Annotated in this window: 44 protein-coding genes (1 of these 44 running past the window's edge); 21 read left to right on the top strand and 23 right to left on the bottom strand. The window is 44.6% G+C overall.

The annotated features are described in order from the left end of the window. A protein-coding gene (locus tag MHN09_RS07240) for a TIGR03503 family protein (RefSeq protein ID WP_049586552.1) crosses the window boundary here: on the bottom strand, nucleotides 1–326 show its 5' end (the start). The gene continues 1,165 nt to the left of window position 1, outside the view; the window shows 326 of its 1,491 coding nt (coding positions 1–326); its start codon is at nucleotides 324–326; the stop codon falls past the left edge of the window. A 54-nt stretch (nucleotides 327–380) separates the two neighbouring features. Then, entirely contained in the window at nucleotides 381–1,100 is a 720-nt protein-coding gene (gene dnaQ / locus MHN09_RS07235) for a DNA polymerase III subunit epsilon (protein WP_075176405.1), read from the bottom strand. Nucleotides 1,101–1,211: 111 nt separating this feature from the next. Between dnaQ and rnhA the strand changes: the two genes are divergently transcribed. Beyond that, nucleotides 1,212–1,682, top strand: coding sequence for a ribonuclease HI (gene rnhA, locus MHN09_RS07230; RefSeq protein WP_014979088.1), 471 nt, complete (start codon nucleotides 1,212–1,214; stop codon nucleotides 1,680–1,682). A 22-nt stretch (nucleotides 1,683–1,704) separates the two neighbouring features. On the opposite strand, the gene MHN09_RS07225 is transcribed toward rnhA, so the two are convergent. Beyond that, entirely contained in the window at nucleotides 1,705–2,682 is a 978-nt protein-coding gene (locus tag MHN09_RS07225) for an NAD(P)H-quinone oxidoreductase (RefSeq protein WP_239239914.1), read from the bottom strand. A 256-nt stretch (nucleotides 2,683–2,938) separates the two neighbouring features. Between MHN09_RS07225 and MHN09_RS07220 the strand changes: the two genes are divergently transcribed. Continuing rightward, nucleotides 2,939–4,132 (top strand): class I SAM-dependent methyltransferase, encoded by a 1,194-nt coding sequence (locus MHN09_RS07220; RefSeq protein ID WP_239239911.1) that lies wholly within the window; start codon nucleotides 2,939–2,941, stop codon nucleotides 4,130–4,132. Between the two features lie 100 nt (nucleotides 4,133–4,232). Here MHN09_RS07220 and MHN09_RS07215 read toward each other — a convergent pair whose 3' ends face one another. From MHN09_RS07215 to MHN09_RS07190, 6 genes are all read right to left on the bottom strand, one after another. Further along, entirely contained in the window at nucleotides 4,233–4,490 is a 258-nt protein-coding gene (locus tag MHN09_RS07215) for a DUF2061 domain-containing protein (protein ID WP_014976293.1), read from the bottom strand. Between the two features lie 284 nt (nucleotides 4,491–4,774). After that, nucleotides 4,775–5,077: a PilZ domain-containing protein gene (locus MHN09_RS07210; RefSeq protein WP_014949177.1), complete on the bottom strand. Its 303-nt coding sequence runs from the start codon at nucleotides 5,075–5,077 to the stop codon at nucleotides 4,775–4,777. 257 nt (nucleotides 5,078–5,334) lie between these two features. Continuing rightward, nucleotides 5,335–9,330, bottom strand: coding sequence for an ATP-dependent RNA helicase HrpA (gene hrpA / locus MHN09_RS07205; RefSeq protein WP_239239908.1), 3,996 nt, complete (start codon nucleotides 9,328–9,330; stop codon nucleotides 5,335–5,337). 100 nt (nucleotides 9,331–9,430) lie between these two features. After that, the gene (locus tag MHN09_RS07200; protein WP_069944143.1) at nucleotides 9,431–10,777 is read right to left on the bottom strand and encodes a Na+/H+ antiporter NhaC family protein; all 1,347 of its coding nucleotides are present in this window, start codon (nucleotides 10,775–10,777) and stop codon (nucleotides 9,431–9,433) included. A gap of 391 nt (nucleotides 10,778–11,168) precedes the next feature. Next, on the bottom strand, nucleotides 11,169–12,518 hold the full coding sequence (locus tag MHN09_RS07195; RefSeq protein ID WP_239239906.1) for a helix-turn-helix transcriptional regulator: 1,350 nt from the start codon (nucleotides 12,516–12,518) through the stop codon (nucleotides 11,169–11,171). Nucleotides 12,519–12,606: 88 nt separating this feature from the next. Continuing rightward, nucleotides 12,607–13,518, bottom strand: coding sequence for a diguanylate cyclase (locus MHN09_RS07190; protein WP_239239904.1), 912 nt, complete (start codon nucleotides 13,516–13,518; stop codon nucleotides 12,607–12,609). Between the two features lie 373 nt (nucleotides 13,519–13,891). Between MHN09_RS07190 and MHN09_RS07185 the strand changes: the two genes are divergently transcribed. Further along, nucleotides 13,892–16,597 (top strand): TonB-dependent receptor, encoded by a 2,706-nt coding sequence (locus MHN09_RS07185; protein ID WP_239239901.1) that lies wholly within the window; start codon nucleotides 13,892–13,894, stop codon nucleotides 16,595–16,597. A gap of 144 nt (nucleotides 16,598–16,741) precedes the next feature. Further along, entirely contained in the window at nucleotides 16,742–19,060 is a 2,319-nt protein-coding gene (locus tag MHN09_RS07180) for a phytase (RefSeq protein ID WP_239239898.1), read from the top strand. Between the two features lie 179 nt (nucleotides 19,061–19,239). On the opposite strand, the gene MHN09_RS07175 is transcribed toward MHN09_RS07180, so the two are convergent. The 3 genes from MHN09_RS07175 to MHN09_RS07165 form a co-directional block, all read right to left on the bottom strand. Next, nucleotides 19,240–19,659, bottom strand: a complete 420-nt coding sequence (locus tag MHN09_RS07175; protein ID WP_014949170.1) for a CBS domain-containing protein — start codon at nucleotides 19,657–19,659, stop codon at nucleotides 19,240–19,242. A 180-nt stretch (nucleotides 19,660–19,839) separates the two neighbouring features. Beyond that, entirely contained in the window at nucleotides 19,840–20,907 is a 1,068-nt protein-coding gene (locus tag MHN09_RS07170) for an isoaspartyl peptidase/L-asparaginase (RefSeq protein WP_239239895.1), read from the bottom strand. A gap of 148 nt (nucleotides 20,908–21,055) precedes the next feature. Next, nucleotides 21,056–24,838 (bottom strand): ATP-binding protein, encoded by a 3,783-nt coding sequence (locus MHN09_RS07165; RefSeq protein WP_239239892.1) that lies wholly within the window; start codon nucleotides 24,836–24,838, stop codon nucleotides 21,056–21,058. A gap of 241 nt (nucleotides 24,839–25,079) precedes the next feature. Here MHN09_RS07165 and sbcB point away from each other — a divergent pair, with 241 nt between their 5' ends. Further along, a complete protein-coding gene (gene sbcB, locus MHN09_RS07160; protein WP_239239889.1) occupies nucleotides 25,080–26,510 on the top strand; it encodes an exodeoxyribonuclease I in 1,431 nt (476 codons plus the stop codon). Nucleotides 26,511–26,637: 127 nt separating this feature from the next. Next, the gene (locus tag MHN09_RS07155; RefSeq protein ID WP_239239886.1) at nucleotides 26,638–28,293 is read left to right on the top strand and encodes a FapA family protein; all 1,656 of its coding nucleotides are present in this window, start codon (nucleotides 26,638–26,640) and stop codon (nucleotides 28,291–28,293) included. 19 nt (nucleotides 28,294–28,312) lie between these two features. Here the strand turns inward: MHN09_RS07155 and MHN09_RS07150 are convergent, their stop codons facing one another. The 4 genes from MHN09_RS07150 to MHN09_RS07135 form a co-directional block, all read right to left on the bottom strand. Further along, nucleotides 28,313–29,716, bottom strand: coding sequence for a transporter substrate-binding domain-containing protein (locus MHN09_RS07150; RefSeq protein WP_342340188.1), 1,404 nt, complete (start codon nucleotides 29,714–29,716; stop codon nucleotides 28,313–28,315). A gap of 132 nt (nucleotides 29,717–29,848) precedes the next feature. Further along, the gene (gene kynU, locus MHN09_RS07145; RefSeq protein WP_239239880.1) at nucleotides 29,849–31,084 is read right to left on the bottom strand and encodes a kynureninase; all 1,236 of its coding nucleotides are present in this window, start codon (nucleotides 31,082–31,084) and stop codon (nucleotides 29,849–29,851) included. Beyond that, the gene (locus tag MHN09_RS07140) at nucleotides 31,074–32,303 is read right to left on the bottom strand and encodes an alpha/beta hydrolase (protein WP_061485643.1); all 1,230 of its coding nucleotides are present in this window, start codon (nucleotides 32,301–32,303) and stop codon (nucleotides 31,074–31,076) included. The genes kynU and MHN09_RS07140 overlap by 11 nt, the downstream gene beginning before the upstream one ends. A gap of 101 nt (nucleotides 32,304–32,404) precedes the next feature. Continuing rightward, nucleotides 32,405–33,580 carry an acetyl-CoA C-acyltransferase gene (locus tag MHN09_RS07135; RefSeq protein WP_049586525.1) on the bottom strand — a complete coding sequence of 392 codons (1,176 nt, stop codon included), beginning with the start codon at nucleotides 33,578–33,580 and terminating at the stop codon, nucleotides 32,405–32,407. Nucleotides 33,581–33,932: 352 nt separating this feature from the next. On the opposite strand from MHN09_RS07135, the gene MHN09_RS07130 reads away from it, so the two are divergent. The 7 genes from MHN09_RS07130 to MHN09_RS07100 all read left to right on the top strand — a co-directional run bounded on the left by MHN09_RS07130 (nucleotide 33,933) and on the right by MHN09_RS07100 (nucleotide 42,391). Continuing rightward, nucleotides 33,933–34,340 carry a MerR family DNA-binding transcriptional regulator gene (locus MHN09_RS07130; RefSeq protein WP_014949161.1) on the top strand — a complete coding sequence of 136 codons (408 nt, stop codon included), beginning with the start codon at nucleotides 33,933–33,935 and terminating at the stop codon, nucleotides 34,338–34,340. Continuing rightward, nucleotides 34,337–35,506 carry an isovaleryl-CoA dehydrogenase gene (locus MHN09_RS07125; protein WP_049586522.1) on the top strand — a complete coding sequence of 390 codons (1,170 nt, stop codon included), beginning with the start codon at nucleotides 34,337–34,339 and terminating at the stop codon, nucleotides 35,504–35,506. The genes MHN09_RS07130 and MHN09_RS07125 overlap by 4 nt, the downstream gene beginning before the upstream one ends. Before the next feature lie 256 nt (nucleotides 35,507–35,762). Further along, nucleotides 35,763–37,370, top strand: a complete 1,608-nt coding sequence (locus MHN09_RS07120; protein ID WP_039229963.1) for a carboxyl transferase domain-containing protein — start codon at nucleotides 35,763–35,765, stop codon at nucleotides 37,368–37,370. Between the two features lie 11 nt (nucleotides 37,371–37,381). Next, complete coding sequence (locus MHN09_RS07115) at nucleotides 37,382–38,182, top strand: enoyl-CoA hydratase/isomerase family protein (RefSeq protein ID WP_014949158.1); 801 nt, start codon at nucleotides 37,382–37,384, stop codon at nucleotides 38,180–38,182. Continuing rightward, on the top strand, nucleotides 38,172–40,190 hold the full coding sequence (locus tag MHN09_RS07110; RefSeq protein WP_239239877.1) for an acetyl/propionyl/methylcrotonyl-CoA carboxylase subunit alpha: 2,019 nt from the start codon (nucleotides 38,172–38,174) through the stop codon (nucleotides 40,188–40,190). Before MHN09_RS07115 ends, MHN09_RS07110 begins: the two co-directional genes overlap by 11 nt. A gap of 4 nt (nucleotides 40,191–40,194) precedes the next feature. After that, complete coding sequence (locus tag MHN09_RS07105) at nucleotides 40,195–41,091, top strand: hydroxymethylglutaryl-CoA lyase (RefSeq protein ID WP_275446463.1); 897 nt, start codon at nucleotides 40,195–40,197, stop codon at nucleotides 41,089–41,091. A 613-nt stretch (nucleotides 41,092–41,704) separates the two neighbouring features. Then, nucleotides 41,705–42,391: a hypothetical protein gene (locus MHN09_RS07100; RefSeq protein ID WP_239239871.1), complete on the top strand. Its 687-nt coding sequence runs from the start codon at nucleotides 41,705–41,707 to the stop codon at nucleotides 42,389–42,391. A 6-nt stretch (nucleotides 42,392–42,397) separates the two neighbouring features. Here the strand turns inward: MHN09_RS07100 and MHN09_RS07095 are convergent, their stop codons facing one another. Both MHN09_RS07095 and MHN09_RS07090 read right to left on the bottom strand, forming a co-directional pair. After that, nucleotides 42,398–43,552 (bottom strand): MFS transporter, encoded by a 1,155-nt coding sequence (locus tag MHN09_RS07095; protein ID WP_239239868.1) that lies wholly within the window; start codon nucleotides 43,550–43,552, stop codon nucleotides 42,398–42,400. Between the two features lie 76 nt (nucleotides 43,553–43,628). Next, nucleotides 43,629–44,162 (bottom strand): SRPBCC family protein, encoded by a 534-nt coding sequence (locus MHN09_RS07090; RefSeq protein WP_014976267.1) that lies wholly within the window; start codon nucleotides 44,160–44,162, stop codon nucleotides 43,629–43,631. Between the two features lie 764 nt (nucleotides 44,163–44,926). On the opposite strand from MHN09_RS07090, the gene glgC reads away from it, so the two are divergent. Then, a complete protein-coding gene (gene glgC / locus MHN09_RS07085) occupies nucleotides 44,927–46,213 on the top strand; it encodes a glucose-1-phosphate adenylyltransferase (protein WP_014976266.1) in 1,287 nt (428 codons plus the stop codon). Nucleotides 46,214–46,282: 69 nt separating this feature from the next. Here glgC and MHN09_RS07080 read toward each other — a convergent pair whose 3' ends face one another. After that, on the bottom strand, nucleotides 46,283–47,095 hold the full coding sequence (locus tag MHN09_RS07080; protein ID WP_239239865.1) for an alpha/beta hydrolase: 813 nt from the start codon (nucleotides 47,093–47,095) through the stop codon (nucleotides 46,283–46,285). Between the two features lie 71 nt (nucleotides 47,096–47,166). Beyond that, on the bottom strand, nucleotides 47,167–48,489 hold the full coding sequence (locus MHN09_RS07075; RefSeq protein ID WP_239239862.1) for an MFS transporter: 1,323 nt from the start codon (nucleotides 48,487–48,489) through the stop codon (nucleotides 47,167–47,169). A gap of 169 nt (nucleotides 48,490–48,658) precedes the next feature. Between MHN09_RS07075 and MHN09_RS07070 the strand changes: the two genes are divergently transcribed. After that, the gene (locus MHN09_RS07070) at nucleotides 48,659–49,474 is read left to right on the top strand and encodes a thioesterase family protein (RefSeq protein WP_239239859.1); all 816 of its coding nucleotides are present in this window, start codon (nucleotides 48,659–48,661) and stop codon (nucleotides 49,472–49,474) included. 39 nt (nucleotides 49,475–49,513) lie between these two features. Here the strand turns inward: MHN09_RS07070 and MHN09_RS07065 are convergent, their stop codons facing one another. Continuing rightward, entirely contained in the window at nucleotides 49,514–50,359 is an 846-nt protein-coding gene (locus MHN09_RS07065; RefSeq protein ID WP_239239856.1) for an HDOD domain-containing protein, read from the bottom strand. Nucleotides 50,360–50,848: 489 nt separating this feature from the next. On the opposite strand from MHN09_RS07065, the gene MHN09_RS07060 reads away from it, so the two are divergent. Further along, nucleotides 50,849–52,138, top strand: coding sequence for a glycosyltransferase family 4 protein (locus tag MHN09_RS07060; protein ID WP_239239853.1), 1,290 nt, complete (start codon nucleotides 50,849–50,851; stop codon nucleotides 52,136–52,138). A gap of 21 nt (nucleotides 52,139–52,159) precedes the next feature. On the opposite strand, the gene MHN09_RS07055 is transcribed toward MHN09_RS07060, so the two are convergent. Beyond that, nucleotides 52,160–52,552 (bottom strand): SufE family protein, encoded by a 393-nt coding sequence (locus MHN09_RS07055; protein WP_110287960.1) that lies wholly within the window; start codon nucleotides 52,550–52,552, stop codon nucleotides 52,160–52,162. Between the two features lie 16 nt (nucleotides 52,553–52,568). Continuing rightward, nucleotides 52,569–52,964: a DUF2750 domain-containing protein gene (locus MHN09_RS07050; protein WP_039227089.1), complete on the bottom strand. Its 396-nt coding sequence runs from the start codon at nucleotides 52,962–52,964 to the stop codon at nucleotides 52,569–52,571. A 317-nt stretch (nucleotides 52,965–53,281) separates the two neighbouring features. Between MHN09_RS07050 and MHN09_RS07045 the strand changes: the two genes are divergently transcribed. The 5 genes from MHN09_RS07045 (at nucleotide 53,282) to MHN09_RS07025 (ending at nucleotide 57,618) form a co-directional block, all read left to right on the top strand. Next, nucleotides 53,282–54,001, top strand: a complete 720-nt coding sequence (locus tag MHN09_RS07045; protein WP_239239850.1) for a hypothetical protein — start codon at nucleotides 53,282–53,284, stop codon at nucleotides 53,999–54,001. Nucleotides 54,002–54,183: 182 nt separating this feature from the next. After that, nucleotides 54,184–54,993 (top strand): exodeoxyribonuclease III, encoded by an 810-nt coding sequence (xthA, locus tag MHN09_RS07040; RefSeq protein ID WP_014949143.1) that lies wholly within the window; start codon nucleotides 54,184–54,186, stop codon nucleotides 54,991–54,993. Nucleotides 54,994–55,036: 43 nt separating this feature from the next. Beyond that, nucleotides 55,037–55,678 (top strand): energy-coupling factor ABC transporter permease, encoded by a 642-nt coding sequence (locus MHN09_RS07035; protein WP_014979055.1) that lies wholly within the window; start codon nucleotides 55,037–55,039, stop codon nucleotides 55,676–55,678. A gap of 111 nt (nucleotides 55,679–55,789) precedes the next feature. Then, complete coding sequence (locus MHN09_RS07030) at nucleotides 55,790–56,965, top strand: FIST C-terminal domain-containing protein (RefSeq protein ID WP_014979054.1); 1,176 nt, start codon at nucleotides 55,790–55,792, stop codon at nucleotides 56,963–56,965. Beyond that, a complete protein-coding gene (locus MHN09_RS07025; protein ID WP_239239847.1) occupies nucleotides 56,962–57,618 on the top strand; it encodes a hypothetical protein in 657 nt (218 codons plus the stop codon). Before MHN09_RS07030 ends, MHN09_RS07025 begins: the two co-directional genes overlap by 4 nt. The last annotated feature ends 53 nt before the right edge of the window (nucleotides 57,619–57,671 follow it).

Below are 57,671 nucleotides of genomic sequence, written 5' to 3'. Positions count from 1 at the left end.
ACGCGCCCTTGAAAGAGCTTTGAACCATCGGGTCTAACCAGCACCACAGGGGCAGAACCGTACTCCCTAAAGAAAACCATGGTGATTTCTTTAACGTTATAGTCAACGCGAAAGCGGTTTTGTAACAGTTGAATGGAGTTGGTGTATTCATCACCAAGCTCTGTAAGAGGAGATGTATCTATTGTTGTGTTGCTTGATTGAGCATTTTGTACAGCACTATCAGCAAGCTGCCTTGCAGCGTCGCGTTCGTCTTCTTGCGACTGAGCGCCAGCGCTTAAGTGTATAAACAATGATAAAAAAATTACCCAATAAAACCACACTCTCACGCTACGCTGCTCCTGCATTGTTTGGCTATTTTAGTTCTGTTTGATTATGTTCTGCTAAGACACCTCTTCAGGCTGAGGACGCCATAAACATTTGCCACCCGCTTTTTCGACAATATCCAAGCGGGCCTCATGCTGTGTTATCTCATCGGCGGTAGCTTTAATAACCTTTAATTTATTTGCACTTCGCTGAATCCTGCGAATTGCCGTGGAGTCTGCGTCGCTGCCCGAACTAGATGCCAATTTTAGCTTAGTTTGCCCACCGGTCATCAACAGATAAACATCTGCCAGGATTTCCGCATCCAGCAAAGCGCCGTGAAGGGTACGATGACTATTGTCTATACCATAACGCTTACACAATGCATCAAGGTTGTTCTTTTGGCCTGGGTGCATTTGGCGAGCAAGAGTAAGTGTATCGAGAACATCGCAAATTTGGTTAGTAATAACGCCTTTGGTAGACGCTTCCATGCCAAACTCGTGATCCATAAACCCAACGTCGAAAGGCGCATTGTGAATGACTAACTGTGCCCCTTTGATAAAGCTCACAAACTCCTGAGCCACTTGAGAAAAGGTAGGCTTGTCGGCAAGAAATTCATTGGTTATACCGTGGACTTCAATTGCCTCTTGTTCAATGTGACGGCCCGGATTGATGTAAACGTGAAAGTGATTCCCCGTCAATCGGCGGTTAACAACTTCAACACACCCTATTTCGATAATGCGGTGGCCTTCTTTGGGGTCAATACCTGTGGTTTCAGTATCGAGAACAATTTGGCGCATGGAACCTCTACTATAATTACACTTTCATTTTTTGATAGTATATCAACCCCTTCGCAAACCGCTAAGGGAAAAGATAATATAAATTAAGCCAGTTAAATCAAAGGAAACGCTGTGGCTCAAAAGACCATTCATATATACACCGACGGCTCGTGCTTAGGCAACCCTGGACCGGGCGGGTACGGAGCTGTACTGATTTACAAGCAGCATAGGAAAGAGTTGAGCGACGGCTTTGCCCACACAACTAATAACCGTATGGAACTATTAGCCCCTATCGAAGCGCTTAATAGTTTAAACGAACCGTGCAACGTTGAATTAACTACCGACAGCCAGTACGTAAAAAATGGTATTAATCAGTGGATCCATAACTGGCGCAAGAACGGTTGGCGCACGGCAGATAAAAAACCCGTCAAGAACGCAGATTTGTGGAAGCGACTAGATGAAGCGGTAAAAAAGCATCAGGTAAACTGGCATTGGGTAAAAGGCCATTCGGGGCACCCTGAAAATGAGCGCTGTGACGACCTGGCCCGCAATGCGGCAGAAGCCAATCCAACGAAACCCGACGAAGGCTTCGTTGGCAATTAGGTAAGCTTACTGCAAAGCTCATTTACCAAGAAAGAACCAACTTGCCCTGCGTATCGTTGTTTTCCAAACGCACGTGGGGTTCGCCGATATCTTCAATGCTATAGTGAGTATCGATATTTACCCTAAGCTCTTTATTCTCAAAAGCGGGCAAGCATACGGTAGTAAAGTCACGAATTAGATCAGCTTTATAATCGTCGCTTCGATTTCTAAGTGTCGTGCCAATAATGGACGCCCTTTTACCTAACAGCATAGCCATATCGAGGTTATCAGCATATCTCCCTGCCAGCATCGCTAAGTAAACCACTTTTCCATCTTGCTTCAGTATTTTAAGGTTACGGTTGAGGTAGTCGCCACCTACCATATCAAGCACCATATCAACCCCTTCAGGCCAGACTTTTTTAAGCACATCATCAAACTGTTGCTGCTTATAATTGATAAGATGCTCTGCGCCATTGCTTTCACACAACGAAAGCTTATCTTGACTTGAAGCCGTTACCGCACTGTGTACGCCCCAATATCGACAAAGTTGCGTGGCAGCCAGCCCTACACCGCTTGCACCGCCATGAATTAACGCCCGTTCAGCCGGCTTTACATGCGCGATTGTGCGCAAACACTGAAATGCCGTAAGAAACACTTCGGCCAAACCCGCGGCTTCAAAATACGGCATGCCTTTGGGGATGGGCATTAAATGGGCTGGATTAACCATCACTTCAGTGGCATAGCCGCCACCTGCAACCAAACCAAATACTTCGTCACCTTCTTTAAATGCAGTAACGTCACTGGCAACCTCTGACACCACACCGGCTACCTCTAATCCAAGAATATCGCTCTCGCCTGGTGGAGGTGGGTAATTCCCTTGGCGTTGTAAGGTATCCGCACGATTCACCCCAAACGCTTTTACGTCAACTTTTACTTTACCTGGTGCTAGCGACAGCCCTTCACATTCCTTTACAACAAGTTCGCTTGGGCCGCATCCTTTTTCAAAATCGACATATCGCATAATTTACATCCAATCCTAGTCTTAAATTCTAATCGTAATTTGGCTACGTACTTTTATATCAAACAGTTTGGGTTTGTTTTGTGTTTATACCAGTCCGGATAGAGCATTTTAACTCTCGCTGAGTGGGTAATGATCTATGCAGATTGGTATTATTAACACAGAACTTATGAAATTGCGTATAATCGCGACCATTCTCATAAGCGAGTAAAATCGCTTAACTCTGTTTCACATTTATTAAATTAGTACGAGAGCCTTCATGTCAGCACAGGTCATATTACAGCCATCCAGAGACAAATCACTTCGCCGCAAACACCCTTGGGTATTCGAAAGCGCTGTGGCTGAACTAAAGGGCCGCGCGCGAGTTGGCGATACGGTAGACGTATTTGACTCTGAAGGCGACTGGTTAGGGCGAGGCGCTTACTCTCCAAATTCAAAAATTCGCGTTCGTATGTGGACATTCAAAAAAGACGAAAGCATTGATAATGGCTTTTTCCTACGTCGTTTAGAAACTGCACTAGCCCTTCGCAAACGCTTGTTTGACCCAAACAAAACCAACGCGTTTCGCTGGATAGCGTCTGAAAGTGATGGCCTTCCAGGGATCACTATAGACCTATACGACAACGTTGCAGTACTTCAGCTTTTGAGCGCGGGCGCCGAAAAACACAGAGATAAGATAGTGTGGGCAATTACTAAGCTAATGCCTAATGTACACATATACGAGCGAAGCGACGTGGACGTGCGCAAGAAAGAAGGTTTAGAGCCTGTAACTGGTGTACTGCATGGTGAACCACCTATGCAAGTTACAGTAAAAGAAAACGGCATCAACATAGTGGTTGATATCGAGAACGGCCATAAAACCGGTTTTTACCTAGATCAGCGAGACAGTCGCGCGGCGGCTGCACACTACGCGAAAGATGCCGACGTACTCAACTGTTTTAGCTACACAGGTACGTTTTCTTGCTACGCACTTGCTGGCGGTGCTAAATCAGTGACTAACGTTGATGTATCTCAGCCTGCTCTTGATTTGGCTAAGCACCATGTAGCCATCAATGGTTTAGACGAAAACAAAGCAAATTACGTAAACCAAGACGTGTTTAAGGCACTCAGGGAGTATCACGAGCAGGGCAAACAGTTTGACATGGTGATACTCGACCCGCCAAAGTTTGTCGACAGCAAGGCAACATTAAACCGTGCTGCCCGCGGCTATAAAGACATTAATATGTACGGCATACATGCTGTTAAATCTGGTGGGCTGCTGCTTACATTTAGCTGCTCTGGCCTTATGCCGGCAGATTTATTCCAGAAAGTTGTGGCAGACGCTGCACTTGATGCAGGTCGTACTATCAAAATTATCGCAAGGCTTAATCAAGCCTCAGATCATCCTATCATTGGCAGCTATCCAGAAGGCTATTACTTGAAAGGTCTAGTGTGTGAAGTCACCGACGACTAGCTATTAAAAAAGCGCCCTTGTTGATGTATAGGGCGCTTAACGAAATCAATTGAGCTAACATTACGTTGTGCGAAAAGCTTACGAAGGTAAATCCATTCCCCTAAGATGCAAAGGTTATCTCATTGTTAGAAAAGCGACTTGATAACTGTTGTGAACTGTCATCTGATTGTTCCTTAACAACACCCTCTTTTTCTTCAACTTTCTTCCACACCATCTCGTGAAAATAAAACGCCACGGTATTAATGGCTGGCTCAACCAACGCTACGGCACCGCCTACTACCACACTTCCTGTCAGTAAGTAGGCAACCGTAAAGGCCACTGAAAAGTGCATCACTGCAAAGGTCATCGTCTTTTTCATAGTCATCGCTCTCTCAAAGTATTAAATCAGTTTGCTTTCGCATTAATGAGAATTATTAGCAATTAAGACTGAGAGTTAAAATAGAAAAAACTGAACGGCCTATTCGGTTTAGTATATGAAAGCTGAAAGACTGTTTTCAAACCACAACGGGCTGGTCAACATAGGAGCGTAAAGAAAGAAGCAACACCGCGAGGACGTCATTGCTGTAGACCCTGACGCTTTGTGTTTTTTAGTTAGACACGAAAAGGCGAAGCTTTTACCCCGCCCTAAAACGTTAGATTAGACTATTTCATCTGAGAAATTTCGACGCCTATAATGCAGCTTGACTCGGATTCAGGTTCACAGCGCACAACAGTCGCTAATGCTGCCAAAGATGGGATTTGCGAACTAGATGACTCTATTGCAACACTCACTTGTGTACCCACCTCAATTGAGGGTTCATCGACTTCCAAAGACATACCTGTAGCACTGATATCTCTACACATTGCCTGCATGGTGCGGCTCGACTCATCATCAGTAATTTGCAACTGACAAGGCGAATTTACCATCATCCTGAAAAAATTTCGCTTATCGTCGTATCCCAACATGTCTACTTCTCCTGATTTTTAGCGTTACGCTGACGACTACATCTGATGTTATAGGGCGATGCCGGTAACTTGTCAATCGAACTGTATAATATTTATTCAACAATTATTAAAAGTGTACTTTGGTCTAATTTCGACTACCTTCCCACTTAAATCAACGACTCAGCCGTTTCTGCCCGCTGTTTTGTTTGCGATAACAAATATGTGCCCTCATGCCCTAGCCTAGCTCATTGATGCTACCTTACACCTAACGCCCTTTTTTAAAAGTCAGCGAGGTGCAAAGTGATACGCTTAGCCGAAATCGGGTAAGCCGTCCCAAGCTGCTGCGCAAACAACGAAACCCGTAATTCTTCTATCATCCAGCGCACATCATTAAGAGCTTGAGGTACTTTACCTTTGGGGTATTTGCTGCACGCCTTTTCCCATTCTTTAATCGACTTTTCTACCGTGACCTGATGCATTCTGTCTTTGTTGGGATCAATGGGGAGCTTCTCTAGCCGACGAGCTAAACCTTTAATGTAACGATTCCAATCATCTAATCTGCTCTCGCCAATTTCAGAAACAAAACCAGGAAAAACTAACGATGCCAAGTGGGCTTTACAGTCACCTAAGGCGTTTATCATCGTCAGCGGCACGTTACCTTTCATTTGCTTCTGGCACTGGTGCGCAAGGGTAAGCCCCTGCTCCACTTGCGTGGCAATTTCTAACACCCTGTCATTAATGTTTGCACGAGCAATCTCTAAACAGGCCTCAAAATCGGCTTTGCTGCGAATGTCGGTGTTATTGGTTTTGCAGTAATCACTGACAATGGCGTCGATACCCGCAAAAATACAGTCATCAATTAGCGCCTTCACTTGTCCAAATGGGTTGAAATACAAACCCAGTTTGGCTTTATTAGGTAATTTGCTTTGCAAATAATTAAGGGGCGACGGCATGGCGTTTTTAATCAATACATTCACGCCTTGCTTGTGCAGCACTTGGGCTTTATCCGCTTCTTCAATTAGCGCAATATCTACCTTATCGCCCTTTTGAACCAGAGCCGGGAACGCCTGAACTTCAAACCCACCAACTTTCTGCACAAAAGTTTCTGGCAAGCTTTCGAAATCCCACTGTTCGATGTTATTTCGCTCTAATTCCGGTGTTGCGGCTTTCTCAAAGGTTTGCTTCACCTGCCCTGCACACTGCTGTTTAAGCGCGTGCAGGTCGTCACCTTTGGCAATATCATCACCATTGTCATTAACTACTGCAAAGTGCATTTTTAAATGCTTATCAAGCTGATCTAAATTCCACTCTTCGCTTTCAATAATAACGCCTGTCATTTTGCGTAACTTATCGGTTACAGCTTCAAGCAAAGGCACCGGACGGTTGTTCTTATCTGTTTCACAGATATCAGCAAGGCATGCTTCAGCAAAGTTTGGCGCAGGCACAAAGTTACGACGCAAGCGTTTTGGCAAGGTTTTAATTAACCCCACAATAAGGTCGTGCCTTAGTCCCGGCACCAGCCAATCAAAACCTACGTTATCAACTTGATTAAGCACAGGCAGCGGGATGACAACAGTTACGCCATCGTCTTCAGCGTTAGGTTCGAAGTTATAGCGAAGCGGCAGCGTAATATTGCCTTGGCGCCATACATCAGGAAATGCGTTTGCTACCGATTGCCCAGGCTGCTGACGATATACGTCTTCTTCTTTAAACGTTAAACTGTCGTTGCTTCCGTGTTGCTTAAACCATTTCTTAAACGCCGCATCATTATTGGCTTCAACCGGAATGCGCTTCGCGTAAAAGCTTACCAGTTCTTCATCATCGACTATCAAATCGCGACGACGGGTCTTTTGTTCAAACTCGTCAGCCTGCTCAAGCAGCGCCTGATTTTCCTGTAAGAAACTGTAATTGAGCTTAGTATTGCCCTCGACTAACGCTTCGCGGATAAATAGCTCGTGGCAAATTGGCGGATCGATGAGGCTATAAACCTTCGCACGCTTCATTACTATGGGTAGCCCGAACAAGGTTACTTTTTCAAAGGCAATCACCGCACCGCGCTTTTTAGACCAATGTGGCTCTGAATAGCTTCTTTGCACAACATGCTCGGCCAAAGGCTCTACCCATGTTGGGTCTATTTTTGCCACCATACGAGCAAATAGCTTAGAGGTTTCTACAAGCTCAGCTGCCATTACCCATTTGGGCTGAGACTTTGATAGCCCTGAACCAGGGAAAATAAGAAAGCGCGAATTACGAGAACCCATATACTCGCGCTCTTTATCTTTAAAGCCCATGTGAGACAGCAAGCCGCTGGCGATGGCTTGGTGAATAGCCTGATAGTCGGCTTCTTGCTTTGAGATGCCAAAGCCCAGCTCAGCAATAGATTTTTTGAGCTGGCTAACAATGTCCTGCCACTCACGCATACGTAAATAGTTGATGAAATTTTGCTTACACCATTTGCGCAATTGGTTTTGACTGAGTGCGTTTTGCTGCTCTCTAAACGCCACCCACAAGTTGTAAAGACTGATAAAGTCAGAATCTTTATCGTGGTATTCGCTGTGCTTCTCGTCTGCTTGCTGGCGTTTTTCCTGTGGGCGCTCTCGCGGATCCTGAATTGAAAGCCCCGCTGCAATCACCATTACTTCGCTAAGCGCATTAGTACGCTCGGCTTCAATCACCATACGCGCATAGCGAGGGTCGATAGGCAAACGTGCTACTTGACGACCTAATGGAGTAAGCTGCATCTTGCCGCTTTGCTTGGTTTTTCGGTTATCTTTGCCTTTCGCGATAGCTTGAATTTCTTCAAGTAAACGGAAACCGTCGTTGATATTGCGGTTATCAGGCGGCTGAACAAATGGAAAAGCAGCGATATCGCCTAACCCTAAAGCAAGCATTTGCAAAATAACCGACGCTAAGTTGGTTCGCAGGATCTCTGGGTCAGTAAATTCTGGGCGGCCTAAATAGTCTTCTTCACTATAAAGACGAATACAAATACCGTCAGACACACGGCCGCATCGCCCCGCACGCTGATTCGCTGACGCTTGAGAGATGGGCTCAATAGGTAAACGCTGTACTTTACTTCTAGCGCTGTAGCGTGAAATACGGGCAAAGCCCGGGTCAATGACGTATTTAATGCCAGGCACCGTAAGCGAGGTCTCTGCCACGTTGGTGGCAAGTACAATGCGCCTACCGCTGTGAGACTGAAATATGCGGTTTTGCTCTGCCGCCGACAACCTCGCATACAGCGGAACAATTTCAGTATTGCGATAATGCTGTTTGCTCAAGGCATCTTGGGTGTCGCGTATCTCGCGCTCCCCGCTTAAAAACACTAAGATATCGCCTGGCGCTTCACGCATTAGCTCGTCGACAGCATTTACGATGGCATCGCTTTGATCAATATCGTCATCATTGTCTTCTGGCGCGTGGTAGCGAATTTCTACCGGATAGGTACGTCCGCTCACTTCGATAATAGGCGCATTATTAAAATGCTTAGAGAATCGCTCTGGGTCGATAGTAGCTGATGTTATGATGAGTTTTAAATCAGGGCGCTTATCTAAAAGCTGACGCAAATAGCCTAACAAAAAGTCGATATTAAGGCTTCGCTCGTGGGCTTCATCGATGATGATAGTATCGTATTGATTTAAAAAGCGGTCTTGCTGCATTTCAGCTAGCAGCATACCGTCGGTCATAAGCTTAACGTAGCTTCGCTCGCTTACCTGATCGCTAAAGCGAATTTTAAAACCCACCTTGTCGCCAAGCGGCGTGTTGAGCTCTTCGGCTATACGGGTGGCTACACTTCGCGCCGCTAATCGTCTTGGCTGGGTGTGGGCTATCATGCCGTGTACACCGCGACCTAACTCTAAGCATATCTTAGGTAGCTGCGTAGTTTTACCCGACCCAGTCTCACCTGCAACAATTACCACTTGGTTATTCGCAATCGCTTCTTTGATATCTTCTTTTTTATCGCTAACTGGCAGCGGTGGGTATTCAACTTTGGGTAGGTTGTCTTTACGCCAGTTACGCTTTTCTACCGATGCATCGATGTCGCCTTCGAGCTTTTCAAACTGCGCTTTTAAACTATCTTCGCTAACTGCGCTGTCACGTTTTGAAGCTTTGGGATTAGCAGCTTTTTTCTCCCCGCCTTTTCCTTCAACACCAGAATTATCATTCACTTTTTGTGCAAGCTGCGTAATGCGGCGCTTCAAGCGAAATTTATCTGCGCTCAAACAATCATCTAGTTTGTTGTAAAGAGGTTTTATTGCAAGTGGTGAAGACAAAGTGACATCCTAAAGCGTGTTTCTAATCATCAATAAAATTCGGGCGGTGATCCTAGAAGATACCGCCCTAAAAAGCCAGCGTGTTAAGCGTTACGAGAATTTAAGCGCTTTGGGTTAATTCATCGTCTTGGGGCGTTTTAAAACGGGGAAAACCGAACCAAATGGCCGCCACACCAAACACGAAAATCAGCATGGGATACCAGCAGTACGGTGTAATAGCTAACGGTGAAATACCTACTACGGCCGCGGCACTTAAAAGCTGCGCACCGTAAGGGACTAAACCTTGGAAACTGCACGAAAAGATATCCAAAAGTGATGCGGTACGACGAGGGTCAACACCGTATTTTTCATTTAAGTCTTTAGCAATTGGACCTGCGGTAACAATCGCAATAGTGTTGTTCGCCGTTGTAATGTCCAAAAAGCTAACCAAACCAGCAATACTGAACTCAGCGCCTTTCTTTGACGTGACCTTACGAGTTAAGCGCTCGATTAACCATGTTATACCGCCGTTAGCGTGCATAAGCGCCACAATACCGCCTATGGTTATAGCGATCATCGCTAAGTCTTGCATCCAGCCCATCCCTTTTTGGATGCTCTGCATCATTGAAAGTGGCGTAAAGCTGCCTTGTAGCAAGCCTACTACGCAGGCACTGGCAATACCCACTGCAAGTACGCTAATGACGTTAAACCCTGTTAGCGCAAAAGCGATAATGCACAAGTAAGGCACTATGCGCCAAAAATCGTAGCTGCCGCCTTCAACGATGCCAGAAGTATCAACTTCTACCATAAGCAGCAACGCCATGGTGACGATGCATGCCGGCACAGCAACCATTAAGTTTGCCTTGAACTTGTCTTTTAGCTGAACGCCTTGGGTACGGGTTGCGGCAATGGTGGTGTCTGAAACAAACGAGAGGTTATCACCGAACATTGCGCCCCCCACCACAATACCCAGCGCCATTTCCACCGGCAGTCCTAAACTTGTGGCAAGACCTGCACCTATGGGCGAGAGCGCGGTAATGGTGCCCATGGACGTGCCCATTGAAAATGATATGAAACAGCAAATTAAAAAGAGGCCTGGCAATATAAGTGCGGAAGGCACAAATTGTAGTGCCATATTGACCGTGGCATCCCGAGCGCCAATATCAATAGTCACCGCATAAAATGCACCAGCTAACAAGAATATAAGCACTAGAAGAATAATGTTTTTATCACCGCCGCCTTTACAAAACGTTTGTACTTTTTCAGAAAAGCTGACCTTTTTCCCTTTCGGATTTAAACATAGGCCATACCCAGCGCTGATAAAAAACGCAACCAAAATAGGCATCGCAGTGATGTCGTTTGTAGTAATGCCGGTTACCACAACAAGGATCACAAAAAGCAAAATAGGCGTTAAACCTAGCGGGTTAGGTGCAATAGAATTTGGTGCAATGTCTTTATTTTCGTGCACAGAAAACTCTCTTTTTGGGTTTTATTGCCTGCTAGCAACAGTTTAAAGGCTACGCGGAAAAGCCACCTGCCGGTTGCGAATGCGTAAGAAAAAGCTTCAACGAAACCATATTTTGACGGTCTTGAACGGTGAAAAGCTAAAGCTGCAAAGGATAAAAGGTTTTTAAAGCATTGAAAAGAAATTTACTTTCCAATAATTAACCCAACTGCACTGTGCCAGACGCTACGATTAGATTTCGAGTTATTAAAGGAGTGAAGCTACAACCATTTAGCCGTAGAACGCGACTGCCGCCTAGCTTTTTTTCATAGCAGTGTTGCATAAATGTTTGGCATAAGTGTGTGGCATAGCTCTGTTACGTAGAAATATGGACAGGCGCTATCAGTCATTCACGTTAAATTCTAAGCTCGCTAGGGGTTTTACCTGTAAGCCGTTTTACCGTTCGTCGAAAGTTAGGTAAATCGTTAATGCCCATTGCATTGGCCGCCGTCTCGTTACTCACTTTGTGCACCGAAAGAAGTAAAAGTGCATGATTGCGCTGTACTTCCTCGCAGAGCGCGCGATAGCTAGTGCCGTACTCTTTTAGTTTCCGCTTTAGCGTAGCCACACTGACGTTTAAGGTTTCCGCTAATTCAGGTAGTCCGATATTTGCTGCCTGTGTGTTGGAGGATGCATAAACATAACGCCTCACAAAATCAGGCAAAGACAAGCGATTTTGCAATTCAATAGAAGCCCCTTCTTTTGTTTGCGTTGCGCTGTTACTAACGACACCTTCCAGAGAAACATGTGATTCAGCAGAACAATCCGACTGAGCTATTAGCTCCAAAGGTTGGCGTAATACGTCTTTCTCAATGCAAATACTGCTAAAAACGCTATTAAACGATAACTTAAGCCCAAGGTGGGTTTCGTAATCAGCAATATTTCTTGGTCGACTATCGGTAAAAGAGAAAGATAAACGAATTCGCTTATTCGCTATACTTTTCATAAGTGCAACAACGCTTGCGAATGCCACTTCAATGGAGAACTGAAGCTGTTTGCTGCTTACCCCTGTAAACTGAGGCACTAACATTATTTGGTCTGCGTTTTCAAAACGCTGAAACTGACAGAGCGGTAGGCTACACCACCGGTATGTTTGGCGTTGAGTCAGCTGTAAAAGTAGCTGCTCTACATTTTCACATGCTTTGAGCGCATTAAGTGGACTAGATAGCCACTGCGAGGCGAAAGCGCCTCCGAGCAAAAAACTAACGTCGCCGCCTCTCGCCTGGCTTTGAACATTCACTAACAGCGATGAATATTGATTTATGCTTAATAGTGATTGGTGTTGCAACGCATCTTCAAAAATACCTGTACCGCGCAAGAGCTTATTTTTATTCGCGCCACGAGAGAGCGCCACATTAAGTGCTGCCCTCACTAACCAATACCCAACTATTACTTTATCTTGGCTAGACATCACTACATCAGCACTACCAGCACTATCGATGACACCCATGTCTAGCTCATTAGCGTCATCTTTTGCAGTGACACCCATGTTAAGCATATCAGCATCGCTTTTTACAGAGACACCCATGCCAAGCGCTTCAGCATCATCTTTTAGAGAGACACCCATGCCAAGCGCTTTAGCATCATCTTTTAGAGAGACACCCACTCCAGAAAGACGAGTTGAATGACGGTACTCAGCACCTGCAATTGCAGCTTCGTCCTCAGAGTCTCGTAGTGCGTTTAGTCTTGGTAACATTAAATCCATAAGTTACTCGTTGCAGGCATCTTCATTCATCTTCACCGGTTACCCCTACCAATTACTATCGCCAAATACACTGACCAAACCGGCCTAATTACGCTGCGCTACCATGGGCACGCTCAAGTTCTAAGAGCATGGTGTTAAGCACTGTCGGAAGGCGTTGGTTAGGTAACAAAGTCACTTGAGTACTGCGAGCGGTGGTGTAAATAGCGTTTGCATTTTGGCTGTGTCTAAACGCAAGGTGCTGAATGCTCACTTTGATATCGTTGAGAATAACGTCAGCCTGCATGGGCGAGACGTCTGGCATCAAAATAGCAAACCTATCACCGGCATAGCGGCACGCTAAATCTTGCTGACGCAAATTCATAATCACCAATTGCGCAATATCGTGCAGATACCTATCGCCTTCTGTATACCCATGTTTTTGGTTGAACAAAGAAAAGTTATTGATATCGATAATGGCGATGACAGCTGACTTGCCAGACTGCTGTAATTTATTAATTTGTGTTTTCCAATATTCTGCGCGGTAAAGCTGAGTGATGGGATCGATAGCATCGTGATCGCGAAAGTCCCATTCTCTGCGTCGTAATTGCAAATTTAACGCGCGCTGCTCTAGATGCCACTGATACAGTGCCGCGGTCATTACTACCATACCCACAGCCGCAGGATAAGACTCAATCATGCTTAGCCAATAAGCCTCTTCAGGATAATGAAAAAACTCATCCAAGAAATCTAAACTGACTGAAAATAGAAAGAAGCCGAGTCCTACCGTGAGAAGGCTCGTTACTTTACCTGGAGGACGGCTGGCAAGCGCAGCTAGCATCCACGCCAAGGTTAAAAAAGCAATGCTTCCCTCCCCCACAATATCGAGGCCTGATATCACCGTGCTTTCTTTTGCATCGCCAAACATAAAAGCTAAACAAACCGCCAACGCCACTACGCAAAATGTAAATGCTAGCCAAAGCTTGTGATGTCTAAATTGTGTTGAATTTGTAAAGGTAAACATAGTGCTCTCTTTGGAAATCTCTTGAATTGGATACATCACGCGTTAGTCCGGCCGGCGCCAGCGTTTATAACAAAACGAGAGTCTTGCCCAAATTTGATGAAACTGTCGAGGGTCAGTTTGGCTCAGCAATGTGACATCTTGATGGCAGCGAACTTTAGGAGCATAAAAAAGACACACAAACCAAACAAAATCAGTAATTTAAGCAAGGGTCAATTTAGCTCAGCCAATTGCAAATAGGCGACAATTACCGATTGTGTACCGCTTGTTCCATCAAATCGTCATATAACTGTCATGCAGCATTCTTAGGGTACTCATTCACTTACTTAGCACTTATTCAAAACGCCTTTTTACTGCTTAATTAATTGGAAAATAAATGAAAATTAAAACCGCGTACTCTTCTCTAACACTTGCCTGCATAGCGGCAATGGGCCTTAGCGTCGCTACACCTGCTTCAGCTGCTGATGGCGTAATTATCGGTTCAGTAAAAGACACCGCACAGACGCGCAGCTATACCGGTGCTCAAATTAAGCTTAAAGAATTAGGACTGGCTACTGAAGCTGGCACAGACGGTACATTTCGGTTTCCCTCTATTCCAGAGGGTACTTACACGCTAGAAATTTCTTATCTTGGTGAGGAAACGGTTACGCAAGCGATAAAAGTGACGGACAACGGCATTGCGCGCGCAGCCGTGGAGTTTGGCGGCGGCGATACCATCGATGAGATCTTGGTACGTGGTCAACGAAGCGGTCAGGCAAGTGCCATAAACCAGCAGCGAACGTCAGATCGTATTTCGTCTATTGTATCCGCAGATGCCATTGGACAATTTCCAGACCAAAATGCTGCTGAGTCGTTACAGCGTTTACCTGGCTTGTCAATTGAGCGAGATCAGGGTGAAGGTCGCTTCGTCGGCATACGCGGTATCGACCCCAACTTGAATAACGTAACCATTAACGGCTTGAATATTCCCTCGCCTGAATCAGGCGTACGTTCAGTAGCCCTTGACGTCATTCCCTCTGAACTCATCCAAACGTTAGAGGTATCTAAATCGGTAACGCCCGATATGGACGGAGACGCCATTGGTGGTTCAGTCGCGGTGAAAAGCGTGAGTGCGTTTGATAAGGCTCGAGATACCGCGAGCGTAACCGTGCAAGCCAGTCAAAATGATTTACGCGATGAAACCAGTCCAAAGCTTTCTGGTACGTTTACTAAGAAGCTTTCGCCCGAATGGGGGGTGGCTGGCGCCATTTCCTACTTTGACCGAGATTTTGGTTCAGACAATGTTGAAAGTAACGGTGACGATGAGCTTGAGCAACGTCACTACACGATCACTCGCGAACGTTTGGGTAGTGCGTTAAATATCGATTTTCGTCCTGACTTCAACAACCAATATTTTCTTCGCACACTTTACAGTGAGTTTTCTGACGACGAATACCGTCAAGGTAATATATTCACGTTCGATGGCGAAGACTCAGAAATAGAAAGAGAAAGTAAAGACCGCTTTGAAAGCCAGAGTATTTTTACTGTGGCGCTTGGTGGTGAACACCAATTAGATACCTGGAAAGCAAACTGGCAGCTCGGTTATGCAAAGTCTGATGAAGACGAGCCAGATGCACTGTATTACGTATTCAAAACCGAAAATGACAGTATCGACGCAGACTTAAATACTATGCGTCCAACCGTGTCACAAAACGCTGATGCCATGGACTTATCAACCTATGAAGTCGATGAGATAAGCTTTGAAGATAACTACACGAAAGATACCGAAACCAGTATTAAATTCGACGCCGCCCGCCCCATCAACCTTGGTGGCTATATCGGTGAGTTAAAAATTGGCTCGAAATACCGAAGCCGAGAAAAAGACCGCGACAGCAGCATCGCTATTTTTGATGGAGACTTCGACGACTTAGACGCTTCGCAATTTGGAGCTGCCAGTCCAGATTACTCTCTTGATAACTTTGGGCCTGGGCTTAATCGAAGTGAAATGCGTAACTACTTTAACGAAAACCGTAAGAGCTTGGAATTAGACAGCCTAAATTCTGAAGTAGAATCTCGTGGCGCGACCTATGTGAATGAAGAGGATATTTTTGCCGCTTATATCATGGGCAGCGTAGATATAAATAAACTTCATTTGGTAGCAGGCGTACGCTATGAACGTACTAACTTTTCTACATCGGGTATGCGAGTAGAGCTTGTAGAAAACGAAGAAACCGACGTGGAAGAAGTGGTAAATACGCCATGGGAAGCAGAGCGCGACTACGATCATTGGTTACCCAGTGTAAATGCCAGATACACTGTTTCAGATAAACTTCAGCTTCGCGCTGCCTACACCCAAACTATTTCAAGGCCAAAATTTGAAGATGTAGCGGCATTTCAAATCATCGAGAGTAAAACAGAAGAAGATGATGGCGTATTTGTAACTGAACGAGAGGCGGAAGTTGGTAACCCTGACCTTCAGCCTTACGAAGCACAAAACGTTGATTTGTCGATTGAATACTATCCTGGTGACATCGGTGTAATTTCAGCAGGGCTGTTCTACAAGAATATCGATAACTTCGTTGTGTACGCTGATGTTGCAGGTACAACCGGTTGGGAAGGTTTTGAAGAGGTCATACAGCCAATTAACGGCGACTCTGCCGATTTAACCGGCTTAGAACTTTCTTGGGTGAAAGCTTTCAATAACGGTTTTATTGTTTCCGCCAATGCTACTTTTACTGATTCTGAAGCGACTACCTTCTTAGATGGCGAAAAATTTGAAACCCAGTTACCAAATCAATCAGACCGTATTGGCAACATCACCATTGGGTACGAAGCGAATGACTTCAGTGTACGTCTAGCCACCACCTATAAAAGCGACAATTTCGAAGAGATTGATGGTGACATGCTCAGATTTGAAGACGACCACGTACAGGTTGATTTCATGGCGCGCTACTACATCAACGACAGCATGCAGGTGTATTTCAACGGCATCAACTTAGGTGACGAACCTTTCTACAACTATTTCGATACGCGCAACCAAAACGCGCAGTATGAAGAATACGGCCGCACGTTCGAACTTGGCTTTACTTGGCAGCTTAACTAGGCAGGTATATCGAAAGTTAATTATCGGGTTTGAAGGCCGTAGGTAGTATGGCCTTCAAGCCTGCTCTTAATAATCTGTAAGCCATGTTTTAGTCGATGCGCCATGCATGGTTTGATCTCAGTAAGTTTCAGGACAATAACAACAATGACCAATCAGCGTCACACCAAAACAGTTTTTAAAACCACAATTACCACAGCGGCACTTTCAAGCGCACTTTTGACGTTGTTCAGTTGCGCAGCCTCTCACGATACCAATACCAGCGCAGATACCCATGCAAATATCAAGTTAGCGCACAGCGAAAGCCAGCTAGTAAAAGCAGAAAGCCAAGACATCGCATTACCGCTAACAAAGCTAAAAAATGGTCTAATCCTGACTCTGCACTACCAAACGCACGCCGACCATTCTAACACCCAAAGCGCTTACAAAGACGCTTACAAAGACACCCATACTAACAACACTAGCAAGGACGCCCGCGCCAACAACAAACATAAAGTTTACGATGACACCCACGCTATCAACATTAATGTTAACGAACATAAGGGTATTTCACTAAGTAACTCTGAAGGAAAAAAGCACTTCATTGCGGGACATTACACCTTAGCACGTGCCGAAGTTGTGGAATCTAATTCAAAACAATGGGTGTCTTTAGTAGTGTTCAATAACAACACCCAGTACATAGAGGTGTATCGCATTAACGCCGCGTCTCTTGAGGTTGGTCAACCGCAAACCCAGTTGACCAATGGTTCTGAAGCCATTTGTGCTACAACATCAAGCGCTGGCGAACTGCAAATTGTTAATATCGATGCGACAGGCACACTGAATCAGTATGAATTTCATGACGGGCGCTTTTTATCGCTTAGAGACTTTGCGATAGGTCCAGGCATTAAAAGTTGCGCGATAAATGCCAATACCGAAACGCTATACCTTGCTGACGAATTTGCCGGTGTGTGGCAATTAGACACCGATATTGAAAGTGAGCTAGCAAAAAACCTTATTTTTCACGATCAAGATGTTGCCATTGAAGGTGTAGCCACCCTATCTTCAACGACGGTAGATGGCGTGGATATCGCTGCCTGGGTGAGTCCGGATGCCAGCGGGGTATGGCTTAAAACGCCATGTCTTACGCAATTTGTCTCGCTAATGAATACTGCGAACGAAAGTAACTCAGCAGATCGCCAGTTGAAAGCAACCAACAAGTCTACTTTTATTCAGCCTGAATTTGTTCACCTGTTGTTAAGTGAAGAAGGCACACACATTTCTTTTGTTGTTGACGATGACGAATCAGGCGACATGTTTACTGCCGAGCTTCCTTCAAAACTAAGCGCAGCTATACTTAATCGACAATGCAGTACCGATTTTAAAGCTACCTCGCTAAAAGAAAATTACATGGAGAAGGCGTATACAGATAACAGCGCGTCCCAACATGCAAACCTAACTATCAAGGTTAAACCCGATGTTGAAACTGACCCAGTGGAAAATCATGGCGACTCCGCTGACGACCCTGCCATTTGGGTTAACTCGCACAGCGCTTCACAAAGCCGCATAATCGGCACCGACAAAAAAGGCGCATTAAATAGCTATGACTTAGCTGGCAAGCTAGTGCAAAGCCTTCCTGTTGGCAGAGTGAATAACGTTGATGTGGGATACAATGTGTCTGTGGCACAAATCAAAGCACAGCAAAGCGATACGCCACTTATCGATATCGCAGTGGCATCAAACCGGTCGAATAACAGTTTGTCTGTATTTGAAATAGATAAACGCGGCCATATGACTCAGCTTGGCCACATAAGCACTACACTCAATGATATATACGGCATGTGTCTGTTTGTGTCAGGCGGAATAGCTCATGTATTTGCTAACGACACCAGTGGTCGCTTCGAACGATATAGCGTGTCTATCGCCCCAGACAAAACTATTGATGGACACTTAACACAGTCCTTTTCACTGCCCTCACAGCCAGAAGGATGTGTTGTGGATACTAAAACGAACACGGCATACTTAGGTGAGGAAGGTGCTGGGATTTGGGCCTTGGATATTACTTCAAACAGCAATCAGCCTCAGTTCATCGCTGAGATAGAAGCCCCGGTAGAAGCTGATGTAGAAGGTTTGGCTCTGTTTAATGTAGATGCACAAACATACCTAATCGCATCTAGTCAGGGTAATAACAGCTATGCTATCTATCACGTACACACTGAAAACCCTGAAGTCTTGGAACTTATGGGGCTTGTTCAAATAACGGCAGATAAAGCCGCGCAAATTGACGGCGTGTCTGAAACAGATGGGCTTGATGTAACCAACGCTAACTTGGGAGGAAGGTTCACCGAAGGGCTTTGGGTAGTACAAGATGGAAGAAACGTCATGCCTAGCGAGACCCAAAACTTTAAGCTAGTTGCTGGTGCTTCACTTAAAGATGCGATCAGAAAATTAGCGAGCGCCAAGCGTGAACGCCACTCACACATGTAACAAATAATACGAAAAGTAAATAAGAAGGAGGCGTTAAGCAAGTTAACGCCTCCTTTCTGGTATATGATAAATGCATGGTGCCGCACCAGCTTCTGGCCTTTCTAACCCAGCGCCGCACCTTCATTCATTACGCTACCTGCAGCGCTAAATCCTACCAAGCTAAATTAAAGTGCGTTAGTCTAGCCCGCGCGCTGGTATCCATCATTTAATTGAACATCAATAGCCCGTAGCACTGCCGTTCGATTAATTGAGCCTAACAGTACCCCGTCATCATCAACAATGGGGTAAACTCTCGGCTTTTCCTTTAACAGCAACTGCGCTAACTCTATTACCGACATATAAGGTTTGATAGAAATCACAGGGGTTTTCATGATTTCCCCTACTCTACAAATTTGTTCGCGATAGTAGCTTGACGCAATCATTTGAGCGATACAGTCTTGCTCAGACAAAAAGCCCACCACTCTACCTTTGCTATCGAGTACCGGACCACCACTCTGCCCACTGGCTAATAACACTTCGACAGCCTGCGCAACGGGCATATCGACATTAAGCTTCACTGGGTGAGTATTCATATAATCACTGACTTGCAACGATTCCATTTTCAATTCTCCAGCCGTGGCGCCTAATGTGACCGATACTGCGACTTAATTGGCGTTACGGCACTTCAATTATTTTTAACCACATGTGAAAGCAATTTTCCCCCACACTTTAAGATTAGACGTTTCGTTACATACAAGCCAGCACATTTAACATTAAAATAACAAATAGTTTTTCAGTGATCAGTCCTTGTAAATTGCCACTTTAACTTTACCATTTATGTCAACACTAGCGCGGTACATACCCGCAGAATTGAAAGGCATAGCGACGTTACCTTTAGCGTCAATAGCAATCACACCACCATCGCCACCGGCTTTAACAAGTACGTCGTTAACTACAGTGTTCGCAGCGTCATTTAACGTTAAACCCTGGTACTTCATTCGCGCACAAATATCTGCTGCCACGTTGTATCGAATAAAATATTCACCATGTCCTGTTGCCGATACCGCGCAGCTTTCATTGTCGGCATAGGTCCCCGCTCCAATAACAGGCGAGTCTCCAATACGTCCGTACCGTTTAGCCGTCATTCCGCCAGTGGATGTTCCCGCGACAATGTTGCCTCCTTGATCCAATACTACGGCTCCAACAGTGCCAAAGCGCTCATTGCCTTGCTGCGAACCGTAACCACTCGATACCTGCTGCATACGTGCTTTCGCTTTATCTAAAGCTTGCTTGCGAAACTCGGTATCAAAAACGGTGTTGTCTACCTGTTCAAGGCCATTTTCTTTTGCGTAATCTTCAGCGCCTCTCCCTGAAAGCATAACGTGTGGAGATTCATTCATTACCAATAACGCAGCCTCTATTGGGCTTCTTATTGTTTTCACCCCCGCAACAGCACCTGCATTTTTACTGCCGCCGTGCATTATCGACGCATCAAGCTCGTGCTCACCGTCGAAGGTATATACCGCACCGATGCCAGCATTAAATAACGGCGAGCTTTCAAGAATTTTGATGGTTTCTACTACCGCCACTTCACCTTTTTCGCCTTTCTGCAACAAGGCGTAGCCATGCTGCACCGCTTGGGTTAATACGCTTTTGTAGTCCGCTTCTTTTTCTGGCGTCATCGATGATTTTAAAATGGTTCCTGCACCGCCATGAATAGCGATAGCTACGGGTGTTTTTCCTAATTGTTTGGAATCATCCGCTAATGCGGGAACACTCGTAATGGCAAACGATGCAGCAAGCGCGCCTATTGCATACAGTGCATGTCGAACTTTATTGGGCTGGCGAAAAATACGAGATGGGTTCAAAAGCTTTACTCCTAATAGCTACGTTTTACGTGCGCGCATAATCTGTGAGATGGTTTGAGTACAGATTTCTAGAATCAATTCAACGCGCTCTGTTGATGCGATTTTTACGCGACCTTAGACGTAAGATGACACAATTAGCTTAGGTAGGCTAGGCTACCTCGAGGATCTCTAAGAAAGTATTAAGATCATCGGTGATGGAAGGGAGTAGCGCTTCAGCGTCTTCCCACTTTTTCGCCTTTGACAATTCCCATAAGCTCTCAAAGTCTCGTTGTAACTGTACGGCACCAATATCTGCAGACATACCTTTGAGCTTCAATGAAAGCACCTGAACCTTTTCGAAGTCTCGACTATCAACAGCCTGCTGAAGTAATTTAAGCTTGTCAGGCGCGCTTCTGGAATACAGCTCGCACACACGGGAAAATAGCGCTTTATCGCCCATTATCCGAGCAATGGCATCGTCTTTTTCCCAACATCCATCAAGCTCCTCTGAATTGTTTTCATCAACTTGAGTTTTACTGACGTTATCAATTTCAGCCTCCTTCTCCGAGCCCTCGCGAGCGGCGATATCATTAGCTATTTTCGCATTCTGTAACGTGGGGGCTATTTCTACTTCAGACTCTTTACTTGACTGAGCCTCTGTTCTTGAATGCGATAGCGTGTCGCAGTCCATTTCTTTTGAGATGGCACTCAACAAACTGTCAACCAGTGGAGGTTCGCTGACAGTGATTCCGGTACCTGACCTCGTATCAGTATCGTTAAGCTCTGCACTTGCTAATGCCGTTATTTGATGTACTAACCATTGTTTCACTTTAGGAATAAGTACATCGGCCATGACAGGCTTTGTCGCAAAGTCGTCCATACCTGCCTCTAAACATTTCTCTTTTTCGCCGAGCATGGCATTGGCTGTCATGGCAATTATAGGTACATCTTTGTGCATCGCTCCTGCCTTACCTTCTCGTATGGCTCGGGTAGCGTCATAACCATTCATATTAGGCATCTGACAATCCATCAATATGCTGTGAATTCTGCGGCCTTTGCTTTCACATTTCGTCAAGAACGCCACAACTTCCTCACCATCGCTGCAGGTAAACAATTTAACAGGTAAACTTTCCAGCACTCCCTTCGCCACCTCGCGATTGATCATATTGTCGTCAACTATCAATAAGTTGGCATTCTCAATAGACAATTGCTGCTCAGTATCGTCTGCTGCCTCTTCACCGTCTGAGATGTCCTCAGCTTTCCCTTTACCTGATGAGATATCTGATTGGTTTAATGTATATCCCGACAGCGCAGCGTCTAACCCTTGTTGGACAATTGCAAAACTCGACCTGAATAATGGCTTTGGCAAGTAAAGCGGCACAAGGTGATTAAAGTGGAAAGGTGTCCCTTCTAGTTTTTGAAGAATATAAACCACAGGTAACGTACCAGCGTCTTTAGTTGCAGCTTGTGCCTGCCATATATCATCTAGCTCACGAATGAGTGAACTGGCCTCGTCCACAATAATGGCATTTAATTGCGTCCAAGGTACTGTTCCTAACTCAGAATGCTTACCTAATACTTGCGGCTCTGCACCGACGTGTAAGGCTAAACAACAGATGTTTTCCTCTAAAGGTGGATAACTTGCAGAAACACCGATTGTGATCCCGTTAAGCAGCATACTTTCGTTTTCCACCGCCATTTTATGCTCGAACGCGCTGTCGTAAGTTGTTTCAGGAAGAGTAACGAAAAATGAGAAGGTGCTGCCTATGTCAACTTCAGAATTGAACGTAATGTCTCCTCCCATAAGCTGGCTCAATTGCTTGCAGATAGACAAGCCAAGTCCGGTACCTCCGTATTGGGTAGCAACAGATGCATCAGCCTGCGTAAACGCGGTAAACAGTTTGGGCTGATTTTCTTGTGCTATCCCTACGCCCGTGTCACATACGCTGAAATGAAGCTGTTGTGTCCCCGCATCTACATCACTTAACGATGCTTGTAGCTTTATATGCCCTTCTTCAGTGAATTTAATAGCATTGTTCAATAAATTACTAAGAATTTGGTTGATTCTGTGTGGATCTGAGTTTATTTCCACCGGGGGAAGACCTGTTGTATCAACAAGAAGCTGTAGTCCTTTAGAAGCTGCCTTAACGGCAAAGACCTTGGCGATAGACTCGATAAGTGCAAGCGGATCAAAATATTGATTATTAATATCAAGCTTGCCCGCTTCAATTTTAGACAAGTCGAGAACGTCGTTAATCAGCACACTGAGATTGTTGCAGCTAATTTCCATCATGGAAACAAGCTGTTCAGCTTTTTCATTAAGGGGCTGACGCTTAAGTAGCGCCAAGGAGCCAACTACCCCGTTTAACGGTGTTCTCATTTCATGGCTAATATTAGAAATAAAAGAGCTTTTAACACTGCTCGCTTTTCGCGCCTCTTGCGTCGCTTCAACAAGTTCTTTCGTCCTGCTTACCACTTTTTCTTCAAGCTTCAGGTTTACCCTTTCTATTGCGTCTTTTGCCTTGCGTTCGTCGGTCACATCTCTAATTACAACAGCAACGCCTGAAAACTGTGACTGTTCACCCCAAATGGTAGATGCGGTTATAAGTAGCGTGTGCTCTTCTTTTTCGTCATCGGTGTAAGGGGTTGTAAAGGTACTTTGCTTTCCGCCTTTGGTGAGAACCGATTCAAGCCCTAATAGAGAAAGCTCCTCAAATGACGAATAGTGATGATTTAAAATAAGCTGGCTTGGGATCCCAAAAAGTGACTCGGCTGCCATATTCCAACTTTTCACCACGCCAGCAGAATCTACGCTAAAAATCGCATCTTTAGATATAGCGATAATAGCAACGGACTCACCGCGCACCTTAGCCAGCTCAATGTTTTTACTGTTACTTCGGTGTACGAAGAGTAAAACGCTTACAAAAATTAGCGTAACTACCCCAATTACACTGTAAACGCTAATCCTCTTCTCATTGATAAGGGCTGCCACTTCTGACTGAGACAATGCCGTATGAAGAAAAAACGGGGCGGTTTGCTGATTTCCATTTATCGTAAAAGCACGAGTGACCGTATACAAAGATGAGTTTGTCTGTGCGGTCTGTTTAATTTTAGCCCTACCTATTTTCGAAGGGCTTTCGAATTCGCTCGCCCAATTCACCGTAGGATTTAAATCTCTGGAGAAGGACTTATCACTGTCTGGATGACTGACAAAAAAGCCTTCACTGTCGGTAACAAATAGCAATTGATTGCCGACAAGCGTTTGTTCCATTTGCGACAGTAGAAACTGGGCGTTTACGTTCATGATTATAAAACCATAACGCTCACCAGAGCTGCTGAAGATTGGAAGAGAAAGGCGAATAACGCTTTTATAAGGAAACTCGAGCTTCCCATATTCACGATTCAAATTGATATCTGAAATATAAAACTCGCCCTTATTGCGCTTAACACTCTCTATGAAGTAACTTCTCGCTGCTTTAGGTTGTAAATCGTTGCCCTTAACTACTAAAACACTTTCCCCGTTTCTTTCCACTCGAATAAACTCATTTCCATCCTCATTGGCTTGAATGATCCTTAATTGATCGACTTCTTCGTTATTTTCGATAAAAGCAACGAAAATCGTTTCTAGTCGCTGCTTCCACTGTTCCAACGTCGTACCGTCTTTGGGGTCTAGATTTTCATTTTCAGTCGCGCGGACGATGCCGCTTATGGGTGGTGTCTGATGTAGAAAGTTAAGCGCATTGATATACTTTCTCACCTGAGAGTTTGCAGCATTTTCAGCACTGGCGGCACTCTCTTCTAATGCCGTGAAAGTTTGAGATTCAGCCGTCGCTTTGATATTACTTTCGAACAAACCAACAACAAGTACAACAAGCACTGTTGCAAGTACTAACGCTAAGCCTAAAGTACTCTTAGCTTCACTGATGGATGAACTGGATTTAAGGAACGACAAACAGGCAATATCCGTATAAATTTTGATAACTTAAAGCTAGTCATCATTTTGTTAATGCGCAAGTTTCGCGCGATACATCAAAACGCAAAATACTCAAAAAAAGACAATAATTAACGCGTTTTTTTAAGTCTTGCCGATGGCTAACAAATAAATCACTGTTCATATTAACGCCAGCATTTGGTATTCAATTTCTCGCGGTGTACACTGCCATCAATATTTCTCTAACATCGCAATAGTGGTTATGCACGCACCTACATTTTTGTGGCACGATTTTGAAACCTTTGGCACCAGCCCACAAAAAGATCTCCCCTGCCAATTCGCTGCAGTAAGAACTGATATGGATTTAAATGTGATTGGTAAACCCATAAATATCATGAGCGCCATTGCGAATGATTATTTACCACATCCAGAAGCGTGTTTGGTGACCGGCATAACACCGCAGCAAACCATTCGCGACGGTTCTAACGAAGCTGATTTCGCCGCGCGAATTTATCAGGAAATGTCGACGCCAAATACCTGTAGTGTGGGCTTTAATAGTATCCGATTCGACGATGAGGTTTCCCGCTACCTGTTTTATAGAAACTTTTACGACCCATATTCACGTGAATGGCGAAATGGCAATAGCCGTTGGGATATAATCGATTTAGCGCGAGCGTGCTATGCACTGAGACCCGATGGTATTAATTGGCCACGCCGAGAAGATGGTGCACCAAGCTTTAAACTTGAGGCGTTAACTGCTGCTAATAACATTGGCCACGAAAACGCTCACGATGCTTTGAGTGACGTCTACGCCACAATAGCCCTTGCTAAACTGATAAAAGAAAAGCAGCCTCGCCTTTTCGATTATGCGCTGTCGTTACGCAGTAAACACACAGTTATGCAGCAAATTGATCTCACTAAACCATCGGTATTGCTTCATATCTCGTCTAAACTCCCAGCCTCTCAAGGCTGTTGTACTTGGGTTATGCCTGTGGCAAAGCACCCAACCAACAACAATGCATTTATCGCTATTGATTTATCGCATGACATTGACAGTTTAATGAACGACACACCAGAAGAGATTAGACAGGCGCTTTATGCCCCGTCAGATACATTTGACGATGTGCTAGAAAGACCGGGGCTCAAGCTCATTCACGTCAACCGCTCGCCGTTTATTACCACAGCTAAAGCAATGACAGAAGACAATGCCGCACGACTAGGACTGGATCGCGAGCGCTGCTTAGACAATTACAAAGTACTTGCCAGTATGCCCGAACTGGCCACTAAAATCGTAGATGTCTATGATGACGACATTCAAAGTGGTGAACTGGATATAGATCACGCGCTATATAGTGGTGGGTTTCTTAATGACGAAGACAGAAGGTGGTGTGAGCGTGTAATTGAAGCACAGCCCGATGATTTAGCCACTCTGAGTGAAAAAACACAGCACGAAGGGCTCAGAAAGCAGCTATTTCGATACCGCGCTAGAAATTATCCTAATACGCTGACCGCAGATGAAATGACCAGGTGGCAGCATCATCGCCAAGCTCGCCTGACTGATTCAGCTTTTCACGGCTCAATCACATTAGAAAACTATATGATGCGGTTGGAATCACTGGCGCATGAACACAGCGACAATCCTGAGAAGCAGGCCATATTACGCGCACTTTACCAATATGCCGAAAACCTTTGACGGGCGTTTTAGAACGCCTTAAATTAGTAGATGAAAAAAATAGACAGGCCGAGAACAAGTCAACGTCAAGTAATCGATAGATGCCGCCGATAAAAAGAATACACGTGCGCAAGGGAATAAAGAAGTTATGAATGGCGTAACAATAAGCTTCGACAAATCAAGAACCTACATTAACTTACAGTTAAATCCTTCTGATTTCACGTCAGAAGTTGATAGTAGGGAAATAAGAAAGCAATTAGAGAGCGGAGAAACTAAGCGGCTGTATGTTTCTGAAAAAGCGTTAAAGTCGGCCTGTGATACGGCTAATCATTATTTTAAGACGGGTGATAGCACTGTTGTTCAGGAACGTGTTGGCGAGCGCAAAAATGCTGAAATTGAATTTCGCATTTCCGAGGATGGGATGCAGGCGAACCTTGTGCTGACCACACCCTATGGCGGTAAACTTCCCTCATTAAGTACCGTTAAATCTCTAGCAGTAAAAAACAGAATCATTCGTGGCTTAAGCACCAAAACCATTGAATCTATGCTTACCCAAGCAAGGCAGTCTCCTCCAGGCACAGTACTAGAACAAATTGTCGCGAAGGGCCTACCAGCTAGAAATGGCAAAAACTCAAAGTTTATTCCCCTGGTACCAAATGCACTTGAAAGGGTGTTAAAACCCCAGACGGGTGATGGCGAGCGCGTGGACATGCGTAATTTAGGCGAAGTTATTTGCGTTAAAGTGAACACGCCTGTGCTGAGAAGAACCGAGCCAACTCAGGGCCGTTCTGGCTTCGATATCAAAGGGAATAAAATTCCAGCCGTTGCGGGCGAATGGGTTAACTTTAAAATGGGCAGCGGCACCGTGGTGTCCGACAGCGACGCCAATTTATTAATGTCTGCAATTTCTGGTATGCCGAAATACCGAGACCAGATAATGAACATTGACGATACCTTCATTTGTAGCGGCGTGAACGTTGGCTCTGGGCACGTGAATTACGAAGGTGCAGTATTGGTAAACGGCGATGTTACAGAGAAAATGCAGATCAAGGCCGCTGGAGATGTAACCATTAACGGCTTTGTGGAGTCGGCGTATATCGAGTCTGGCGGCGACATCATCATTACCGAAGGCGCGATGGGTAAAGTTAACGATACCCAAGGTGAATTCCAATGCCAACTAGTCGCAGCCGGCAGTATCCACGTTCAACACGGTCAAGGCATTGATATTCAATGTAGCGGTAATATTACCGTTGGTCGTCAGTTGGCGTATAGTCGCCTGCGTTGCGGCGGCGCAGTCATAGTTGGACAAATTGATAAGCCCATGGGAAATCTATTTGCTTGTGACATTATTAGCCAAGATCGCGTTGAAGCTGGCACTTTAGGCGCTGTATCTGGCAGTACGTTGAAAGTTGATTTTAGCCCGGGTTTTAACCAATTGTTAGAGCGCAAAGACTCTTTAGATGAATTGTTGAAGCAAATTCGCGAAAACAATCTAAAACACAAAGAAAAGATTAACCTTATTCAAGGTAAGAAAGTGCCTAAAGAGCTTCAACGTAAAGTAGCTGAAGCCTTAGAGCTTTTTAACAATGAGAGCGCATTGCTGGAGTGGCTTGAAAACAAAGCCAACGACGTCAAAGCAGCAAAAGAAAACTACCAGTCTGATATAAAACTTATCGCGAACAAACGTCTTTATCCCGGGGTCTCGGCGAAGCTTAATAATCGTAACTGGCGTTCTGAGCGAGAATACGACAGGGCACAAATTCGTTACGATTCGCACCAATGGCACTACGACCCATTAATTTAACCGAACTAGTTCACTGAAGTTACTGTGCCACAGTTACGTTGCCATACCCTTGGCGCTTTGACTGGTACAGTGCCTTCATGGTGCGTTCAAACCACTCTGTGAATTCCTCAGACTCCCTGAGTTCAGATAAACCCATGGCCGTTTTAAAACTCTCGACAAGCGAGTGATGGGTAGAAATGCAGTCTAACAATCTGTCTGCAAGGTTTTTAGCTGCGTTTAACTCGGTTTGAGGGCACAAGATAATGAACTGTTCACCGCTAAAACGCGAAACAACATCGACTTCTCGAACGGTATTTAGACAATTCGTTGCCACGGCTTTTAGCGCCTCTTCTTTAGCCGAGGGCTCAATTGAATCTCTGTCATCACTTACAGGGGTTAGTTCGATAACAATTAACGAAGCCGTAGTGTGAAACCGATGGAAACGTGAGATTTCTTCTTCAGCGCGCTGGATCATATGGTTGCGGTTATATAGCCCTGTTACTGTGTCGTGAGCAGACAAGAAAGCAAGGGTCTTGTTCTTTTCTAACAAGGTTGCTTGTAACGCACCTATTTCCTCGTTTTTCTGGCTAATTATGCGCTTGTAGCCGCTAACGTTTCTATTTCTAAAAGTAAAAAGCAAGAAAACTAAAATGACAACTGCGGTGCTCAAAACTATAACGACATAGTTACGACTATAGCGAACTTGGACATTATTCCACTGCTTATAAATTTCTACCTTTCGCGTTTCTGGAATACGCTCAATGGCAAAGTTAAGCTTGTCCACCAGGTGGCCATAGGTTTTGTTCACACCAAAAGCTAATGAGTCGAAGGGCTCGGCGTAACCAACAATATTGAGGTCTTTAAGCTTCAAATTATTGATGTGCATATTCACGCTCATTAATGAGCCCACCATTACATCAAACTCATCATTCGCCAGCTGCTTTAGCCCTTCTTCTTCAGACGGAATAAGCTTTAAACGTAACCCCGGATAGTGACGTGAAATATATTCAACTTGGCGATAACCCTGAACAATCCCTACTACTCGATTTCCCACTCCAGCATAGCCTTGTATCATTGGCATTCCAGACTTAGCCACCAGTACATTGGGCGCTTCAAAATACGGCACGCTAAAGTCGAGGAACTGCTTTCGATAGTCTGAAGTATTTAGCATGGGGATAACTTGGCATTTCCCCTGCTGAACGTACTCTAGGCTCTGTTGCCAGCTCTCAGTGGGCACTAGGGTAAACGTTAATTCAGATAGTTCAGCAATCAGTTGCATATACTGAGCAGAAACCCCCACATGGATACCGTTTCTGATTGCTTCGTAAGGCGCCCAGTTAGGATCTATACAGTACGTTACATTATTAGATTGTTCAGATGCCGCCTTTTGACCATCTTCTGCTTGTAGGAGCGCGCTAAAACAACTCGCTCCTACAAACAACATGGTACAAAGCAGATATTTTCTTATTTTTTTCAACTGCACACCCAAAACATGTGAAGATATCGATGACAACCGCGAAGTATTAAGCGTAAATTCAAAAATTGCAATTATTTAGCTGATAATCTCGCTTTTCAGCTAGGTAACGCTCTGTCTTTGCTGAAACTCATCGTTTTCATAGCGCTTTTCATTCATAATTTCGGTAAGGCTTGCCACCGCTTTTTCAATATCGACGAAACTTAAATACAGTGGCGCAAAACCTATTCGCAGAATATTTGGTGCACGGAAATCTGCAATCACCCCCTCAGCGATCCACGCTTGGCAAATGGCGTAAGCGTGGTCGTGCGCGAAAGCAAGCTGACTACCTCGGTTATCAATGCTGGGGCTTACAATGGAAAACTTGTCCAGAAGGCCTGCGCGCTTGGCTTCAGCGATGAAAAATGCCTGTAGCTTTTTGGATTTTTCATCAATAGCTTTAAGTGATACATCTTCAAATACGTCTAATGCCGCATCTAAAATGCTCATTCCAATAATTCCTGGCGTACCGCACAAGTTTTGCTTCACGGAATTGTCGCCAGCGTAATCAGGAGAAAATGAGAAAGGCGAGCTATGCCCCATCCAACCAGACAAAGGTTGTTGATACTGTGCTTGATGTCGTTTAGCGACATAGATAAATGCTGGCGCGCCAGGGCCGCCATTTAGATATTTGTAGGTACAGCCGACTGCAAAGTCCACATTACATTCGTCTAGGCTAACAGGAAATACTCCAGCACTGTGCGCTAAATCCCACAAAGTTAAAATGCCCCTTTGATGGGCTTGCTCGGTAATGGTTTGCATATCGAGTTTGTTGCCACTTCTGAAATTTACCTGTGTCAGCATCAGTACGGCAATATCATCAGTTAGCTGTGATCCAATACATGCTTCGTCAACATAGCGAATACTGTAATCGCTGCCTAGTAAGTCAAGCAGGCCTTGCACCATGTAAATGTCGGTAGGAAAATTATCGCGGGTCGTCGCTATTACCTTGCGACTTGGGTGCATTTTCAACGCCGCACTTAATACTTTAAACAGATTAATAGAAATGGAGTCACAACAAATAACTTGGCCACTTTTAGCGCCAATCAGGCCGCCAATCTTATCACCCACTATTTGAGGTAGATGGATCCACTGATGCTTGTTCCAGCTTGTAATGAGCCCCTTTCCCCACTGTTCATTGACAACTTCGTCAGCTCGCTGTTTCGCAGCCTTAGGAAGAGGTCCTAGCGAATTCCCGTCTAAATAGACCGTATTAGCGGGAAGCGAAAACGCCTGCGCCTTGTCACGGAGTGGATCTTTAATATCAAGTTGTTCAGCTGAAAAAACCTTATTCATCATGTTCACTAATAACCTCAAGTAAAGCATCAAAGGATGTTGATTCAGGGTGAAGCCAATCGAAATGGCCACCATTTTTAATTATTTTTGGGTTGGTTCCAGATAATACAGCGTGGCGCGCTGGCACTATACTATCAGCATCGCCTTGGAGTAGTGTAATTGGCAAACTGCCATGGGTTGGGCGTGGTGTCGCCCTTTGATATGCGGTTGGAACATCTTCAGGCGTTCCATTCATGAATTTCGCTGTAGCCGACTGGCAGCTGTTATGTCCCATGGCATAGGACTGGATGTCCGTAATTGCCGCTAACCCGATAATCCGTTTTATGTTTGCGCGCGATAGGCTCAAGGATGACGAAGAAAGACGTTGCGCAGCAAGCAGAGCTAAGTGCCCACCAGCAGAATGCCCCGCAATGTAAATGTTAGTGTAGCGCCCTTCGTTCTCTATTCGTTTTAAGGCTGTACTTATTGCTTGTGTCACGTCGTCTAAACTACCGGGCCAGCCACCGCCTTCATCACCTACGCGCCGATACTCTGTTACGTAGACACCCATCCCAAGCTCTGCTAAAGCATGATACATCCCTTTCGCATGTTCGTAACCGTAGGCATTAAGCCAACACCCACCGTGAATAAATATTAACGCTTTATCAGCATACATTTCGTTCGTAGACGAACGTCCGTGCCAAGTATAAATCGTTTGTAATGGGTCATCGCCGTAGCTGAATTGTTCATCAGCTTCGCTTGTTGGCAAGACACCCAACGCTGAATAAGGCACCTGGCTTATTTTCTTGGGGTAAATAGCTGACGATTCACTGTTTGCGTGGGCGCTTGTTGGCAAGACACCCAACGCTGAATAAGGCACCTGGCTTATTTTCTTGGGGTAAATAGCTGACGATTCACTGTTTGCGTGGGCACTGTTGGCATGGGTGTCATCCGAAGTCTTTTTTTCTTCGTTAGTGTGGGTGTCTTCCGAAACAGCGTTGTTAGAAACATCAACGGTTGATTGAGTTTCGTGAAGCGCAGACAGAGTTAAGTCATCGTGGGTGTCTTCAGTACTCGATAAAGAACGTGATTCCTCGTAGTGAGTGCCATTGTTATCGTGGGTGTCTACGTAAGTCGAGTTTACTGAAAACGATGAGTCAGCTTGGACTTTCGTAACAAGCGTTATAGTGGATAGGGCAACCGCAAGGGTTATAGAATTGATAACGTTAGTCACTGTCTTCATGCTTTTGTATTTTTCTTTATATTGAACCACAGAGCGAAATCAATGTGATTAGGCTCCGTGATTAAATATTTTACATATTTGCCATCTATAGCTATAGCGGCTTAGAGCATTTCAACGGCAAGCGCTACACCCTCACCACCACCAATACATAAAGATGCGATACCTTTGCGACCACCGCGTTGCTTAAGCGCGTGAAGTAGTGTTACCAAAATGCGTGCACCAGAGGCTCCAATTGGGTGACCCAATGCACAAGCGCCGCCTTTTACGTTTACTTTACTTTCATCTAATCCAAGCTTCTTGACAGCCAACATGGTTACCATGGCGAAGGCTTCGTTAATTTCGAAAAGATCGACTTCTTCTTTCGTCCAACCTGCTTTATCCAGCACTTTTTCCATAGCGCCAACAGGCGCAACAGTGAAGTTTTCAGGTTCAATAGAATTTGTAGCGTGAGCAACCACGCGCGCAAGCGGTGCTAGACCAAGTTCATTTGCTTTGCTTTCGCTCATTACAACCAGTGCCGCTGCACCATCAGAGATTGAGCTTGAGTTAGCAGCCGTGACTGTACCGTCTTTTTTGAAAGCCGGTCTTAGTGTTGGAATTTTTTCTGGGCGAGCGGAACCTGGGCCTTCATCGGTATCAACAACAGTATCGCCCTTACGAGACGAAACTGTAACGGGTACTATTTCATCGACGAAAGTTCCGCTGTTTATTGCTTCATGTGCCTTGGAAAGCGAGCTTAGAGCAAACTCATCCATTTCACCGCGAGAAATATTTTCTTCATCAGCAGTATCCTGTGCGAAGCAGCCCATTGCTTTGCCGTCATAGGCATTTTCCAGACCGTCTAGCATCATATGATCAAGTACTTGGCCATGGCCCATACGATATCCCGTTCTAGCTTTAGGCAACATATATGGCGCATTACTCATGCTTTCCATCCCGCCTGCCACGACTGCTGTCGCACTGCCTGCTTTAATTAAGTCGTGGGCCATCATTACCGCTTTTAAGCCCGACCCGCATACTTTGTTGATAGTTGTCACACCTGCACTTAGCGGAAGCTCCGCCCCCAGTGACGCTTGTCTCGCCGGAGATTGACCAAGACCAGCAGGTAATACACACCCCATGATGACTTCATCAATTACAGAGACATCCATCTCTTCACAGGCTGCTTTAATCGCAACTTCTCCAAGTTTGGTCGCAGCAAGCGAAGATAAATTACCGTTGAAACCACCCATTGGTGTGCGCTTAGCCGCGACAATAACTACTGATTCGTTACTCATAACCGTGCCCTTAAAATTCATATAAATTATAGAGTTAAGTGAAGAAAGCTACGTAGATGTATACAAAAGTAAACACCCCTAACAGCTACAACGTCTTGCCTTCACCATGAAAAATTGACGTTAGCAAAATGTTACTTTACCTTAACGTAAAATGTAATTAACGTTAACGTAAACCTGTACTAAGTATGTGTCAACCAAACACTACGTTTTAATATAGCGGTATATAAAACCATCTACCTTAAAACGATAGTGCTATTGCAATGACACCCAACCTACTACAGAGAATTTAATTACAAAGACACCCACGTCAAAACAAGGGTGTTAAACAGCGCTGAAATACAAGGTACGTGTAATGAGCAAGTACGACGACGAAACAACATATGCAATAGGCGAACTCGCTCGAGAGTTTGACATTACTCCTCGTTCAATTCGTTTTTACGAAGAACAAGGCCTAATGTCACCGTCAAGAACGGGACAAAATCGCGTTTATCTGAACAAAGATAGAGTGCGCTTAAAGCTGATCTTGCGAGGAAAACGACTAGGATTTTCCCTTGCTGAAGTCAAAACACTGTTCGACATGTACGACACCAACCCCAATTCGGCTATTCAGTTAGAAGCCATGCTCGAAATGACTGAACAGAAAAGAGCGGTGCTTAAACAGCAGCTAGAAGACATCCAGATGTTAATGACTGAACTGGATGATGTTGAAGCACGTTGCCGTGAAGAACTCGCAGAACTCAAACGAGGAAATATCGCATGAACACCTCCTACCCTACTTTAAATTTTGGACTTGGCGAAGACATCGAGATGTTACGTGATCAGGTCTATCAATTTGCACAAAATGAGATTGCTCCTCTTGCTGAACAAGCAGACGCAGACAACCAATTCCCAAACCAATTGTGGACAAAACTTGGTGATATGGGCCTATTGGGCGTTACTGTTTCAGAGCAATATGGTGGCTCTGATATGGGCTACCTTGCGCATACTATCGCAATGGAAGAAGTTAGCCGCGCGTCAGGTGGTATCGGTTTGAGCTATGGCGCGCATTCGAACCTTTGTGTTAACCAGATCTTTAAAAACGGTAATGATGCCCAGCGTGAAAAGTATCTGCCTAAGTTAGTAAGCGGTGAACATATTGGTGCACTGGCAATGAGTGAACCCAATGCAGGTTCAGACGTTGTTAGTATGAAGTTAAAAGCTGAAAAACGCGGCAACAAATACATTCTAAACGGCAACAAGATGTGGATCACGAACGGTCCTGATGCACATACATTTGTTATCTACGCTAAGACCGACCCTAACGCAGGGCCAAGAGGGATCACAGCGTTTATCGTAGAGCGCGATTTCCCTGGCTTTAGCCGCGCACAGAAACTCGACAAACTAGGTATGCGCTCTTCTAATACCTGTGAATTAGTTTTCGAAGATTGCGAAGTACCAGCTGAGAACATTCTTGGCAAAGAAGGCGAAGGTGTTCGCGTACTTATGAGTGGCCTAGATTACGAGCGCCTTGTTTTATCAGGTGGCCCGCTAGGCATTATGCAGTCGTGCATGGATATCGTAGTACCTTACATTCACGACCGTCAGCAGTTTGGTCAATCAATTGGTCAATTCCAGCTAGTACAAGGCAAAGTAGCTGACATGTACACGCAAATGAATGCCGCACGCGCGTATGTCTACACCGTTGCACAATCATGCGATCGCGGTGAAACAACGCGAAAAGATGCTGCTGGCGCTATTCTTTACTCAGCGGAACTGGCAACCAAAATGGCATTAGATGCCATTCAGCTACTTGGTGGTAATGGCTACATCAACGAATACCCGACGGGACGCTTATTACGTGATGCCAAGCTTTATGAAATTGGCGCAGGAACGTCTGAAATTCGCCGAATGCTTATAGGCCGCGAGCTATTTAACGAATCGAAGTAATACGGAGTTCTGGGTGGAAACAAACTTCGTTTGAAACAGGGAAAGCTCAGGCATTCCCTGTGTCATTGAAATTAGGAAGACACCCACCCTACTCTATTTAAAGTAGATTTAGAAACGCTGAACTTTATTAATAGGCTAATGAATTGCAAAGACACCCACCGCAGCGCAAGCGCTTAGCATGGGTGTCTTGTTAATCATCTTGCTAACTAGTGGCTAACGCGACAGCCGTCGCCTAGGCCCAACACAAGGAGGGGTTATGCCCGTTCTTCGCTCAAGTATAAATACTAAATCCGAAACATTTATCGCAAATGCTGAACACATGCAGGCTCAGGTAAATGATCTCCTCGAAAAAATCGAACAAATTTGCCAAGGTGGCGGTGAAAAAGCGGCGGAGCGCCACGTGTCTCGAGGAAAACTTCTACCTCGCGACCGAATCAACGCACTGATTGACCCAGACACGCCCTTTCTGGAAATAGGCCAACTGGCAGCATGGGAAGTCTATGAAGACTATGTACCTTGTGCCGGAGTCGTTGCCGGTATCGGTATTGTTGCAGGTATCGAGTGTATGATTGTAGCTAACGATGCTACTGTAAAAGGCGGGACGTACTACCCCCTTACCGTGAAAAAGCACCTTCGCGCTCAGACTATCGCAGAGCAAAATAACCTACCTTGTATTTACTTAGTGGATTCAGGTGGCGCTAACTTACCTCGCCAAGATGATGTATTCCCAGATAGAGAGCACTTTGGTCGCATCTTTTTTAATCAAGCGAATATGTCTGCTAAGAATATCCCTCAAATTGCGGTAGTAATGGGTTCCTGTACAGCCGGCGGTGCTTATGTTCCCGCCATGGCTGATGAAAGCATTATCGTAAAAGAACAAGCGACTATTTTTCTAGGCGGCCCACCGCTTGTTAAAGCTGCAACAGGTGAAGTAGTTACCGCAGAAGAGCTTGGCGGTGGTGACGTTCATACTCGAATTTCGGGCGTTGCCGACCATCTCGCCAACAACGACCACCACGCGCTCTCATTAGCGCGTAATGCTGTCTCCAGACTAAACCGAAAGAAGCCAGAATGCCTGGACGTGGCCGAGGTAAAACCTCCACGCTACGACACCAAAGAAATATACGGCATTGTGCCTGCTGATAGTCGTCAGACATACGATGTAAGAGAAATCATTGCGCGTGTTGTGGATGACTCAGACTTTGATGAATTCAAACCGCTTTACGGCACAACCTTAGTTTGTGGTTTTGCGCGCATTTTTGGTTTCCCAGTAGGCATTGTGGCTAACAACGGCATACTTTTCGGTGAAAGCGCACTTAAAGGTGCGCATTTTGTCGAACTATGCGCCATGCGAAAAATCCCTCTCGTATTTTTGCAAAACATCACAGGCTTTATGGTCGGTAAGCAATACGAGCACGGCGGTATCGCAAAACACGGTGCAAAAATGGTAACCGCTGTAGCATGTGCGAATGTACCAAAGCTTACTGTCCTTATCGGCGGCAGTTTCGGTGCAGGCAACTATGGCATGTGCGGCAGAGCCTATGACCCACGCTTCCTTTTCATGTGGCCAAACGCTCGAATCTCTGTAATGGGTGGTGAACAAGCTGCAGGCGTTCTCGCCCAGGTTAAGCGCGACCAAAAAGAGCGCTCAGGCGAGTCATGGTCCCAAGAAGAGGAAAAGGCATTTAAACAACCTGTCATCGACACTTACGAAAAACAAGGGCATCCATACTATGCGTCTGCAAGGCTTTGGGATGATGGTGTTATCGACCCTGCGGACACTCGATTAGTGCTTGGCCTATCGCTTTCAGCGGCGCTTAACAAGCCTATCGAAGACACCCAATTTGGCATATTTAGAATGTAGGAGTGCAGGTAATGGAACAATCAGTGATTTACAGCGTAGATGAAAGAAACATTGCCACTGTTACTTTAAACAGAGCTGAAAAACATAATGCCTTTGACGACGAAATGATAAACGAGCTTACTCGCGTTTTTAAAAAAGCGGGGGAAGATAAAAGCGTTAGGGCACTAATCCTAAGAGCTGAAGGCAAAAGTTTCAGTGCAGGAGCCGACCTTAACTGGATGAAAAAAATGGCCAGTTATACCGAAGCGCAAAATGAAAGTGATGCACTTGCATTAGCAACCATGCTGCAGACGCTTTATAAAATGCCGAAGCCCACGATAGCAAGAGTACAAGGTGCAGCTTTTGGCGGTGCTGTTGGTTTAATTGCATGTTGCGATATTGCTATTGGAAGCAAGCTCAGTAAATTTTGCTTAAGTGAAGTTAAAATTGGCCTTATTCCAGCAACTATCAGCCCTTACGTTGTTGAAGCAATGGGCGCACGAGTATGCCGACGCTACTTCCAGACCGCTGAAGTATTTTCTGCGCGCAGAGCAAGACGACTTGGACTTTTGAGCGAATCAGTAACAGAAGACGAACTCGATAGCACTATCGACAATATTTTATCAAACATACTGAAAAACGGCCCCCAAGCAGTGGCGAAAGCAAAAGACTTAGTGCAATGGGTGTCTACGCAAGAGATTAACGATGCGCTTCTCACAAAGACGAGCAAACTTATCGCACAAGTTAGGACATCTGAAGAAGGTCAAGAAGGTCTGTCAGCCTTTTTAGAAAAGCGCAGTGCTTCATGGGTGGAGGTTAAGAATGATAAATAAATTACTAATTGCAAACCGTGGTGAAATTGCATGCCGCGTTATAAAGACAGCCAACACTCAAGGTATAAAGACAGTCGCCGTTTACTCTGACGCCGACAAAAATGCCCTTCATGTACAAATGGCTGATGAAGCTGTTTATCTAGGGCCATCTCCGTCGAAGAAAAGTTATTTACGAGGCGAGTTGATCATTGAAAAAGCAAAGGAGCTTGGTGTAGACGCTATCCACCCAGGCTACGGCTTTCTCTCAGAAAATGCTGAGTTTGCGAATCTATGCGCCAAAAACAATATTATCTTTGTAGGCCCACCAGCATCTGCAATTGAAGCGATGGGTTCTAAGTCTGCCGCCAAACACATTATGGAAAAAGCTGGTGTTCCTTTGGTTCCAGGCTATCACGGCGACGATCAAAGTGAAGCGGTATTAAAAGGCGCTGCCGATGAAATGGGATACCCAGTTCTATTAAAAGCCGCTGCTGGCGGTGGCGGTAAGGGCATGCGCCAAGTGTGGAGTGAAAAAGAGTTTTCTCAAGCATTAAATGCAGCCAAACGTGAATCTATGGCGAGCTTTGGTGACGACCACATGCTGGTTGAAAAGTACCTGACGCGCCCTCGTCATGTTGAAATTCAAGTTTTCTGTGACACCCATGGTAACGGCGTATACCTTTTTGAACGTGATTGTTCGGTTCAACGCCGACACCAAAAGATTATTGAAGAAGCCCCTGCCCCCAATATGTCTCAGTCAGTGAGAGAAAAAATGGGTGAAGCGGCGATACTCGCGGCGAAAGCCATTAACTACGTAGGTGCGGGAACGGTTGAGTTTTTACTTGATGAAGACGATTCGTTTTACTTCATGGAAATGAATACACGCTTGCAAGTAGAGCATCCTGTGACAGAAATGATCACCCGAGAGGACTTGGTTCACTGGCAATTAACTATTGCCGAAGGAAAGCCCCTTCCCAAAGAACAAAATGAACTCACCTTAACAGGACACGCATTCGAAGCGCGCATTTATGCTGAAGATCCAAACAACGAATTTCTGCCTTCTACCGGCACGCTGTGCCTTTTACGTACGCCAAAAGAAAACGACGTAGTTCGCGTTGACACAGGTGTTGTTGAAGGTGATGAGGTAAGCGTTTTTTACGATCCAATGATTGCCAAGCTTGTGGTTTGGGGAGAGAACCGTGAGATAGCGCTCAAACGCTTAATTAGTGCATTGGGTGACTACTATATTGACGGTGTAAGCACAAACATCGACTTCTTAAAGCGTGTCGCAACACACCCTGCGTTCGTTGCCGCAGAGCTTACAACTACGTTTGTGGAGAAACACCATGATTCGTTGTTTAGCGCGACAAGTGAGGATGCAGCTAGCGATGACACCCAAGTAAATATTCCTGTGATGGCATTGCTTTCACTTTTAAATAGAAAAGTTTCTAGAAGCGATAAAACCCCATCTGTTTGGTCAACCGTCGGTGCGTGGCGCGCTAACGCAAATCATACAGAAATTCTCACCTTGCTTTGCAACCAAGAAGAAGTGCATGTTGGGGTCAAACACCAGCGTCACGGAACTGAAGATGCTTGGGAGCTATCTGTTGGAGACAATTCCTATAACGTTAAAGGCAAGCTGGTAGATAGTGCTTTGCATGCAACAATTAATGGGTACAAATCAACATTTACGTATTCAGATAATGATGGCGTGTTTACACTCTTCAACAAAGACACCCATGCTAAGTTCAGCCTAATCTCAGCATCTCTTGGTGATGATAACGATGATAATGGCGACGCTAATTTCAGTGCCCCGATGAACGGAACCATAGTGGCGCATTTGGTCGAAAAGGGTGTGTTGGTCAAAAAAGGGGAGCCTATACTAGTTATGGAAGCGATGAAAATGGAGCACAGCATCATTGCCCCGCACGATGGTGCAGTGGAAGAGTTCTTTTTCAATCCCGGTGAACTAGTTGACGGTGGCGCAACACTGTTGGCGTTCTCCACTAAAGAAGCTGCCGAGGTTTGATGTGATGTTTCCTAAAGAAGTGAGTATTGTTGAAGTAGGTCCTCGAGATGGCCTTCAGAATGAAAAGCAGGCCTTAAGCGCCGAACAAAAGATTGAACTTATTCAACTTCTTTCTAAAACTGGCCTTAACCGTATCGAAGCAGGAAGCTTTGTATCACCCAAATGGGTGCCCCAAATGGCAAACTCGGATGCGGTTTTTAAGGCGCTTAGCCCCGAAGACAAGATTCATTATTCTGCATTGACACCCAACCTTAAGGGCTTGGAAGCAGCCATTGAAGCGGGTGCGAAAGAGGTTGCAGTATTCGGTGCTGCCTCTGAGTCCTTTTCACAAAAGAACATTAACTGCTCTATAAGCGAGAGCTTAAAGCGTTTCGAGGCTGTGTTTGACCTGGCAAGCGAAAGCAAAATCAAAGTGAGGGGCTACGTTTCATGTGTAATGGGGTGTCCTTATGAAGGTGAAATTTCACCTAGTGCCGTTACACAGGTGAGTAAGGAACTTATTGACATGGGGTGTTACGAAGTATCCCTTGGCGATACTATCGGCGTAGGCACACCAATGTCTACAAGACTACTATTAGATGAAGTATTGAAAGAGATTAGTGTCAGCAAAGTTGCCGCCCATTTTCATGATACTTATGGACAAGCGCTAGTGAATTTATACACTGCCCTTGGATACGGCATCTCATCAATTGATTCAGCTGTTGCAGGACTTGGAGGCTGCCCGTATGCCAAAGGAGCAAGTGGAAATGTTGCAACGGAAGACGTCCTATATATGTTAAACGGTATGGGTATATCAACAGGTATAGACATGACGAAATTGTTAAAAGCGTCTTCTTACATTTCAGAACTTTTAGGCCGCTCTCCCGTGTCGAAAGCAGCTAATGCGCTTCTAGCAAAATAAAAAACTGATGGGGGGATGCGGCAATGCGCCCCCTCTACCCTCTGAGAAAGACACCCACCCTAATTGTGAAGTTTCACGTAAAATCACCGTTTATGTAATGGGTGTCTTTATAAGTTTATAGGCACAAACTCAAAAATACATTCTTTCACGCTCAGCTAGTTCGCTTTGCAATGGATGTCTCTTCAAATATTCATTACTTTTCAGCGAAAAGTCTTACGTTGGGTGTCTCTTCTAAAACAAAACAAGTCCATCGGTCAGGTCACAACTGAATATTCACAATGCTAAGGTCACACAATGACTAATTACCTTGCATTTATCTAACATGGCTCAAAGCAGAAAATCCCTCATTAGTTTAAAAGATACACCCTACTATCATTGTATATCTCGCTGCGTGCGCCGTAGCTACTTATGCGGGTACGACCGAAACAATAGAATTAGTTACGAGCATCGAAAATCGTGGGTAGAACAACGGCTGTTATTTTTGAGCCGGGTATTCGCGATAGATATTTGTGCATACGCTGTTATGAGCAACCATGTCCATATCGTTTTATGCGTGAATAAAGAGGCAGCGCTCTCATGGTCATTACAAACTGTGTTACATCAATGGCATAAAATGCACAAAGGAACCGTACTTACTCAAAAGTTTATGAAGGGCGAGATCTTGAGCGAAAGTGAGTATGAGACAGTTAAAAGTACTGCTGATGTGTATAGAAAAAGGCTCTACGACATAAGCTGGTTCATGAGAAATTTAAACGAGTATATTGCGAGAAAAGCAAACGAAGAGGACGATTGTACTGGTAGATTTTGGGAAGGTCGCTTCCGTTCACAAGCATTGCTAACAGAAAAAGCTCTACTGTCATGTATGGCATATGTTGACTTAAACCCTATACGCGCAAAGGTCGCAACGGGCTTACAAGACTCATATCACACAAGCATTAATAAAAGATTGAACACGAGTATTTCACAAAACAAGACAATAAAAGGGTTAATGCCATTAAAGAGCCACCAACGATGTAGAAACACTCGCGGCTTAGATTTAACGTTGAATGACTACTGCGATCTTCTCAACCAGTCAATCGAACTGTTGCGCGACACCTATTCGACAGCCGCTCAAACGAGCCCCATTCAACAAGTAAAACCTCTTGGTGTATGCCAACATCATTGGCATCACATTATCAGTGATTTCGAAAACGTGTTTTCAGTCGCGGCAGGAGACGGTTCATCTATGCGGAAGTTCCAAGCAAATACTAAAAGAAAACGAATGGCCAAAATATCTTCGGCAGCGATATGCTTTGACTAAACCATTCTACTTCTCGTCAGGTAAGATAACAGTAGTGATAATTGCCAGTAACAGCATACCAGCCATAATATAAACCACTGAAAAGGTTAAAACAGGGGTTAATGCAGCGTAAAGTGCACCGAATGCTAATAAAATCATACCTATAGCCGTGTTTGAGAAGCCAACCAGCTCTGTTCTTTCATGGCCTTCTTTAACATCTAAACTATATGTTTTCCGTCCGGTTCTTACGCCAGCATGGGATACCGATAACAAGAAAAACAACAGTGCAGAGGTTACAATCGTCGTCGTTTGCAATGTAAGCAAACCAATGCATGAAATTATTGCGAGTACCCCTGAAATTTGAAGTGTTAACTTTGCGCTTTTGTCTGCAATCTTTCCCCAAATTATTGATGATAAAAGAGCAGCAGTTGCTTCGGCTCCTATATAAATAGGAAGCAGCTCTTTTACATCTCCATTTTTTTCTATCATAAAATAAGGCGCAACCAAGGCTGAGTGAACAAAAAGTCCTCTTACCAAAATGAATTTGTAAACCGTGGCGTCGAAGTCAATACTAAACGCTTTTTCCTCTTTACCACCCACATCTACCGTCGTTTTAACAGGCCATACACATATAAGGGTCAAAACAAATGATAAAAGACTCCCGCACAAGACTATCAGCAGCACGTTCGAAGAAAGAGAGCCGTCGTAAATTGTCAAAGGTATAGCGATAACAAGGGTGACCATGCCTGAAACGGTAGATGCAATTCCGATTAGGTTACCCCGCTCTCCTTTCTTAGCTACGTCAGCCTCCATATCTTTCACGGTAAGAGAACAGGCAGAGCGACCCAGGCTCAAGAAGACAAGGGAAATAAGTATCAAGGTACCCGCCAAGCCCCCTGAAAATGAAATGACCGCGAGCAGCATACAGAAAACTGAAAGCGTTTGTGTGAGCATACCGACACGCCAAACCAAGTGCCGCTGAGTATGTTTTCGAAGATAAATGCTAATAAGTACTTGAGGCAGAAGCGCGCCCGACTCTCTAATTGGAACCAGCCAGCCTATCATCCAAACTGGTGCGCCAATGCTAATAAGAAGTGCGGTCAAGGTTGTTTTAGCAGAGATCAGTAGGTCGGCTAGTTTATTAAGCGAAAGGCCTGTAATAAGTAAATTTTTTTGTTTCATGGAAGGTAAGCATGCACCGCAATTCGATTGAACATATACGGTGCACTTATTCAGTCAGATCAGAAAGTTGTATGCCCTACCCAGCGTTTTCGGCGAGTATTTTGAGATTTTCTAGACCCATTTCGAAATCAGGACCAATCATGCTGTCCATCATCAAAGCAAAATATTTGTTTATTGGGTTATTATCTACCGAACCTTCATCTCTCCAGGTTACAAGAGAACCATTTTCTGTAGGCTCAATTTCTACGACGCCCGATGAACCCATGTCAAAATCGGGAAAATATAATCGGTACATCACACGTCTGTTATGCTCTAGTTGCGTAATCTCCATTTCTCCATTTCCCTCGGTTTCACTTAACCACTCGGAACGCATCCCAATAGCCCTATCAGGCCCTGAATAATCAAGTTTCATATCAGGATCACGCTTGAACCATACGCCCCATTTCTTCCACTCTTTCAAATCAACGACATAGGGATATATTTCTGATGGCTGAGCATCAATATTAATTGTTCTTTCAACGCTGTAATCTTTAGGAATAAAAAAGCTCGTTGCGACAAATAATACGATAACAACACCTACGACCATTAAGAGTTTTTTTAACGCTCCCATCTGAGACTCCATAAAAGAATTGCCCCTTCAAATATAACATTTAATTAACATTTGTCACTTAAAGATCTTTCTTGCTCATTTTACTGTTAGATAGACACCCATCCCGTCATGTTTAACGCAGTTGAAAGCAAATTTATACTCAACATAACTATTATGAGCCTTCTCTTTCGCGTTACCGAGAAAGGACACTCAGCAATAAAACCTTATGATGCATGAAGTAACCACTTCGTTTATCGAGCAAAGTGTAGACTAACTTTCTACAGTTTAAAAATGGGTGTCTACACAGTGATTTGCTTTGATCGAGGGTCTCTTCTGGATGCGCATGATGAAATTGAGTTGCGTGTCTCGCTAACTTTTTTATCGTCGAATTTACTAAGTAACTAACTCATAGTAGCGATGGGTGTCATGCTAATACTTTTATTCTAGAAGCCTATTCCAGCTTAAGAATAAAAGATAAGGGTGGGTGTCTTTGTAAGAGCAACAGTTGAATGCCATTGGATGAGATTAAGGGAATTAGGGTGGGTGTCTCTGTAAGGGCGAGAGCCCCCCAACCTACAATTTTTTAAAAACATTTACCATTTCATCACAAAGCATGAAAATCGCGCTGTCATTCTAAATTATCTTGTGTAATATGGATTTAGGTTATCAAGAAAGCCTGTTCAATCAGGCCTATCATGCATAGCGCAGTCAATCGCAACACTTCGTTTTCTTTTTATATTTCTATCGATACACAGTTGTCGCTTTATTACAGGAGTTTATAGGAAATGGCAGATCAAAGTTCTCGTTACATCAGTAACCTTACTCGCGATACATATGCGCTCATCCTCGCGGGTGGTAAAGGTTCTAGACTACACGAGCTCACTAATTGGCGAGCCAAACCGGCACTTTATTTCGGCGGTAAATTTAGAATTATCGATTTCCCGCTATCAAATTGTGTTAATTCAGGTATCCGTCGAATAGGCGTGGTTACCCAATACAAGTCGCATTCTCTTATTCGTCACTTGGTTCGCGGTTGGGGTCATTTCAAAAAAGAACTTGGCGAATCTGTAGAAATCCTACCCGCTTCTCAACGTTTCTCCGACAGTTGGTATGAAGGAACCGCAGACGCGGTCTTCCAAAACATAGATATCATTCGTGATGAGCTTCCAAAATATGTCATGATCCTTTCAGGCGACCACATCTACCGCATGGACTACGGTGATATGTTGGCCAAGCACAAAGAGTCTGGTGCCAAAATGACGGTTTCATGTATGTCGGTGCCCTTGGAAGAAGCTGCAGGTGCGTTTGGCGTTATGTCGGTTGATGAAAACTATCGTATTAACGGATTTGAAGAGAAGCCAGCTAACCCTACTCCACTTCCTAATGACCCAACGCGCTGCTTAGCATCTATGGGCAATTACGTGTTTGATACAGAGTTTTTATTCGAACAATTACGTGTTGATGCTGAAAATATGGGCTCGCAGCGAGACTTCGGTAAAGACATCATTCCATCAATCATCGCCGACCACCCTGTATACGCTTATCCTTTTGAGAAAAGTGGCGGAGACAACGCCTATTGGCGCGATGTAGGTACTATCGATTCATTTTGGGAAGCCAATATGGAAATGGTTGCTCCTGTACCTCAATTGAACCTTTACGATAGAAAATGGCCCATATGGACATACCAAGAGCAACTGCCACCAGCAAAATTTGTTTGGGAAGACCACGACAGACGTGGTGAAGCGATTAACTCCGTAGTTTCTGGGGGTTGTATAATTTCAGGCTCTACACTTCGTTCATCTATTTGCTTTTCCAATGTACGCGTACATTCCTATGGCCTTATTGAAGACGCCGTAATTCTTCCTGATGTGGAAATCAAACGCCATTGCAAGCTGAAAAAGGTGATTATCGATCGAGGTTGTGTCATTCCTGAAGGAACTACAATTGGTTACGATCACGAGCAAGACAAGGCACGTGGGTTCCGCGTATCTGAAAAAGGCGTGGTACTGGTGACGCGAGAAATGTTAGGTCAACCCGTGGGTGGACTAAGCAAGCCTAGAAAGCACGACTAACTCATTTATCCTAATGTTATGGCGAGATTGATTTTGGCGTTAAAGCGCTTAAATCAATCTCTGTAATATTTAATTCGCCTCATTACTCCACTGCGTTAATGTACGCTCAATAAAGCTCGCTACCTGCTCAGGGTGTTCTAGTGGAAACATATGGCCACCATCGAGCACGCTATGCTCAATAGCATTATGCTTCAGAAGCCGCGAGTACATTTCTGGCTTACACACGTTACTTTTGCTTCCTGTCGCCAATACGGCCGGACACTTAAGCCTTCCTTTATATTTACCCAAATTGTGCGGAACATTGCGAAACAAATCTGCTTCTACTTCTGCACGAAATGTGAGCGAAATATTGTCCCCCTTCAAGGCGGTTACAGATTTTACATAATCGCGCACGCATCGTTTATCCATATCCCTAAACAATGCTTTGCTGTGAAAGTACGCCACCATATCGGTATTGCTTGGCCAACTGGTATTGCGTGTTTGCGCGAGTTTCGCTGGCGTAAGCTTGTTAATTAACGGCGTGTGTTTCGCGAATTTAAAAAAGTAACTTAACGGGCCGACAACAAGTGGCGGATCGAATAAAATGATGCCTCTGAACAGCTCTGGCGCTTCGCAAGCCGCCATGTAGGTAATTACAGCACCAAATGAATGCCCAATACCATACACGCCTCGCGGATCCTTGTTCTCTTTTTTTATATGCTTGATAAGTTCTTGAACTTGATTGCGCCAGTTACCATTCACAGGAAGCTGAGGATCGTGTCCGAAGCGCTCAACATGAAGACGGTGAAAGTGATCAGGTAACGCTGAAAACATCGCATTATAACTACCTGCCGGAAATCCATTTGCATGGGCAAAATGAAAACTCAACTCTGACGATGTCACCAATACACTCCTTTATACTCAAACAACAAAGGGGCTTTAAATCAGCCCCTTAGCATGAAAGTTCGATAATACTATAAGCCTCTGGCTTCTGCCATTTCCCAATCTTTTACAATCTTTGTGCTCGTCCATAAGAACACGGCAATAGAAAGCGCGTAAGGAACTACTAGGTAGATGAGTGCCTGTCTCAATGCCTCCGTCTCGCCTAAAGATGGCACCAATGCTTGGCTAATAATACCAGTCAGCGTTGGGCCACCGCCCAGAGCAATGATGTTCAATACAAAGAAGAATAACGCTGTCGACATGGCTCTTACGTTTATTGGAGCTAGTGTCTGTGCCATCGCAAAACTTGGGCCTAGATATGAACCACTGGTGAATAACAACAGCGCCATGAGCCCTACTGATAACCACAAATCTTGCACTTGTAACGATGCATAAAATGCCGGCACACCAATAATAAGTGCGATAGCGGGCAATAACGCATAAGCTTTTTTATTGTGCTTACCCCATCTATCAGCAATATAGCCTCCTAGCCATACACCGAGCGCATAGGCGGTGCCATTGATAATGCCAAAAACGATTAGCAACTGTGTAATATCTAAACCCGCAAAGGCGCGAACGTAGTAATCAATTACCCACGTCGATATGGCATAGTTACCGAATGATCCAAAGGAAATACCCAGTGCCATTCCCCACCACGTCGGAATTTTCAGTAACATCTTGAGGGACGACTTTACACTCGGCTTATTCGCATCATCTGCGCTTGGTAAAGAGACCGTTCTGGCAGGTTCCTTGACCGTGAGCTTAAGCAAAATAGCCAGTAACACCCCTGGAATACCCACGCTGTACATTACCGTTCGCCAGTCGGCAGAACCACCCTGTAAAAAGAACGCTGATGCAAAAAACGCAAGCATGACGCCAAAAGAAATACCTAAAGAGTATATTGCGAGCGCGCCCGCGCGTTTTTCTTTAGGGAATAAGTCAGAAATAATACTGTGGGACGGTGGACTACCACCCGCTTCACCAATGCCGACACCAATACGTGCTATGGCAAGCTGCATGTAATTGGCAGCTAACCCAGATGCAGCGGTAAATCCACTCCAAAGCGTTAGAGAGATCGCAATGATATTAACGCGGCTGTACCTGTCGGCAAGCCATGCAATTGGGATCCCCATCACGGTATAAAGTAGCGCAAAGTAGATACCTTTAAGCCACCCAAGTTGGGCGTCATCTAACCCCAAATCGGCTTTGATAAAAGGAGATAAAATCCCAATGATTTGCCTGTCTATAAAGTTAAAGGCATACACCAAGGTTAATATGAATAGAACGTAATTCCGGTAACTTCTAGATGCTCCTGCTTCTGCAGCGGGAATACCTTCAACGTGAGTATGGGCCATAACAGTCCTTTTGAGTGACAATAGCCCAGTCTATGCATTAGGCAAAAAAATAAACAACTAATTGTTACTTATTTGTTAACATAACGAAAATTTCTAACTGAGGCTTTTCGTTCTATAGCGCTTAAGGTACGATGACAAACACTTAACTCATCAGACCAGACAAGCAAATATGACAGTAGATGAATTGCTCAATATTCCTCAATTATCCCAAACTTCGGAAAACACATGGAAAGTTGATGGACTAGTTATCCCTAAGACGTGGGGACAGGGACGAACTGCGTTTGGAGGAATTTCTGCCGGTATGCTTTACACCGCAGTAAAGCAGCAAGTCACTGATAACCGCGTGCTGCGCTCTTTTACCACTAACTTTGTTGGTCCCCTATCACTTGAAGTGCCTTTTTCTATCGAAGTAACGCTACTTAGAACAGGGAAAAATGTCTCTCAGTTCACCGCTCATGCTATTCAAGACGGCAAAAGCTGTGTTTTTTCGCAAGCCTGTTTTGGTGTTGCGCGTCAGTCAGGTATTCAAGTTGAGAATACAGATACACACGACATGCCTCAGCCGAATAAAGCAAAGTTCATCCCGCAAATACCTAAAGTTACGCCTAAATTCTTGCGCTATTTTGATTTGGCAATTGAAGATGGCGGCATTCCATTTACGCGCAGAAAAACCAGCCATTACCACGGCTTTATGCGCTTCAAACAGGCCCCCGAAGCCATCACTGATGCACATATCATTACTATGATCGACGCATGGCCACCTACACTTTTACAAATGATGAAGCTTCCGGCACCAGCCAGTACAGTAAGTTGGAACTTAGAATTTATCCATCCTCACAAGCCGGTAAGCCCGACAGACTGGTTTGCTTATAAAGCTCACACAAGACAAGCTGCAGATGGTTATGGCCATACTGAAGCGACGATTTGGGATAAGGATAATGAAGTGATTGCCATCAGTAGGCAAACCGTAGCGATTTTCGACTGATCGCTACGGCATTTCGAAAAGCACGTTAAAAACGTTACGTTAATACAGCATAAACGCGTTAGGGTTAAACAGGGAAATTACCGAAATACACTGCAGGTTGGTTATATCTAGCGCGTCTTCTAAATCTTCGCGATTAAGCGACAATGCCTCATGCAATTCTGGCTTTAAGTTGTGATAACTCGGGTAGATCTCAGGGTTAACGTTATCGAGTGCCAAAACATACGAGAGTTGTAGAATCTTCTCATCTGTAGAAGCAGACTCCTCCTCTTCTTTGTGGATACCGGCAATTGGCGTATAAATAGAGCTTGGAATATCCCACTTTTCAATTAATCTTGCCGATAATTCCGCATACGTGAACCCTAGCACTCCAAATTGAAGTTCAGCAGGACTTACTCTGGTGTTGAATGCCTGACAACGGGTTGCCGACTCAGGCAAAACCGAAACGGTTACCAGCTCGCCTATGTTGTGAAGCAGCCCCGAAACAAAGAGTCGCTCAGGCTCACGAATGTTGCGCATATCCGCAAAGTACTTTGCCAGAAGACCGCACGAAACACTTTGCTCCCAAAACTTGTCGAGATCGATACGTTGACCGTCTACATCACTGAATGCTTGGCTTACGCCATAAGCCAGTGCCAAGTCGTAAGTGGAGCGAGTCCCCACTACCTGGATGGCTCTTGTGACGGTGTCTATTTTATTAGGAAAACGATAGAGCGCTGAGTTTGCTACTCTTAGCAATTGCGTTGCCAATGACGGATCGAAAGCAATAATATCGCCGATGTCGTCAATGCTTGAAGCTTCATCATCCATACAAGCTTTAAGTCGAGTTACCGAATCAGGTAAAACAAAGAGGTTTTCCGCTTTCGAAACTAATTCATCTAAATTCATTCGTGCACTCTCTTTCATGCCGCCTTTGTCAATATAGCGTTGAAGGCACCTCCATTCGCCTTGTGTCCATTAAGGTATAGGCACAAAAATGTAGTTGGTCAATAAGTATCAACTAGTAAAAAAGTATGATTTCTTTACTAATCATTAAGTTAACCTGAATCCTTCATAAGCCTTGATACCGCGGGGCTCATTTTCAATTTGAAAATCTTGCTTTACGCTGAACATCAACAATCCACGCAACGCCGCTGATACGCACTACACTCGTGTATTCAGCGCATCTCTGGAAGGCCTGTATTATAGCTTTTTGCCCCTTTTTACATACAAATAATTCTAATACACAGAAAAACTTAGGGTAATTACCTATAAGAATTAGATTTTCTAAGGAACACTTGCTTTTGTAATGACCAATTCAAATTTATGGTAGTATTTGCATACTATTCACTATGCCCTTGATGGCAAAATTCTTAAAGCAAAAGTTGTAATCCATCCATGTTAAATGTCGCTGTTATCGGTTATGTGTGGCCTGAGCCAAATTCTTCGGCCGCGGGCCAAAATATGTTAGCTATTATTAAGCGTTGCTTATCTGCCGATTTCCATGTGACATTTCTGACCGCTGCCACCGATAGCGACCATAAAGAAGACCTTACAGCATTAGGCGTTGATGTGCATTCTGTGGCATTGAATTGTAGTTCTTTTAATAGCCAAATAGCGCATATAAAGCCTGACGTTGTTATATTCGACCGCTACATGACAGAAGAGCAATTTTCTTGGCGAGTAAAAGAAGCGTGCCCAGATGCACTTCGAGTTTTAAACACTGAAGATTTGCACAGCCTGCGTCAGGCTAGGCACGAAGCGGTAAAACAGGACAATGATGCTCGCCTTGCTCAGTTAAATAGCGAATTGGCGCAAAGAGAAGTTGCAGCAATACTAAGAAGCGACCTTACATTAGTAATTTCAAAACGAGAAATGGCGCTTTTGACGGAACATTACGGTGTACCTAGAGCGCAGCTCCAATACCACCCTCTTGTGGTAGGAAAAACGCCCCTCGTCACGCTTCCTTTTGAGGAAAGAGCGCACTTTGTTCATATTGGGAACTTTCGCCATGCGCCTAATTGGGACGCGGTTCTGCAACTTAAGCAAAGCATATGGCCTGAGATAAGAAAAGCGCTACCCAAAGCAGAATTACACATATACGGCGCTTACCCGCCTAAAAAGGCCACCCAACTGCACAACGAAAAACAAGGCTTTTTGGTAAAAGGTTGGGCCGAAAATGTGGAATCTATAATGTTGAGCGCAAAGGTGCTGATTGCTCCTTTACGATTTGGCGCAGGCATTAAAGGCAAACTAATTGATGCGATGCGCTGCGCTACTCCTAGTATCACCACGTGGATAGGCGCAGAAGGTATCACTTCAACCGACTCAATCATTTCTAATAGCAATGTAAAAGAAATCGATGATCCAAAGCAGCTAGCGCAATGGCCTGGTGCGCTTTGTAGCGCGAATACAAATGACGCAGCGGTTATTCAAGACTACGTCAGACAAGCTGTGGAACTTCACAATGATAAGTCTACGTGGGATAGCGCTAGTAACTTAACGGCGACAATACTTAGCTCATTTGAAAGCGAACAGCCAGAAGTGCCGTTAATTGAAAAAATCACTGGTTTAAAACAGTCGCTTAACACGCATAGAAACGGTTTATTTATGCAAAGCTTGTTGTGGCATCAAACACTGACAGCGAGCAAGTACATGAGCCAGTGGATTGAAGCAAAAAACAAATAACGGCAGCCACTAGTTTAGCGGCTAGATGCCCTTTAATTTAGCTATTACAGATTTAATCCCGTTTCCACGGGACTGACTTAAGTAGCGTTCCAGCTGACAGCGAGACAAATATCTCTCAAAGTCGAATTCACTGCGCTGCTGCGGGGTTAACTCGTTTGCTTTTTCTAACAATACTGCAAGCACGCCGCGAATCACTTTGCTAGGCGAGTAAGCCATCAAACTGCCTTGTTCGTCAGAAGTGGCAAGCCATACCGGGCTTTCACACCCTTCTACTTCTGTTTCAGCCAAACGTTTTTCCGCTGGAAGCGGGACAAGCGATTTACCCGCAAGCATCAGTGTACGAGTAAAATCGTCCCACCCTTTCGCGTTAGCCAAAGATGAAGCCAGAGGAAGCAAAGTTTCGAGAGAACTCATGATCTCTATACCTTGCTTAATTTCCGCTAAGCTCTGAGGCTAAGTCATCTGCAGTCATAACTAGGTTTTCAACATCACTCGTGGTGGGGAACATTACTAGCTCAACGCCATTCTTATCAAGGCCTGGCAACCAAGTTTGCATAAACTCATCGAGTGTAATATTCACGCATTGGCCTTCAATTTCGTTTATATCTACAAACTTTTGAGCTAAATCGTGATGCGGGAATACTGGTAGCTGAACGCTTTCACCACCTTCAAACATCACAAAACCTTCACTACCTTGCACCATCCAAATTTCATTTGCTTTTGCAATATAGCTCACTACAAGCTCTTGTCGGTCTTCTGCACTTAGCTTCATCGCTTGCTCGATAACCGCATCACTTAATTTGTCTGCAACTGTTTCTGGAAACACGTTATTTCACCTATCTCAAATTTTGCGGCAAGTATACCTGCCCCAGTAATAGGCGCAATGCAATAAACGTTAAAAAAGCCCCCTCGGCTAACACACTTACAAAGACACCCATCCATAGCTCTTCTTCATCATCAAAAACATTATTAAGAAGACACCCAAGTTTACCCCTGAAATTACGGGAATCACTCCCGGTTGTAACTCGATCAGCCATTACATTATTAACATTGACATTTTTCGCCCGTTACGAAGACACCCATGATAAAGTTAGAGCAAATCATTCAACGCTGTGAAAGCTTAAACGCAAAGACCTTTACCTCATGCGCAATCTATTTACTGCTCTTAAGCAAGACACCCATGCCAACCACGCTATCTTGGAAAATACCTTTCCCTTCTCTATGTACCACAAAGATAGTGACTTTAACCATGAGGCCTATCTTGCCATCCTTAACATCATGAGGGTGTTTCACCAAACAACAGCAGCAACCGTAAAACAGGCTGCACTCCAGACCCCTTCCCTTAGCCGCATCGCCTCAATGCTCAATAGCGAAGTTGTTCTACTAGCGCTTAACAATGACACCCACGCGTTGTCGTCCGCAACACTGTCTGCTCAACAACGTTACAATGACACCCATGCCAAGCTCGAACCTACTACAAGAATAAAAAACAAAGATGAGCCAGTCTTAAACGCCCAGGCTATCGCACAGTTAACTCCTTGCTTTAATTCAACCACCAGCCAAGCCATCGCAGCCATCTATGTATGGTTAGGCTCATCAATGGGCGCCAACATTATTGTTAGGCGGTTAGAAGCCATGACGTTAGATATTCCTACCGAGTATTATCAAGCGATGGCAGGATGTGCCAAAGCATGGGTGTCTTTCAAACAAGAAGTAGAAACACTCTTACCCGAGCTCGGCCTAGATAATGAAAGCTTTGTTAAGAACGCGGTGCAAGACGCAAATGCTTGGTTTGAATTTTTGATTTCACTCGGCAAGCGCACGGCACCAAATGACACTCCCTACCATGAGGCAAACGTGTGATTAATGGATGACTAAATTTATGCTAATGACGAGCTTTTATACACAGCGATTTCACCATTAGCTATAAATAAACTTAATCTAGCCAATCGACTGAATGCATTAATATAGTGGCAAAACGTCGTTAAGCGGCCGTGCAGTTTCTGGTAAACTCTAGCCAAATTCGAAGCAACCACTAAAAAAGCATGAAAGTAATCTCATTTAATATAAACGGTATTCGCGCTCGTCTACATCAACTTCAGGCGGTTATCGACGCACACCAACCCGATATTATTGGCTTACAGGAAATTAAAGTTCACAACGAACAGTTTCCGGTAGAAGCCGTTGAGGCCATGGGCTATCACGTTTATTTCCACGGACAAAAGAGCCATTACGGCGTTGCTTTTTTGGCGAAGAAAGAGCCGCTTTCTGTGTCGATGGGTTTCCCAACAGATGACGAAGACGCCCAACGTCGCATGATTATTTTAAAAACCACCGATGATGCTGGCGAGCCCGTTACCGTTCTAAATGGTTACTTCCCTCAGGGCGAAAACGAAAAGCATGAAACCAAGTACCCAGCTAAGCGTAAGTTCTACAAAGACTTAATGACTTATTTAGATGATAACCACACACCAGATGACAACGTAATTGTTATGGGCGATGTCAACATCTCTCATACAGACTTGGACATTGGCATTGGTGAAGACAACCGCAAACGTTGGCTGAAAACTGGAAAATGCAGCTTCTTGCCGGAAGAGCGTGAGTGGTTGAACACAGTAATTGACTGGGGCTTTGAAGATAGTTTTCGAACACTCAACCCAGAGACAAACGACAAGTTTTCATGGTTCGATTACCGCTCAAAAGGATTCAACGATAATCGTGGCCTTCGCATAGATTTGATTTTGGCAACAAAACCGCTTCATGCAAAACTACATGACGCCGGTATTGATTATGAGCTGAGAGGCATCGAAAAGCCGTCTGATCATGCGCCTATTTGGGCTGAGTATAAAGGGTAAACAGTACTAAATACTGCTCCCCGCCATTAACTAAGGAGTAAAAGTGAGTTCACTACAACTGCTAGCATTGCTGATTTACGGTGTATTATTACTCGGTGCGGTCAGGCATGTGGACTTTACTCATTTTGCGAGTAACAAGCAGCAGCAACACCTTATTTTTGGTACTGCTGCTTCGCTTTTCGTTCTCTGGTTGTTTAAAGCAGGCATCTTCGAGGGCCTAGATGTTCATTTTCTAGGCCTTTCAGTTTTGACATTAATGCTCGGCTTTAGAAACGCTATTATTGCATCGTTTATCGCGCTATTAGGCGCAAACGCAGTCGGCTACGGAAGTTGGGAAAACTTTGGCGTTAACGGGCTACTCGGCACCGTTGTACCTATTGGCATAACCTATCTATTTTATATGTTTTCTTTTCACCGTATCCCTCGACAACTTTTCGTGTACATTTTTGTTTGTGCCTTTTTCCCTGCCGCTCTTTCTATTGCATTAAAGACGCTAACGCTCGGTGCGTTTTATTATATTGAGGGTACATACACTTGGGACATCATTTTTGACAACTACGTTTTGCTTATACCACTTTTGGTCTTTCCTGAAGCTCTGTTAAACGGTATGGCGATAACGCTTTTAGTGATCTACCAGCCAACGTGGGTTTATACCTTTCACGACAAGTTTTACCTCGATAATTAAGTTCTCTTCAACACAGTTACTGTAACTCGTGTAACTCTTCAACTAATGTTTAATAAGCTTTTCCTAATTTCAATCTATTATTAAAGAGTATGGTTGAGTGGTAAAGGCCGAATGTATATACAAACATTTTTGTTGGAGTGTAACGACGCACCTAGTATGGCGTCCGAAATAGATAGGTTATTTAGTAAAAATACACCTTCACTCGTTATTGGCTACGGCAATGCAGACTTACCTTTTAACGAGCTTCAACATGGCCTTAGCGCGTTTACCGCGCCTTATTTCATTTCCAGCTCTTGTTTAGGAGCGCTACTTTGCGACGGCAGTACCGTTGACGCGGGGTGCCAGTTAGCGCTTTTTTGTGTGAATGACGATGGTGGAGCCTACGGCGTTGGAAGTGCAGACGCCTCCTGCTACAGTGCCTTTGAAGCTGGCGCCATCGCGTTACAAAATGCGCTAAACAATGCGGGAAGACCTTATGAAAGCCCAGCGTTAATTTGGTGTGCGTTGCCGCCAGGAGAAGAAGAAAGAATACTTGAAGGTTTCGCCAGCATTGTAGGGACTCAAGTTCCTATTTTTGGTGGTTCAATGGCAGACAACACGGTTTCAGGCGACTGGACAACCGTTACAAAAGATGCGTGCGGACCACACACTGTGGTAGTTGCAGTTATGTATCCCTCTACTCCATTAGGGGTGAGTTATAGCTCAGGATACAAGCCAACCGATACCCTATTTAAAGCAACGAAAGCGAAAGGACGCCAACTACAACAGCTTAACAATAGCGGTGCAAGCACCGTTTATAACAAAGCGACCAATAACCTTATCGCTCAACAGCTATATGGCGGTCAAATTTTAGGACTAACATCGTCAGCACCGCTAGGCAGACCAGTAGAATTAGACAACGGTGCGGTGAATTACCTTCTGTGCCACCCCGATTCTGTCGATGAAAGTGGTGCACTACATGTTTTTTCAGAAGTAGAAGAAGGTGAAGAGTTGGTGTTGATGGAAGGTAGCATTTCTAGCCTTACGTCTCGTGCAGAGCGTGTGATAAACAATGCGGTTATGTTGCTGCCCGAAAATAGAAAGCCTGTTGGCGTACTAATGATTTACTGCGCAGGATGTCGCTTGATGGTTGGAGACGAAATTAATTTCATGCTGAATTCGCTGCAAGAAAAATTTCCAGCATTACCTATTTGCGGCCCGTTTACTTTTGGCGAGCAAGGGCGCTTTTTAGATGGCAAGAACAGACACGGCAACCTTATGATATCAGCGGTAGTGTTCTCTCAATGAATAAAGATTACGAAAATGTTTTAGAAGATCTAGCGCTTGTTTACCGCCTTAAACAGCAGGCTGAGGCACATAAGAAGGAAAGCGATGCTTTGCTAGAAGGCACTCGTGTATTACTTACCGCAGAGGACGAACAAGACCTTTATAAAAAAATGTTTAGTGTGTTCAAAGGACTATATAATTATCAAGTTTGCTTTGTTCTCGAGAACGAAAGCGCTGGCAAAATGAGGTGCATTAACAGCACCCATCCACCGCTACTTAACACCGTATGGCAAATCGATGACACACTCTCCCGCGCGGTTAAAAGTGAACCCATAGCACTATTCAACATCAAACAGCAAGCGACGTGGCAACGCCACCTATCCTTATTCGACACGCCCGTCACCTCTGTACTTTATTGTCCATTTAAAGTACATCAGCAACACGCAGTTATTGTGTTTTGCCATCAAGCACTGGGTTATTACACCCAAGAATTTGTGGATATGGCTAACAGATACCGTACCTTTACCGAGCAAATGGCCATGGGGATGCAGGCTAAGTTAATGGCGCTTGAAACGGTGAGGTTGAAAGAAGAAAAAGCCATTGTAGAAAAAAGCCTTATCGATTCAGAATGTCCCGTCCTAAAATACGTTGACATAAAGAGGATTTCTTTATGACAACTTCAAGTAATCAAAGGCCTAAGCGCACACAGCGTGATTACACCTTAGCT

Origin of the sequence: Alteromonas sp. MmMcT2-5 (genome assembly GCF_022348315.1) — a bacterium.
Classification (GTDB): Bacteria; Pseudomonadota; Gammaproteobacteria; order Enterobacterales; family Alteromonadaceae; genus Alteromonas; species Alteromonas macleodii.
The sequence above is the reverse complement of the archived record's forward strand: the minus strand, read 5'-3'. Positions and strand labels throughout refer to the sequence as shown.

Bases quoted from the DNA above. Each gene is read 5' to 3' on its own strand.
- dnaQ (WP_075176405.1), bottom strand. From the start codon at position 1,100: ATGCGCCAAATTGTTCTCGATACTGAAACCACAGGTATTGACCCCAAA.
- MHN09_RS07225 (WP_239239914.1), bottom strand. From the start codon at position 2,682: ATGCGATATGTCGATTTTGAAAAAGGATGCGGCCCAAGCGAACTTGTT.
- MHN09_RS07220 (WP_239239911.1), top strand. From the start codon at position 2,939: ATGTCAGCACAGGTCATATTACAGCCATCCAGAGACAAATCACTTCGC.
- MHN09_RS07215 (WP_014976293.1), bottom strand. From the start codon at position 4,490: ATGAAAAAGACGATGACCTTTGCAGTGATGCACTTTTCAGTGGCCTTT.
- MHN09_RS07210 (WP_014949177.1), bottom strand. From the start codon at position 5,077: ATGTTGGGATACGACGATAAGCGAAATTTTTTCAGGATGATGGTAAAT.
- MHN09_RS07195 (WP_239239906.1), bottom strand. From the start codon at position 12,518: ATGGATTTAATGTTACCAAGACTAAACGCACTACGAGACTCTGAGGAC.
- MHN09_RS07190 (WP_239239904.1), bottom strand. From the start codon at position 13,518: ATGTTTACCTTTACAAATTCAACACAATTTAGACATCACAAGCTTTGG.
- MHN09_RS07185 (WP_239239901.1), top strand. From the start codon at position 13,892: ATGAAAATTAAAACCGCGTACTCTTCTCTAACACTTGCCTGCATAGCG.
- MHN09_RS07180 (WP_239239898.1), top strand. From the start codon at position 16,742: ATGACCAATCAGCGTCACACCAAAACAGTTTTTAAAACCACAATTACC.
- MHN09_RS07175 (WP_014949170.1), bottom strand. From the start codon at position 19,659: ATGGAATCGTTGCAAGTCAGTGATTATATGAATACTCACCCAGTGAAG.
- sbcB (WP_239239889.1), top strand. From the start codon at position 25,080: ATGCACGCACCTACATTTTTGTGGCACGATTTTGAAACCTTTGGCACC.
- MHN09_RS07155 (WP_239239886.1), top strand. From the start codon at position 26,638: ATGAATGGCGTAACAATAAGCTTCGACAAATCAAGAACCTACATTAAC.
- MHN09_RS07150 (WP_342340188.1), bottom strand. From the start codon at position 29,716: ATGTTGTTTGTAGGAGCGAGTTGTTTTAGCGCGCTCCTACAAGCAGAA.
- kynU (WP_239239880.1), bottom strand. From the start codon at position 31,084: ATGATGAATAAGGTTTTTTCAGCTGAACAACTTGATATTAAAGATCCA.
- MHN09_RS07140 (WP_061485643.1), bottom strand. From the start codon at position 32,303: ATGAAGACAGTGACTAACGTTATCAATTCTATAACCCTTGCGGTTGCC.
- MHN09_RS07135 (WP_049586525.1), bottom strand. From the start codon at position 33,580: ATGAGTAACGAATCAGTAGTTATTGTCGCGGCTAAGCGCACACCAATG.
- MHN09_RS07130 (WP_014949161.1), top strand. From the start codon at position 33,933: ATGAGCAAGTACGACGACGAAACAACATATGCAATAGGCGAACTCGCT.
- MHN09_RS07125 (WP_049586522.1), top strand. From the start codon at position 34,337: ATGAACACCTCCTACCCTACTTTAAATTTTGGACTTGGCGAAGACATC.
- MHN09_RS07120 (WP_039229963.1), top strand. From the start codon at position 35,763: ATGCCCGTTCTTCGCTCAAGTATAAATACTAAATCCGAAACATTTATC.
- MHN09_RS07115 (WP_014949158.1), top strand. From the start codon at position 37,382: ATGGAACAATCAGTGATTTACAGCGTAGATGAAAGAAACATTGCCACT.
- MHN09_RS07110 (WP_239239877.1), top strand. From the start codon at position 38,172: ATGATAAATAAATTACTAATTGCAAACCGTGGTGAAATTGCATGCCGC.
- MHN09_RS07105 (WP_275446463.1), top strand. From the start codon at position 40,195: ATGTTTCCTAAAGAAGTGAGTATTGTTGAAGTAGGTCCTCGAGATGGC.
- MHN09_RS07100 (WP_239239871.1), top strand. From the start codon at position 41,705: ATGCACAAAGGAACCGTACTTACTCAAAAGTTTATGAAGGGCGAGATC.
- MHN09_RS07095 (WP_239239868.1), bottom strand. From the start codon at position 43,552: ATGAAACAAAAAAATTTACTTATTACAGGCCTTTCGCTTAATAAACTA.
- MHN09_RS07090 (WP_014976267.1), bottom strand. From the start codon at position 44,162: ATGGGAGCGTTAAAAAAACTCTTAATGGTCGTAGGTGTTGTTATCGTA.
- glgC (WP_014976266.1), top strand. From the start codon at position 44,927: ATGGCAGATCAAAGTTCTCGTTACATCAGTAACCTTACTCGCGATACA.
- MHN09_RS07075 (WP_239239862.1), bottom strand. From the start codon at position 48,489: ATGGCCCATACTCACGTTGAAGGTATTCCCGCTGCAGAAGCAGGAGCA.
- MHN09_RS07070 (WP_239239859.1), top strand. From the start codon at position 48,659: ATGACAGTAGATGAATTGCTCAATATTCCTCAATTATCCCAAACTTCG.
- MHN09_RS07065 (WP_239239856.1), bottom strand. From the start codon at position 50,359: ATGAATTTAGATGAATTAGTTTCGAAAGCGGAAAACCTCTTTGTTTTA.
- MHN09_RS07060 (WP_239239853.1), top strand. From the start codon at position 50,849: ATGTTAAATGTCGCTGTTATCGGTTATGTGTGGCCTGAGCCAAATTCT.
- MHN09_RS07055 (WP_110287960.1), bottom strand. From the start codon at position 52,552: ATGAGTTCTCTCGAAACTTTGCTTCCTCTGGCTTCATCTTTGGCTAAC.
- MHN09_RS07045 (WP_239239850.1), top strand. From the start codon at position 53,282: ATGCGCAATCTATTTACTGCTCTTAAGCAAGACACCCATGCCAACCAC.
- xthA (WP_014949143.1), top strand. From the start codon at position 54,184: ATGAAAGTAATCTCATTTAATATAAACGGTATTCGCGCTCGTCTACAT.
- MHN09_RS07030 (WP_014979054.1), top strand. From the start codon at position 55,790: ATGTATATACAAACATTTTTGTTGGAGTGTAACGACGCACCTAGTATG.
- MHN09_RS07025 (WP_239239847.1), top strand. From the start codon at position 56,962: ATGAATAAAGATTACGAAAATGTTTTAGAAGATCTAGCGCTTGTTTAC.